We start from the raw sequence: 57,671 nt of genomic DNA, 5'->3' as shown, positions 1-57,671 counted from the left end.
AACAAGTTAATCAGTTATTTTTGTGATATGATGAAAAGATCAGGAGCTTTATTATTGACTATGCTGTACACCGTTACAGTACTGGGCTTTGCTCTTAATCTGCATTATTGTGGCACACAAATAGCCTCTGTTAATATTGATTCGCCAGCCGTTAGTTGCAAAAAGATGCAGGATTGCGGCAAAATGAAATGCTGTAAGGATAAACAATTACAGATCAAAGTAAAGGATGCCCACCAGGCCGAACCTATTTCGATCCTCTCAAAACTGTTTGGTTTTGATATTCAACGCTTATCTTTTTCTGGCTTTTTCTCCCCGTCACAACAGTCATCCGTTAATTCATCATTTGAACGCGCACCACCTGACATATCCTGGCAAAACATTGCCACATTTATAAAAAACTGCATTTTTCGCATTTGATAAACATTAATTGCCCGTATAATACCCGGTAAAATTGCCGCCAGTTTATTTCCAACAATTAATTAAAAAATCAAATGAAAACGATCAAAATATTCATCATTCTGTTTGCCCTTACAGTTACGGCTGCAAAGGCCCAGTTCACCAAAGCCGAATTACAGGTTAGTGGCCTAACCTGCGCCCTTTGCGCTAAATCAACAGAAAAAGCATTACGTTCCCTTCCCTTTGTAAGCGACATTAAAACCGACCTGATGCATAATTTATACCTCATCACCTTTAAAGATGATGTACCTGTAAAATTTGAGCAGATCAGTAAAAAAGTACAGGGGTCCGGTTTTTCGGTAAATAGCCTTAAGGCCACCTTTAATTTTGATAACACTAAAATTGCCGACAATTATTTCAGCTACGCGGGCGATACCTACAGGCTATTGAACGCCGCTGACAAAACATTTACAGGCAGTGTTAGCTTCACTATAGTCGACAACGGCTTTGCTCCAAAATCGGTTTCAAAAAAATATCTTGGCCAGGTTACTGATACCACCCCAGCAAGTGGCCGTGTTTATCATTTAGCTATATAAGTCTTCATTAAAGATTATTATCATGAAGAAAATCTTATTGGCTATTTGCCTCATGGCTATGATGTGCCCTGTATTTTCCCAGGAATTGTATGTAAATACCGAGCCTGCCAGCAATATGGCCACCGGCTCCCTGGGCCTCCGTATTGAGAACCAGGGATTTTTTAAACCCACTTATAAAAACCGCAGCACTTTTGAGGCCATGTATGGCGTTAACCGGCATTTAATGGTACACGGTTCATTGTATGTTTCGGATTATTACTTCAACAACCAGCATTTTGAAGGAGGCAGTGTGTACGCCAAGTACCGTTTTTTATCCATAGATACGGTACAAAAGCATTTGCGGGGCGCATTTTTTGTAAAAGCATCAAGCATTAACAACCCGCTGCCTAATCAGGAAATAACACTTGAAGGTGATAACTCAGGTGTACAAAGCGGTGTAGTATTCACGCAGCTCTTACACAAATTAGCGCTATCCGCTTCGGCAAGTTATCTGCGTGCTTTTGATAACAGGGGCGGCTATGCCCTGCCCCAGTCACAAGCCAAAAATGCTGCAGCCTATACATTATCAGCCGGGTACCTGCTGTTACCTAAAAATTATCGTGATTACCAGCAGGTAAATGTTAACCTGTATGTGGAGTTATTGGGCAAAACCAATCCGGGCAAGGGCCAAAGCTACCTTGACGCGGCGCCCGCTGTGCAGTTTATTTTTAACAGCGTTTGCCGGCTTGACCTGTCATACCGTACCCCGCTTTATAACGATATGGTACGCAACAGCAAAAACATGTACCTGCTTAGGCTGGAGTATAATTTTTTTAATCTGTAAAGAAATCAGGTAGGGTTAAAACCAAAAGCCCTGTCCCGGATAACCGGAACAGGGCTTTTTTATGTTTAACTTTTTATACCTTATTTAAGTGTAAAACCTGTTTTACCCATAGTACCGCCATCGGCATAAAGCAATACAGTATAAGTACCTTTTTGAAAAGGAAGAGCGGGATTTAACCAATCAATAGTGTATTGGGTACCGTCGTCCTTAAAATCAATTGATGTTTTGTAAGTATACTGTAAATCCTGGCTATCAGCATTAAATGTTCCGCCATCGGCAGGAGTTATCAGGTTACCTGTTGGGTCAATGATACGCACATAAATATCATGCAGGCTTTTTTCTGCTATACTGTTACTGGCAACTGTAAAATTGATCTTTATTTTTTTAGCAGGACCAGCACGGGTTACATCAACCTCTTTACCACTGCCTTTAATTTTGTAAGCCACCACATTTGCCGTAGCCAGCTTAAGTGCCTGCGCAACCTTTACCTTGGCCCCAAGGTCTTCATTTTGTTTGGCAAGCGTATCCACTTTTTTAGCAACCGTGGCCAGGTTGGTTTTCAAGGTATCTCTTTCGGTGGTGAGCGATACATTTTGTTTTTTTAACTCTTCAATATCAGCTGTATATTTAGTTACAAAATACCTCAACTGTTTTACATCTTCTTCGGCTTTTACCAACTCGGCCTTGGTCAGTTTTCCTTTAGCCAATTGAGATCTTAATACCTTTATTTTTGCTCTTAATGAATCGTTCTTGGCCTGCATTTCTGTCGACATCTTGGCTTTACCGGCGTTCACCTGCTCAATTTGTGATTCAAGGCTATCCAGTTCAGTTTGCAAGCGTGTTTGCTCATCATGCTGGTACACAATTTTGGTGTCTGATTTGTTTTTTTGCAAATACAAATACACATCAGTACCTAATAAAGCCAATACCACCACAATGAGGAAATAAATGACATTCGAGTTTTTCTTAGATGGTTGACCGGATTGATTTTCCATAGCAATTAAATGTTTAATGTTTTAATACAGTTAAAAAGCAAAGCTGTTTTAAAAAAATGCAGCTATTTAACTATTAGGTTTAATTTATAAGCGTATTCCATTAAATCGGTATTTTCAGCTACCTGCATTTTACCTTTATTGGCATTTATGCCAACGTTATTAAACGTTGAAACACTAAAAATATGATTTTAAAAGGAATTACGGGCAAATAATTATGTTAGGCAATAGTTAAATTTAAACACAATATGCCAAAATCACAATAAACCTGCAAATTTTATACCTCATAATAAAACTGCTACGTTATGAGTTTATATCTTTGCAGCTTTTAATTAATTCTTATTAATGCATATATTCCGCCATTTTATACTCTTGCTTATACCCCTGTTTACAATTGTAACGGTTAATGCACAGCCGGCTGAACCTACTACCACTGAACCTGTTCTGATTAAAACCCAACCCAAACGCGAGTTTAGGGGCGTATGGATAGCTACCGTAGCAAATATCGACTGGCCAAGCAGCATGAAACTAACAACCGACAGGCAAAAACAGGAGTTGCTGGATATATTAAACTCGCATCAGGAAACCGGCATCAACGCCATAATGCTGCAAGTAAGGCCCGCTGCAGATGCTTTTTATGCCAAAAGTCGCGAACCCTGGTCAAAATATTTAACGGGTAAACAAGGTCAGGGACCAAACCCGGCTTATGACCCACTGGAGTTTGCCATAAACGAGGCCCATAAACGCGGCATGGAACTGCATGCCTGGTTTAACCCTTACCGTGCAACCTTTGATGGCAATTTTGGAGCATTAAGCCCGCAGCATATCACCAAAATAAAACCTGAATGGTTTTTTACCTACGGTGGTATCAAAACCTTTAACCCCGGCCTGCCCGAAGTACGCGACTATATTGTACAGGTAATACTGGATGTAGTTGACAATTATGATATAGATGGCATACACATGGACGATTATTTTTATCCATACCCCATTGCCGGGCAAAAAATAAATGATGAAGAAGCTTTTAAGCAATATGGTGAAGGTTTTGATAATATTAAAGACTGGCGCCGCCACAACGTTGACCTGCTGATACAAATGATGAGCGACAGTATACATGCGCACAATCCTGATATTAAGTTTGGCATTAGTCCCTTTGGGATATGGGCAAATAAAGCACAGAATGATGAAGGCTCTGAAACCAATGGTGGCTCATCATACTATGAAAACTACGCGGATACACGCAAATGGGTAAAAGAGGGCTGGATAGATTATATAAATCCGCAGCTTTATTGGCCAATAGGTAATCGATCAGCTGATTTTGAAAAACTGTTGGATTGGTGGAGCGATAATACCTACGGCAGGCATTTGTATATAGGGCAGGCGGCCTATCGTATTAATGAACGAAAAACGGTGGCTTTTAAAAACCCATCGCAATTGCCCGATCAGATCAACATGATGCGTGATAACCCAAGGGTGCAGGGCAGTGTTTACTTCAGTTCTAACTCGCTAACCAATAACCCACTTGGTTTTACTGATTCGCTTCGTGATAATTATTATCGCTATCCGGCATTGCCGCCGGTTATGCTTTGGCTCGATTCTATTCCACCAAATGTACCCAGGGATTTGACTGCAAAATCTGTACTGAGCCATGTACAACTAAAATGGACCGTCCCCACGCTGGCCAAAGACGAGCAACCCGTTTATGGTTATGTGATTTACCGGTTTAATGATGGCGATAAAATAAATATCGACGATCCTAAAAACATACTGCGCATTCAGTATAACACCAATTTAACTTTTGACGATAGTGCCGTACAAAAGGGTAAAACCTATCTGTATGTAATAACCGCCCTCGACAGGTTAAAGAACGAAAGTGACCGGTCTCCAACCATTGCAGTAACGGTACATTAATTAGCTGTTCATCACCGAGCCGCAGTTGATATCAATAGTTTGACCGGTTATGGATCGCTGGCTTAACAGGTAAGCCACCAAACCTGCTATTTCTTCGGGCAGGCTCATGCGCTTTAGCGGTACGCTTTGCATAGCTATTTCATAAAACTCCTGTTTGCTGATACCAATGCCATCGGCTATGCCCTGCAAGCCCTCCTGCGACATATCGGTATCAACCCAACCAGGGCAAATGGCATTCACCAGTATATTTTCCGGAGCAAACTGTACGGCCCATGAGCGCATTAAACCCAGCAATCCGGCTTTTGAAGCGCAATATGCCGAATAGTTAGCAACACCCAGTCGTGCCAATACAGATGAGGTGATCAGGATATGTTTTTCGTTGGCGGCCTTTTGCAAGGAAGGCAAAAAGGTATTTACAAAATTGTAGGTGCCGGTAAGGTTGGTATTGATAATATCTGTCCACCGGTCATCATTACCCCAATAGTTTTCGCCGCCCATGCCTGAGTTGGCCACCAAACCATTTACAGGAACATCGCCCAGTTGTATAAATGCTTCGGCCAAACTTTCTTTACTGCGGATGTCGGCAATTAATAAACTATGCCCTCCTGTGGGCAGGCTTGCTAATGTTTGCTGTAGTTTTGCCTCATTGCGGCCCAGCAAAATGCAGGTGTTGCCATCATGGGCCAGTTTTTGTGCTATCGCTTTGCCAATACCACTCCCAGCACCGCTTATAATATATGTATTAGCCATTTTTTAAAGTTCGATGAGTCGCTTTTCCTTGAGGCGGTTAAGGTAAATATCAATTTCCGTATCGCCCATGCCGTATATTTTTTCCAAATCCCAAAAGGCTATAAATATGGCCGACCGGGTTTTAGCGCCACTGTTATAAATATCCAGCAGCCTTTGTTCAATGTAACTTAAGCCTGCCGCATTGGTTTCCAGCCTTTTTAAATGTGCCTGCAAAGCGGGTTTAAGTAAAGGCACCCCGCCCCAGAATGAATTTTCATTAAGCCATTTTTCCAGTTCGGCAGCATCACCCTCTACATATAGTTGCCAGGCTTCGGTAGCCAGTTCAAATTCCCATTCGTTAAGCCGTTCGCGGGCATCATAAAGTTCTTCAAACTGCTCGCCGTTCAATTCGCCCAAGCCCCGGGCATTATCAAACTGAACACAATCGGCAAGGCAAATGAGATAAATGGCCGGAGCAGACATATCCGTTTTCTGTGTAAGCATCTGCAACACCCCCAGCAAATTTACCTGGCAATGCAAATCAAACTCAAACCACAGGTTAATCTCGGTATAGGTACTATTTAGCTTTCCCAGTTCATCTATCACTTTATGCTGATAAACTTCTGGCGTCTCCTTAAATGTTTTGGTGATCCATTTAGAGCGTGCGCTCCAAAAACTTCCGGATAAAATATTTTCCTGCAGCGGGCCTTCAGAAAGCACTTCCCGCCACACCAGTACATCGCCGTCAAGACCGGTTTCATTAAAGCCCGATAGCGCGGAGTCACCATTCAGAATATGCAATATGTTACTCATAGGATTATCTTAATAAATAGCAAAACAACGGCTTTAATTGTTGAATGAATATCAATTATGAAAATAAATTTAAGAAAACATCTGATTATTTAGTTTGATGCAGGGTATCGCTCCTGAACTTAATGATACTAGCCTTAATATATACCCTGATATCATAATCGGTCATCTTTTTGATAGCCTCCATTGCAGGGCGGTATTTATCCATAAAACTCAGCAGTGATTCATCTTCAAGACCGGTAAGTTGCGCTACCAACGCCTCACTAAAACGGCTGTCGATATACCTGTTCTGCTCATCCCTGATCAGTATTTTTTTAAACTTATACTCCCTGCTGTGTTTATAAGTTAGTGCCTTGATCAATTGCGAAGGAACAATAGTTACCCCAAAAAGAGGCAACGGGCCGGGAGTATGAGATACCACTAAAATATCTTTAAGCTTTGGCGCTGATACATTAAAATCCTTGGCGAACATTTTACGGTTATTCAATGAATCTTTAACCCTGTCCCGTTTTCCGGTTACGTGAACAACGTTGAGTTCAATAATAGCCTCATCCAAAGTTATCAGTACATTTTTATTTATTGATGGATTTATGGGCAGCACATAAAGCTTATAGCCCTGCATTTTTACATGGATTGTATCTGCAGTATTATTAGTTTTAATTGCAAACTCACCCTGCAAACCGCTGATGGTGCTTGCTTTTGCCAATGTAATCCAGGCGCCACTGATACGCTGCCCGGTTTTGCCATCGGTAACTATGCCGCTTATGGTTTGCGAATTTGCATTTAAACCGGCACTAATGACAAGCAGGAGCAAAAGGTAACGCATAGATTTTATCTACATTGATATTCAGGCTATTACAAACATAAGTCCTTGTTTTGGTTTATAAAATTGCTTTAACGTTTTTTAACTAATGAAAATGGTGGAGAATATAAGTTGTTGGTGACAACACCACAAGTGTTCGGAAGATTGTAATTGCAGTATATATTCCCTCCCCTGGGAGGGGTGCCGTGGATTGTGAAATGGCAGGGAGGGGTATATACGTGCGATTAAACCTGTAATGTTCAATAAACCCCTACCTCCCCCTTCCCCAAGGAAGGAATCGCACTAGGCCCAAGCTTTCTTTTTATTTCTTCCGAACACCTATGGTGACAACACCAACAACGGCTTGAGGCTTATGGAATTGGTTTAACGTTTTTTAACTTAGGCTTTAAAACTATCATTTTATCCCTTTGTCATTCTGAGCGATAGCGAAGAATCTGTTTGCCAACATGCAAGTCGCAGATAGCTCCTTCGCTATCGCTCAGGATGACAATATAAGCACCCAATAAAAAAACCCCGCCTTACGGCGGGGTTTAACACATATTAACTATTTATAACTGAACAAAAAGCCTATATGAATTTACCTTAATTTAAGAGCACCCCATGGAGTTGCCGCAGTTAAGGCATTTGTAGCAGGTACCTGAGCGTATGGTGGTATGCCCGCATACGTTACAGCTTGGGGCGTCACTTTGCACACCCATGCTCAGATCAACCGACATGCCCTGCCTTTTATTGTTGCTATTAAAACTATCCGTTGCAGCCGGTTTATTTACGGGTTGGTAAACATTACTTTCGTCGGTATTAAAATCCTCATCACCCATTTGCGGGTTACCCAATATCCCGTTTTTATCCGTGATGATGTGTACCAGATCGGTACGGTCCTGGTATTCATAGCCCAGCATCCTGAAAATATAATCGATGATACTGGTAGCGCTTTTGATATTGGCATGCCCTACCACCATACCAGCAGGTTCAAAGCGGGTAAAGGTAAACTTCTCTACATACTCTTCCAGCGGCACACCATACTGCAAGCCAACCGAAACAGCTATGGCAAAGCAGTTCATGAGTGAGCGGAAGGTAGCACCCTCTTTGTGCATATCCACAAATATTTCGCCTAAAGTACCATCTTCATATTCGCCCGTACGCACAAATACGGTTTGCCCGTCTATACTGGCTTTTTGGGTAAACCCACGACGTTTAAACGGCAAGTTCTTTTTTTCTACCACGCGCGATAGCTGGCGCATGAAGTTGGTATCCTTTGATTTTTCCATGATGGCCATGGCAGCTTCAATCACCTGTTCAGGTGTAAGGTCGCTTAGTTTTACGTTGGCAGCTTCGCCTAATACCTCTTCTACCGTTTCCAGCTTGTCTTCGGCCTCCTCTTTCGCATCAGATTTGGTCGACAATGGCTGCGATAGTTTACACCCATCGCGGTAAAGCGCGTTGGCCTTTAAGCCAAGCTCCCATGACAGCTGATAGCAATCCTTTATTTCATTAACGTTGGCCTCATTAGGCAGGTTGATGGTTTTTGATATGGCGCCGGAAAGGAAAGGCTGCGCGGCGGCCATCATTTTAATATGCCCATGCGCGTGTATATAACGTTCGCCTTTAGCGCCGCATTTATTGGCGCAATCAAATATGGGGTAATGTACTTCTTTTAAATACGGCGCACCTTCAATGGTCATAGTTCCGCAGATATATTCGTTGGCTTCGGCAATTTGCTTTTTGCTGAAACCTAAAACCCGCAATACATTAAAATCCGGCGCGTTGTATTGCTCGGCGGTAATGCCCAAACGTTTCAGGCATTCTTCGCCTAACGACCATATATTGAACGCGAAACTAATCTCAAATGCCGATACCAGGCCCTTATCCAGTTTTTCCAGCTCATCATCAGTAAAACCTTTGGCCTTTAAACTATCGGTGTTCACGTGGGGCGCGCCTTTTAGGCTGGCAGCGCCTTTGGCATAGTTTACAATGGCAGTAACCTCATGCTCGCGGTAGCCCAGATTCCTTAAGGCTTCGGGTACAGCCTGGTTAATGATCTTGAAATAACCTCCACCTGATAATTTCTTGAACTTTACTAATGCAAAATCGGGCTCAATACCGGTGGTATCGCAATCCATTACCAGGCCTATAGTACCTGTTGGGGCAATAACCGTGGTTTGGGCATTGCGATAGCCATGCTTTTCGCCCATTTCAACAGCCTTGTCCCAGGCGTTGCAGGCAGCCGAAAGTAAATAATCTGGACAATATTTAGGGTCGATGCCGGGAGGGGCTATCTCCAAATTTTCATAATTTTCGGTAGAGTTATAAGCAGCATAGCGGTGATTGCGCATTACCCGCAGCATATGCTGTTTATTTTCATCGTATTTACGGAAAGCTCCCAGCTCGCGGGCCATTTCGGCCGATGTTGCGTAGGCCGTACCGGTCATAATAGCGGAAATAGCGCCGCCTATGGCGCGGGCCTTATCGCTGTCATACGGGATACCGTTCACCATCAACGCCGAACCTAAGTTGGCATAACCCAAACCTAAAGTGCGGTAATCGTATGATAACTGCGCCACTTCTTTTGATGGGAACTGCGCCATTAAAACCGAGATCTCCAGCACAATGGTCCACATACGGCAGGCGTGTTCAAAGCCTTTTACATCAAACACGCGGGTCTGCGGGTCAAAAAAATGGGCAAGGTTAATGGATGCCAGGTTGCAAGCCGTATTATCCAAAAACATATACTCCGAGCACGGGTTTGATGCATTGATGCGACCACCTTCGGGGCAGGTATGCCACTCGTTAATGGTGCTGTCAAACTGTACGCCGGGATCGGCGCAGGCCCAGGCTGCAAAGGCTATATCGTCCCATAGTTTTTGTGATGGGATGGTTTTGGTGGTTTTACCGCTGATGCGGCTTGTTAATTCCCAGGGTGATCCTCCTTTTAGTGCGTGGAAAAAGCTGTTAGGGATGCGTACTGAATTATTGGAGTTTTGGCCCGATACGGTGCGGTAAGCTTCGCCCTCATAATCTGATGAATATCCGGCTGCTATCAGCGCGGCAACTTTCTTTTCTTCCTCTACCTTCCAATTTACAAAACCTTCTATTTCGGGATGGTCAAGATCAAGGCAAACCATTTTGGCCGCCCTGCGGGTAGTACCGCCAGATTTGATGGCTCCCGCCGCGCGGTCGCCAATTTTCAGGAACGACATTAAGCCCGATGAATAACCACCACCGGCCAATTTTTCCGTTTCGCCGCGGATCTTTGAAAAGTTTGTACCCACGCCCGATCCGTATTTAAAGATCCGGGCTTCGCGCACCCAAAGGTCCATGATACCGCCCTCGTTCACCAGGTCGTCATCAACCGAAAGGATAAAGCAGGCATGTGGCTGCGGGCGCTCGTAAGCCGATGTTGATTTGCTTAACACTTCGGTAACAGGATCAACAAAATAATGGCCCTGCGGCTTGCCGGTGATGCCATAGGAAGTATGCAGACCGGTATTGAACCATTGCGGCGAGTTTGGTGCCGCCAGCTGCCCAACAATGGTATAAACTATTTCGTCATAAAATATATCGGCATCCTTGGGTGTAGCAAAGTAGCCGTAACGTACGCCCCAGTCTTTCCAGCAATTGGCCATGCGGTGGGCAACTTGTTTGATGCTTTTTTCTGATCCGCTTGTGCCATCGGGTTGCGGCACCCCGGCCTTGCGGAAATATTTTTGTGCTAATATATCAGTAGCCACCTGCGACCAGGAGGCCGGCACTTCTACATCATTCATTTCAAACACCGCATCACCGGATGGATTACGGATCACCGACGACCGCTTTTCGTACTTAAACAAATCAAATACATTAATGCCTTCCTTGCTGAAATAGCGGGCTGTTTTGAGCCCCTTCGCCCCACCTGCACCTGGTGTTTTTGGAGTTATGTTTTTGGCCATAGTATAATAGTTATAATGATGTATGAGTAGTGTTTAAAAACATTAGGGGTGTTTTACTCAAATCTATTATTATCGAAATCATCATACTATTCAGAGTTTTCCACATGTGTCAGTTAATAGGCCGCCGTGCTGTATATTGATTTTTAATTTACTTATTTTCAAATAATTACCATGTTAATAATTAAAATTTTCAGGATTTTAACACTGGATGAGCGACGCTTTTAGCAAAAAAGAAGTTTTTCATCGGCGCGTCATTGTGAGGCAGGAAGCCTCACCCAACCCTCTCCAAAGGAGAGGGCTTTAAAATGCTTTAAAGTCTCCCTCTTTGGGGGAGATTTAGAGGGGGCTTCGTGCTGGAGTAAAGAACACTTTAACAAAAAAGGCTCGCCAGTTTGCACCGGTGAGCCTTTTTCCATTAAAAATATATTTAAATAAGATTATTCAATAACGCTTACTTTAAGCATATTGGTTTTACCTTGTTTAATAATAGGCACAGCAGCGGTATTGATCACTACATCACCGGCTTTAATCAGGTCTTCTGATTTTAGGATGTTATTTACATCGCTTATAGTTTGATCTGTACTTTCCAGCTGGTCATAATAAAAAGAGCGTACCCCCCAAACCAGGCTCAGTGCATTTAACAATTGCTTATTTGATGTAAATATGTAGGTACTTGCCTGTGGCCTGTGGCTTGATATTTCAAAAGCGGTATAACCTGATGTGGTCATGGATACAATACCTACCGCGTTGGTACGCTGGGCAAGGTGAACTGCCGATTCGCATACCGCATCGCTCAGGTTTGGTGATGCCGGATCACCGTTTTCTTCTTTTGTTGTGTTAAAGTTATAGCCAAACTCCTCTACATTACGTACAATTTTAGCCATGGTTTCAATAACAATAACCGGGAACTCACCAACTGATGTTTCACCGCTCAGCATCACTGCATCGGCTCCATCAAGTACAGAGTTGGCCACGTCATTAACTTCGGCACGTGTCGGGCGCGGAGTGGTGATCATTGACTCCAGCATTTGGGTAGCCACAATTACAGGTTTTGAAGCAGCGCGGCATTTGCGTGCAATCATTTTTTGTAACAATGGTACTTCTTCCAAAGGCATTTCAACACCAAGATCGCCACGGGCCACCATTACGCCATCAGTAGCGGCAATAATTTCGTCAATATTATCAATAGCTTCTGGTTTTTCAACTTTGGCTATAACCCTTGCAGCTTTACCGCTTTGGGCAATAATGTGTTTTAATTCAATAATATCCTGTCCGGTACGTACAAATGATAAGCCTATCCATTCTACATCATATTTTAATGCAAATTGTAGGTTTATCAGATCTTCCTCAGTTAAGCTTGGGATAGATACCTTAGTGTTTGGTAAGTTAACCCCTTTACGTGAAGTTAAAATACCGCCATGTACTACCTCACATATAACTGTATCAATCTTATTGGTTTCAAGTACCCTTAATTGTAACTTACCATCATCAAGCAAAATAATTTCATTTGCCTGTACATCCTGCGGAAAGGTATCATAAGTAATATAGATCTGCTCATCATTACCTATACACTCCTGGGTAGTAATTTTAATATGTGTGCCATTAACCAAGTGGATACCACCATCCTTTACCAAACCAATGCGGATCTTAGGGCCCTGTAAATCGGCCAGGATACCTACGTTAGTCTTATATTCTTCATTAATTTCGCGAATGGTATCGATCACGGCTTTATGATCCTCAGGTCTTCCGTGCGAAAAATTAAGGCGGCAAACATTAACACCGGCTTTTATCATGGCTAATAAAACATCTTTTTTAGCGGATGCCGGGCCCATGGTGGCCACAATTTTTGTACGATTATAGTATAGTTTCATATTGTTCGGGTTAAACTGGCTTACTTTACATTAGTGTAAAACCAACACTCTTTTTAAATTTTGCGCTAAAATAATAGATTTTCGCGTGATTTTATTTTTTTCGGATCAATCTTTACGGCGGCCACAATTTCAGGGATCTTATTAAGGGTCGAGATCAGGTTGTCAAGGTCATCGTCGTCAATATAATTCCTGATCATCAAAAAATAATCGGCGCTCTTAATTTCGGGCACTAAATAGCCCTCAGAGCCTTTATTGCCAATAAAATAGAAATCTGTTTCGGTTGTTTCCCAATGATAATGGTACAACGAAAACAAAACCGGCTCGCTTCCCTGATAAATATCAACGGCCAGATCATTAGATTTAATAAAATTAAAATTTAAAAACTTGTTGATAAGATAACAAACCCTGTAATCTTTTAGTGAAGTTGTTACTGCAATAAGCACAAAATCAAAATCGATCTCAAACTTTAAAAATTTCCTGTTCAAAATCATTACTTTTACGACGTTCAAAAATACAAATCGAAACTGTTTGAATAAAATTTTGTTACCGAAATATATTGTAAAAGTTTTAGATTTGATAATTGACAGAATTTATTTTTCTTTGCACTGAATTTTTATTAATCATTAAACTATAAAGACTATGTCTGATATCGCTTCAAGAGTAAAAGCTATTATCGTAGAAAAACTGGGTGTTGACGAAAGTGAAGTTACGCCAGAAGCGAGTTTCACCAATGATCTTGGTGCCGACTCGTTAGACACCGTGGAACTGATCATGGAGTTTGAAAAAGAATTTAACGTGGCTATTCCTGACGATCAGGCTGAAACTATCGGTACTGTAGGTCAGGCTGTTGCTTACCTTGAAAAAAACGTTAAATAAGACTCCCTAACTGGATTAAATGGAGTTTAAAAGAGTTGTAGTAACCGGGCTTGGAGCACTTACTCCAATTGGTAATACAGTTTCAGAGTACTGGAACGGGTTAATCAATGGGGTAAGTGGCGCTGCCTTTATTAAAAGTTTTGATACCTCAAATTTCAAAACTAAATTCGCATGTGAAGTAAAAAACTTTGATGCGGATGGTTTTTTGGGCCGTAAAGATGCCCGCAAATTAGATCCTTTTGTTCAATACGCCCTTTTCTCAACAGAAGAGGCTGTAAAGGACGCGGGATTGGATTTTGCAAAATTAGATACCAGCCGTATTGGAGTTATCTGGGGATCAGGCATTGGTGGTTTAAAAACGTTTTTAGATGAAGTTGTAAACTTTGCCAAAGGCGATGGAACTCCACGTTTCAATCCTTTCTTTATCCCAAAAATGATAGCTGATATTGCTCCCGGTCATATTTCTATTAAATATGGCTTACGCGGACCAAACTTTTCAACTGTTTCTGCTTGTGCTTCATCAAACAATTCCCTTATCGATTCATTTAACTATATCCGTTTGGGTAAAGCTAATATGTTTATAAGCGGTGGTTCTGAAGCCATTATCAACGAAGCAGGTATTGGCGGTTTTAACGCTATGCACGCATTATCAACCCGTAATGATGATCCGGCAACGGCTTCACGTCCGTTTGATCTGGATAGGGATGGTTTTGTAGCTGGTGAAGGTGCCGGTACTATAATTTTAGAAGAACTGGAACATGCTAAGGCCCGTGGCGCTAAAATTTATGCCGAAATGATAGGCGGCGGCATGAGCGCCGATGCTTACCACATGACAGCACCACACCCTGATGGACTTGGCGCGGCATTGGTTATGCGGGCTGCTTTGGAAGATGCAAACCTTACACCTGCCGATATTGATTATGTAAATGTTCACGGAACATCAACACCAATTGGCGATCCACAGGAAATTAAAGCTATACATGATGTTTTTGGCGATGATATTTACCGTATAAATATCAGCTCAACCAAATCAATGACCGGCCACTTATTAGGTGCTGCAGGTGCGGTTGAAGCTATTGCCTCTATATTGGCTTTAAAAAACGGTATTATCCCACCAACTATTAACCATTTTACTGATGATCCTGCTTTTGATCCTAAAATAAACTTCACCTTCAATACTGCCCAAAAAAGGGACGTGAAGATAGTTCAAAGCAATGGATTTGGTTTTGGCGGCCATAACGCTTCTGTGATATTTAAAAAGTACGAAGATTAATTGTGGTTTGATGCCTATAAGTCAGTTTTACAAGCTATATATATCACCCAATAGAAAGTACGTTAAGATTTTAAAGAACTTGCTCGGTTTTGTGCCGGGCAATTTGTCTTTATACCGTTTGGCATTCAGGCATAAATCGGTTGCTCAAAATGTTAAAAAAGGGGTAAAAAACAGTAACGAACGCCTGGAATTTTTAGGTGATGCTGTGTTAGGCAGTGTAGTGGCTGAAGTACTTTTTAAACTATACCCTTATGAAGACGAAGGTTTTTTAACTGAACTGCGCTCAAAAATTGTGAGCAGGGTAAACCTTAATCAACTTGGCCGCAAGCTTGGCTTTGATAAGTTGATTGAATATGATAACCGTATGCTTAATTCCAGCAGGCAGGGCTCTTTACTTGGCGATGCCTTTGAAGCTTTAATTGGTGCTGTTTATTTGGATAAGGGGTATGATTTTACCAAGAATTTCCTGATCAATCACATCATCAAATCGCATATTGATATCCATAAGCTGGAACAAACTGAAACTAATTTTAAAAGTAAATTAATTGAGTGGTGCCAGCGCCATGGCAGGGATATTATTTTTGAACTGGTAACCAACCAGGAAGGCGAAAGCACTAAACTATTTACCGTGCAAGCCAGTGTTGATGGTGAAGTAATGGGCGAAGGCAAAGAGTTTAGTAAAAAGAATGCCGAAAAACTGGCTGCCGAAAAAGCCTGCGAATCCCTGGGCATTTAACCCTACCCATTTGCCTCCCTAATTTTGCCCCGGTGATGATAGCTTTAAGGTAGAATCTCTTTTTATAAATGTTGGAGAGTTCAACTGCTCTAATTTTTCTTTATCGGGACTTTTATTGTAATAATCAAACGCTTTTTGGGTGTGTTTGATCAGGTCATAGGTATTCCATCCTTTCAGATCCTCGTATGATGGGGTGTAATAACTCATAAATCGGCGGGCGGCGCTGTCTGTCGGGATCTTGGTAAACTCTTTTACAAAACTAACACTGTACCGCCGGTTAACTTCGGCCTGTTCCGACTCTCCTTTGGCAAAATTTGCAAACCGCCGCGCACGACCAGGTGTTTTGCCAAAAAGCTCATAAATACCTGTAAGCGGGTTAGCTAAAAAGGACAATACCGGTGGCTTACCGCTATAAAATGTACCTTGTTTTCGATAATCGCTCATGATATCATTAAGCTCCTGCTTTTTGGTTTGGCCCAAAACTTTCACTTCCTCAAGCCTTATAACGGGTTGCATATACACGGGCATATCACTGTTATTCAGCACAACAATTTTTTGCGGAGTATACTCTTCCTTTGTAAAAAGCAGGGTGTCGCCAACAGAAGTTTTTATCGAAAACCAGCCAAGATCATCGCTCAGCATGAGGGTGTTTGTTTTTAAGTTTTTGATCAAAACCTGTCCCACACGCTCAGGCGAACTCTTTTTAGAGATCACACCTTTAAGGGTAAATTCCTGAGCTGATGCCTTTAAAACAGAACAAAAGCAGATGGTTAGAAGCAGGTAAAAGCGATAATGCATTAATATGTATATGAACGCAAAGATACCAACTGTATTTTACACCAAATGTAAAAAAGTGTTAAAGCGCCTTGTAGCGTCAAAGTCTTAAGCCTTAAGTTTAAAGTCTTTAGTTGGTGTTTAAGCGATACATTTTCAAACCCTGAACTCAGAACTCAAGACTTTAGACTTTCCGACTAAAACCCTATCTTTGCACATGATAAAATCCATGACAGGGTATGGAATTGCCAGTTTTGATTCGGGTAATACAAAATATACCGTTGAGATCAAATCCCTGAACAGTAAATTCCTCGAGCTATCACTACGCCTGCCCAAAATGTTTTCTGAAAAAGAGTTTCAGCTGCGTAATGATTGCAGTAAACAAATTGAGCGCGGTAAAGTGAATTTATCCATCAATGTAGAACAGGTTAATGCCGCTGTAAAAGCAGCAGGTATTGACAAGGTTTTGCTCAAACAATACTACCAGCAGTTAAAAGATGTAAGTCAGGAGCTTAATGAGCCTGCCACTAATCTTTTACAACTTGCCCTGGGCCTGCCCGAGGTGGTTAAATATGATGATGAAACCGTATCTGAAGACGAATGGAAGCTGGTTGAAAAAACATTTCAGCAGGCGTTAGCCGCGTTTCAGCAATTTAGGGCCGATGAAGGTAACGTGCTGGAGAATGATCTGAAATTCCGTATCAACATTATCCTGAAAAACCTGGAGCTGGTGGAGGTTGAGGATCCAAAACGTATACCCCTTATCCGTGAGCGGCTTAATACGTTTTTGAACGAAGCCACTAACCGCGAAGCCATTGACCAGAACCGTTTTGAACAGGAACTGATATACTACATTGACAAGCTTGATATTACCGAAGAAAAAATAAGACTTAAAACACATTGCGAATACTTTATTGAAACCCTGAAAAACGCCGATGCCAACGGTAAAAAACTGGGTTTTATATCGCAGGAAATAGGTCGTGAAATAAATACCCTGGGCTCGAAAGCAAATGATGCCAATATTCAAAAATTGGTAGTAGGGATGAAAGAAGAGCTTGAAAAAATTAAAGAACAATTATTAAACGTTTTATAGTAATAGTCATTGAGTCATCTGGTCATTAGTCATTGAAAAATCAAAATGACACAATGGCCTAATGACGATAATGACCCAATGACTGAACAAAAAATGTCCAAAGAAGGCAAACTCATTATATTTTCGGCACCGTCTGGAGCGGGTAAAACTACTATAGTACATCACCTGCTTAACAAAATGCCAGAGCTTGAATTTTCAGTTTCGGCAACAACCCGGCAGGCCCGCGGCGATGAGGAACATGAAAAAGATTATTACTTTATTAGTAAAGAGGAATTTTTGCACCGCATAGCAAAAAAACAATTTGTTGAGTTTGAGGAAGTGTATACCGGAACCTTTTATGGTACATTACGTACAGAGATTGAAAGGATTTGGGAAAAAGGGAAAACAGTAATATTTGATATTGACGTAGAAGGTGGTATGCACCTGAAACGTAAATACGATGGACAGGCACTGGCCATATTTGTACAGCCGCCATCATTAGAGGTTTTGATCGAACGTTTGACAGGCCGTGGCACTGATAGTCCTGAGAAATTACAGGAACGCTTTGTAAAAGCCGAAAAAGAGTTGAAATACGCTCCTCAATTTGATATTATCCTCAAAAATTACGATCTTGAAACGGCCTGCAAAGAGGCCGAGCAATTGGTTAAGGATTTTATTTGCCCCCCGACCCCCTAAAGGGGCACTAAAATTATTTAGTCAGGGCTTCACATTCATCAAAAAATATATTCGTTCATTCCCCTTTAGGGGGTTAGGGGGCACCTGATATGAAAATAGGCTTACTGTTTGGTTCATTTAATCCCATACACATAGGGCACCTGATTATTGCCAATTACATGGCCAACCATACCACACTTGACAAGGTGTGGCTGGTGGTATCACCTCAAAATCCGCTTAAAAAATATGGCGACCTGATCAATACCTATGACCGGCTTGAAATGGCCCGCCTGGCTACTGATCATGCTACTAATATTAATGTAAGCGATGTGGAACTAAAGCTGCCGCAGCCGTCATACACCATTGATACCCTTGCCCACCTCAAAGAAAAGTATCCCGAACATGAATTTGCCCTCATCATGGGATCAGATAATCTGGGAACACTGCATAAATGGAAAAATTATAAGCTGATATTACGCGATTACAAGATATTTGTTTATCCCCGTCCCGGTTATGAAAACGCCGAACTGGCCGACCATCCCTCAGTTACCATCACCATGACCCCACAGATGGAACTATCAGCTACCTTTATCCGTAAATCCATCGCCGAAAAAAAGAACGTACAATATTTTGTACCAGATCCGGTTTTAAAGTTTATTGAGAGCAAAAGTTTGTATAAGTAATTTGGTATATTTAACTTAATAAAAAGGAGGATAAGCTATGCTTACTAAGGATAAAGTGAAGGAATTGATAGACCACATGCCTGAAACATTTTCTGTTGATGATTTGGTAGAAAGGGTATTTTTATTAGAAAAAATCGAATCCGCCCAAAAAGAAATTGAAAACGGAGAAGGAATAGATTGGGAAGATTTAAAAAAGGAAATGGATTCGTGGCTAAAATAATATTCTCTAAAACTGCCAAATTTGACCTTAAAGAAATCATTGAATATATAAAACGTGATTCGATCAGATACGCTTCTTTAGAGAAGAGAAAAATCATAGAGGCAATAGATCAACTACCTAAACAGCCTTTTATAGGCCGGATTGTTCCGGAGTTAAATGACGAAAATTTCAGGGAATTTATTTTTAGAAACTACAGGATCATTTATCAAATCATATCCGAAAATCAAATCAATATCCTTACCATCCACTACCACTCCCGCCTAATAACCAACAATCCCGCTTTTAAACCGGAAGAATAGCATATATCCGGAGTTTGTATAAGTGAAGAGGTAAAAGGAGGTTTTACCCGCTATACTTTTATCTCTTTTCTTACCTTTTGTCTTTATCCTTTTACCTTTCACCCTCTTCAACTATCTTTGTTACTGTGAGCGAAAAAACCATACTTAAACTGCAGCTGCCTACTGATCCGCTTTGGGTTAAAAATGTTGTGGAAAGCAATATTGAGGAGCTTTTGACCGATCATGCTTTTTGCGAGCAAAAAGCAGCCAGCAACGCCATTACCCTTATTGTTCAAAATCCTAACCTGTCTGATCTGGTGCAGGAAATGGCTATGCTGGTTCAGGAAGAGATGGACCACTTTAAACGCGTGCATGACATTATTGTAGAGCGGGGCTTTGTGTTGGGCCGCGAACGGAAAGACAATTATGTGAACGAATTGCGCAAGTTTATCATTATAGGCGGCGGCCGCGAGGCACAACTTATTGATCGTTTACTGTTTTCGGCTATGATAGAGGCCCGCAGTTGCGAGCGTTTCAAAGTATTGTCTGAAAATATTAACGACCTCCATTTATCCGAATTTTATCATGAGCTTATGGTGAGCGAGGCTACTCACTATGCTATGTTTATACGCCTTGCTAAAAAATACGCGGTTGAAATTGATGTAGAAAAACGCTGGAAGGAATTTTTGGAATACGAAGCCCGGGTAATACAAAACTATGGCAAAAGCGAAACCATACACGGGTAATTCATCTATACAAACCGGGTAATTACCGATACTTTTTTTATTGCTGGTATTGAATGTGTTAATTTACATATGTCGCGCTTTAAAGCATTTTCTGTTATTATACATATTGCGGGATGGCTATTGTTCATGGCTTTTCCGCTGGTATTTTTAAACAGCTACGGACAAGACAGCTCCATATGGTCATTATTGCAAAAGCCCAGTTACTGGTTGTTTTGCTTTACCTATATTTTCCTTTTTTACAGTAATGCCTATTATTTTATTCCGGCACTTTTTTTAAAAAAGAAGTATGTGCTTTACAGCATCATTACCCTGATATTACTTGGTGGTGTTTACTATTTACAACCTTTTGACAAGTTGGTAAGAAGCAGTGAAAACAGGGTAGATGATCGGATGACACCCCCGGAACACCCTTTTGGACCACCACCTGCAGATTACTCTAAACAAGGTAGACAGCCACCCGAAGGGCCGCCCCCGCCACCATTCCGATCCAATCAACAGGGTACAGGCGGTGTTAACATTAAACACCGCTCCCCTCCACTGGATAGCTCCAGCCTGTTTATATTTTTAATGATCATGGCTTTAAGCACCGCCATTAAAATTATACAGCAATGGCAGCTTACCGAACAGCGCGCGGCCCGTGCCGAGGCCGACAAGACCAGCGCAGAGCTCTCCTTTTTAAAGGCACAGATCAATCCGCACTTTTTGTTTAACACGCTAAATAACATTTATACACTGGCCGTTACTAAAGACGACCATGCTCCCGATAGCATCATGAAGCTATCAAACATTATGCGTTATGTAACCGATGATGTGACCGCTGATTTTGTTCCGCTGCAAAGCGAGGTTGATTGTATCGGCGATTATATTGAGCTCCAGCGTTTGCGAATTAGTAATAACACATCTATCAATTTTATAGTTGAAGGCAACATTGATAGTAAAAATATAGCCCCGCTGGTATTAATGACCTTTGTTGAAAATGTATTTAAGTATGGTATCAGCAAGCACGAAAAATCTGTTATTGATATTAAAATACATACCAGCGCCGCAGACATTTCGTTTTTTTGCAGCAACAGGATATTTTTAGGCCGGAATGAAAATCAGCGTACAGGTATTGGTATAAAAAACACCAAACAGCGTTTAGCCCATTTGTATCCTGAAAGGCATCTGTTAAACATCAGCAACGAAAACGATCAATACACTGTTAAGCTTACCTTACAAACATAAACCCCGATGGTACTTAAATGCATAGCTATTGATGATGAACCACTGGCACTGAGGCTGGTAAGCGAATACATATCTCGTTTCCCGGCCCTGCAGCTGGTAAAAACATTTGACGATGCCATATCAGGTGCCGAATTTTTAAAAACCAAACCCGTCGATCTGCTCTTTATCGATATCAATATGCCCGATATTACAGGTATCGATCTGGTGCGATCTCTCCCGGTTAAGCCTATTGTAATATTTACCACTGCCTATAAAAACTTTGCTTATGAAGGCTTTGAACTGGAAGCACTTGATTATATCTTAAAACCAATTGATTTTAAACGCTTTGAAAAGGCGGTTGAAAAAGCCATTGATTATTACCGTTACAAAAATAAAACAACCAATGAGCCAACTGAAGAAAGCCTGTATGTATACTCAGAATACCGGATGGTAAAAATTGAGCTAAGCACTATTGAATACATTGAAAGCATGGAAGATTACATCAAGATCCATTTAACCAATGCCAAAACCGTGCTTACATTGATGCCTTTAAAAAAGGTGCTCGAAAAATTGCCTGCTGATAAATTTCAGCGCATACACCGCAGTTATATTGTACCGGTTAACAAGATCCGATCTATACAAAACCGCAAGGTTAAACTAACGGATATTGAACTACCGGTGAGCGAAAGTTACCAGGACTTTATCCGCAACTGGATGAAATTCAGATAAAAAATTTGGATTTTATCGATACAATGCACCTGTTTACCGATACCCAGCCTTACGGAATAAGACAAAAACACATACTTACAATGTACTATTTAATTAAATAGCCCCTTTTTTTTCTTAATAATAAGTTCGATAAGTGTCTGTGTTTTATATGCAGGCGCTTTTTTAACATTAGTTGTCGTGCTGAGTGATAAATTGGAGAAACGCTGAAGGAACAATGACTTGCTTTCACGCCCCCTCGGGGTGTCTTGTTAATGAGAACAAACACGCCATGGGTAGCATATGAAGCATCTGCCATTAACATGCATAGTTCATGAATAGGTCCTTCGTTCCTCAGGATGACAAATTCACACCTTAAATCCCATTACATTCTGCAGGTAATTATCCATCATTTCAATATCCACTACATCATTAATAAGGCCGATATGCATATCCGGGCGTACAATAATGGCTTTCTTTTGATTTTCTTTTATCCCGAAAGCATCAAACACCTGCTGGTTCCTGGCCGATGGCGGCAGGTAAAAAAAGTTAAGGTTGGCCGGGTATTTTTTGGTTATCCATTTGGCTAAAGTAAACAGGTCCAATTCCTGTAATTTACCTAAGGTTATCAGCGTAAAGCCTGGCTTGCTACACCATTCATGTAAATCAGTTTCCTGCTGTTTCTTTTCGTCAAACATCTTAAGGTATGGCAGCCTGTCGCCGGCTTTGATGGGAGAATGATGGCTCAGGTGCAGGTTGATCCGGCTATGGCGGTAGGATATCCCTGTTTGTGACACCCGTTTAAAAAACTCGTCCCTTAAAGCGGGCTTCCCAAAAACGGTTTTCAGTAATGTGGGTAATGCCCATTTTTTAAACAGGTTAATAAACCAGTTGCGCGATAGTATTATGTTAAAAACACGGTCGGTAGTTTTCAACAGGTCTTTTGCAACAGGCATTCGCTCGGCAGCATAGCTATCCAAAACAGCATCTTTAAACTGGTTATTTACTACACCAGCCAGTTTCCAGGCCAGATTATAAGCATCCTGCAGACCGGTGTTCATGCCTTGCCCGCCTACCGGCGAATGGATATGCGCAGCATCACCTATTAAAAAACACCTGTCCTGCCTGAATTTATCGGCCATACGGTGATGCAGGCGATAGGTAGTGAACCAGGTGGTTTGCTCAACCCCAATCTCAGATCCGGTTACGGCATTCAGGTACGGTAACATTTCTTCAATTTGAAGCTCTTCTTTGTTATCAAACTTATCGGGCAGGTTCCCAACAACACGATAGCATTGCTCCCCAGACATGGGGAAAAAACCGGCAAATCCTTTTTTTGATAAAAACAGGTTCACCTTGTCGCCAAAGGCATTAATTATTTTAATATCAGCCAAATAAAACCGGTGCTGGTAGGTATCGCCATTAAAGGGTATCTGTAATTGTTTGCGCACCAGGCTCCCGGCACCATCGGCTCCAATAAGCCAGTCGCAGGTAAGGGTTTGTATTTCGTTGCCTGTTTGCAGTTGTACGCTTACTTTTTCGGCACCCTGCTCCAGCGTTAAGAGTGAAGTATCCCAATAAACCGGGCAGCAATTGAGGGTTAAATAATCAAGCAATAAACGCTCGTTTTTACTCTGTTGATATAAGTGAACAAAGGGAAAAGCGGTTTGCCCTTCGCCTACACTGCTTAGTGATAGTGCTACAACTTCTTTTCCGTCCTGATTAAAAACCACCCCGGCTGCTTGTTTACCACCTTTAATTATAGTATGAATAAGCCCCATTTGACGGTAAATTTCCAGGGAACGCGCCTGTACCGCTAATGCTTTAGAGTGGTTGGTTGGCCCATGTTTACTATCAATAATTACGGGCTGCACACCATAACGCAATAGCTGGGCAGCCATCATTAGCCCCGATGGACCGGCTCCTACTATCAACACGCTGGTATGCTGCTGCGTAATCGTCATTTATTCATTAATGGAATAATAAAAATATGGTTGGCCGTTTATGCAGTTCAGGCACCTTTTTTTGCCAATCGGCAATGGTTTTGGTTTGCACAAACTCCGTAGCGGCAGTCAAATCACTGGCTATGCAAAGTTTGGTTTTGGGATTGGCAGTTTTCAGAATTTCCTCCAGCAGCGGATTATTGCGAAAAGGTGTTTCAATAAATATCTGGGTTTGATCAAGTTTGATAGCCAAACCTTCCAGCTCTTTGATCTTTTTACTGCGCAGCACTTTATCAATGGGCAAATAGCCATTAAAAGTAAAACTTTGCCCGTTAAAACCCGAAGCCATGAGCGCCAGTAAAATAGAGCTTGGGCCTACCAGCGGCACTACCTTTATACCCATACGATGAGCCTTGTCTACAATCTCGGCGCCCGGATCGGCAATGCCTGGGCAGCCGGCCTCGCTCATTAAGCCTACATCGTTACCAGCCTGCAAACCTTTAAAAAAATCAGCTTTACCCATATCACGGTTATGTTTGCTATAATCATGAATAATAAGTTCGCTTTGCGGCGTTTTTAAGCCGGCCTCTTTCAAGAACTTGCGGGCCGTTTTTTCGTTCTCTACAATGTACTCCTTAATACTGTTAATGGTATCAACCAGGTAAGGGGTAAATGATTTTGCAGCCGCTTCTTCGGCAAGGGGTACGGGTATTAAATAAAGGGTTCCATAGGGCATATTGCAAAGTTGGTGTTTTTTGTTTAATTTAAGCTATTGAAAGGAGCCTGAAAAAATGAATTCATTAGGCGTAAACTGGTTTATTGAGGGATACATTGATTTTGAGCACAAAAAGTATGTCCTGTTGAATTATTTGCAGGAGATTAACCGCCATTTTGATAAAAGCAGGCTATACCCCAACCTTGCCGATCTGATCTTCCACTACAATAATCTGATCGATTTTAAAAAAAACAAAACGCTGTTGCAGCAGGCATTTCCGCAGCGGTTAACCCAGGCCGATATTGACGCGGTAAAGCTTACCTACCAAAAAATTATTAAAGACGACCAAAGCATGCAGGAAATTGAACATATTATAGCTTATGCCCTGACCAAAATGGATCCGGCCATTCAAATAGGTAAAGAGATATATGATTTTGTGGAAAGCCAGCTTAATATTGACCCGGTTGGTATTATACCGCTGATGCCTTATCATGGGTATTTTTCGTTACGTAACGGCAAGGAGCGCACCAATTGGATCTACGAGTACCGGCTCACTATTTTTGAAGGCAAGGATGATAAATACCGCGGCATAAATGTATCCTTTATTGATACTTATGAACGCAGCCTAACCAACACACCCGAGGCCATCAAGTTAGGCTTAATAAACAGGAACAAATTTTTACCCAACCCCGCGGTGTATTATGTTCAAAGTGATATCACTTTCCCGCTGGAGCAAACCTTATTGCCAGTGGCAAAAAGGAGCCTGGTGAAATATATTTCGAGCGCGGCGTAAGGGGCTTAAATTTTCACTCCCTCCCCACGGGAGGGGTGCGGCAGGCATGTGTAGTGGCGGGAAGGGGTTTCTACACCTGATTAATATTTAATAGTTCACAAACCCCTCCCTGCCCCTCCCAAGGGAGGGAATCGCACATCCTCACCTCGGGTTGATACAATAAATCTTAAAATATTGTGATAGCCTAAAGTTTTATTATTTTTGGGCACATAAAATTAACAACATGAATTTTCCCGCTGAATTAAAATACACTAAAGACCACGAGTGGATAAAAGTTGAAGGCAATGAAGCTACTATCGGCATTACCGAATTTGCGCAAAGCGAACTGGGCGATATTGTTTATGTAGATATTGCATCCTTAGGGAAAGAAGTTGCCAAAGACGAAGTTTTCGGCACTGTTGAAGCTGTAAAAACGGTATCAGACCTGTTTATGCCGGTAACCGGAACTGTAACTGAAATTAACCCTGCGCTTAATAATCAGCCCGACCTGGTAAACGCTGATCCATATGGCGAAGGCTGGATGGTAAAGATCAGTATTGCAGATGTATCAGAAATAGATAGCCTTTTATCTGCCGATGATTACAAAGCGGTTGTAGGCGTTTAAATGAAATCGATATTAAAATATCATGGGCTCACTATTTTGTGGGCCTTATTTGTTTTTATCATGTGCTCTGCAGATTTAGGCGATGTGGGCGATTCATCTGCATTTTTCCCGGGCTTTGATAAACTTACCCACACCGGTTTCTTTTTTACATTGGTGGTACTGGTTTGCAATGGCATTATAAGGCAACAAAAACCAACCCGGTTCTCGTATAAACAAGCTATATTAATTACCCTTATAGCTATTGTTTTTGGCGGGCTGATTGAGATATTGCAGCTTACCATTTTTATATGGCGCAGCGCCGACTGGAGCGATCTGTTTGCAGACAGCCTTGGAGCCTGCATGGGAATATTTAGTGTAATGGTAACAATTAGTGCAGTTGGTTATGTTAAAAAGTAAATTGATATTATTAGGAGCAATTGTTTTAATCAGCTTTTCATCCTGCGGGATATTTAAGAAGGGCTGTGGCTGCCCGCATTTTGGGAAGATAAATCTTCCTGATGTGCAGATGTGCAAATATGCGGGTGTGCAGATGATTGGGTAGACAAGGTGCAATATTACTTCTTAATCTGCACATCTGAAATCTGCACATCCACACATCTACCCTGTCATTCTTAAATCACTTTTCAGTCATACATTTAAAATTTGCAAGCCTGCACATCAATTTTACAGCTTCTTATTTGGATTTAATTTAAATAAGGTTACATTTGCTCAGGTTAAAAATATACGATGACACTTTCACAACTTGAAATAGGCGAAACCGGAATTGTTAAAGAATTTACTGATCTTGAAATGTCGGTAAAATTGATGGAAATGGGCTGCTTGCCAGGCGAAGAAATAAGAATTTCACGTATTGCCCCCCTTGGCGATCCAATTGCCATACATGTTTCGGGCTACCAGTTAAGTCTGCGTAAATTTGAAGCCTCCACTATAATTTTGCAGTAGTTTTGTAGCAATTGAAAGCTGATATAAGAGTTGCACTTGTAGGAAATCCAAACACCGGTAAATCAACTCTCTTTAACATTTTAACCGGTCTTAATCAAAAAATAGGAAACTTTCCGGGAGTTACTGTTGATAAAAAAACAGGTTATTGCCAGCTACCCGACGGTCGTACAGCCGAAATCATTGACCTTCCCGGAACCTATAGCATTTATCCTAAAAGCCAGGACGAATCCATCGTATTTTCTGTACTGGCCGATAAAGCTAAAGGCATGGTGCCTGATCTGGTTGTGGTTATACTGGATGCATCAAACTTAAAGCGTAACCTGTTACTTTATACCCAGATAGCCGATTTAAAAATACCCATTGTGGTAGCTTTAAACATGATCGACGTATCTGAAAAGGCCGGTATCACCATTGATGTTGATCTGTTCGCACAAAAGCTGGGTGTACCTGTTGTGCCTATTTCGGCCCGAAAGATCAAGGGAATTGATCAGTTGAAAGCCACCATTGCTTATGCTAATAAAATAGCCCTGCAGCAAGATACCATTGATATTGAGGCCATCGCCCCGCAAATAATAGCGCAGATAAAAGACGATCTGAAAATAGACAATCCTTATTTTGCCCTGCAACTGGCCCACCAGCACGAAACGGTGAGCTATCTGTCTACCGAAGAAAGCGACCGTATTGAGCACCTGGAGCAGGAATTTTCATTTCACTCGCAAAAGGCACAGGCCTCAGAAACCATTGCCCGCTACAGCTTTATAAATGACCTGCTGTACGATACCGTTAAAAAACCTGATACGGCGCATGACGAAACTGTGAGCAATAAAATTGATAAGATACTTACCCATAAGGTATTTGGCTTTGTAATTTTCTTTGCCATACTGATGTTCATATTCCAGGCCATATTTTCGTGGTCGGCCTACCCTATGTCGCTTATCGAAAATCTGTTCATCTGGGTACAAAGCAACCTCACTAAATCATTACCCGCCGGTCCGCTGGTTAGCTTACTGGTTGATGGCGTAATTGCCGGCTTAAGCGGCGTTATGGTATTTATCCCACAGATAGCCATTTTATTTGCCCTGATATCCATATTGGAAGATACCGGCTACATGTCGCGGGTTACTTTTATGATGGATAAAGTGATGCGCAAGGTTGGGCTTAATGGCAAATCAGTAGTGCCGCTTATTGGTGGCTTTGCCTGCGCCGTGCCATCCATTATGAGCACCCGCAACATCGAGAACTGGAAAGACCGCATGATCACTATTATGGTTACCCCATTGGTAGCCTGTTCGGCACGTTTACCGGTTTATACTTTGCTTATTGCTTTGGTTGTACCCAACCGTAATGTATGGTGGTTATTTAACCTGCAGGGGCTGGCTCTTACAGCCATGTACCTTCTCAGCATCGTATCAGCCGTTACGGTAGCATTTGTTATGAAATTTATTTTAAAGGCACGGGAACGCGGTTATTTTATTATGGAACTGCCTGTTTATCGTATGCCCCGCTGGAAGAATGTTGCCTTTACCATGTATGACCGCTCCAAAACATTTGTATTGCAGGCCGGTAAAGTAATTATAGCGGTATCTATCATATTATGGGTACTAAAATCATACGGCCCCGGCGACAGGTTTGCACGCATCGACCAAAAATACACTCAGCAACAATACACCAAAAGTATGACGCCCGATAGCCTGAATAAAGTTGTCGCGTCCGAAAAATTGGAGAGTTCTTATGCCGGCGTGTTTGGCCACGTGATTGAACCGGTAATTAAACCACTCGGCTTCGACTGGAAGATAGGCATAGCCCTGATCAGTTCATTTGCCGCACGTGAGGTTTTTGTAGGCACCATGGCCACCATTTACAGCGTGGAAGGCGATGCTGATAAGCTGCAATCGGTACAACAAAAAATGCACACTGCGACCAATCCAGATACCGGGAAACCTGTATTTACGCTGGCGGTAGCGTTTTCGCTCATGATGTTTTATGCCTTTGCCATGCAATGCGCCAGTACAGTAGCCGTAGTGTATCGCGAAACCAAGGATTGGCGCTGGCCCGCGGCACAGTTTGCCTATATGACGGTGTTGGCATATACCGCCAGTTTTATAGTTTATAACCTGCTTAAATAATTCAGTCCATAGTCGATGGTCAATAGACCATAGTATCTGAAAACTTTACAAACCATCGACTATGGTCTATGGACTATCAATCGCCAATTATTATATTTGCATTGAGGTAAAAATTGGATAAAGTAAAAGTTTTAGAAAGATATCTTCCACCAGACGCGGCGCCCCTGATTGGCCGCTGGATTGATTACTTTAAATGCGAATTTAAAATTTCGCGCAACCGCGGCAGTAAATTTGGCGACTATCGTTCGCCACATGCCGGTAAAGGTCACCGGATCTCGGTAAATTATGACCTTAACCCCTACGCTTTTCTGGTAACCACAGTACATGAGTTTGCACACCTGCATACCTGGAACGAGCATAAGCACAAGGCTAAACCGCACGGCACTGAGTGGAAAAACAATTTCAAGAAAATGATGCAGCCTTTTTTTGAAAAGGATATTTTCCCCCACGATGTTAAACATGCCATCACCAGCTATTTGAATAACCCTGCCGCTTCCAGCTGCTCCGACCTTAACCTGTACCGCTCCCTTCGCAAATATGATGCACACAAAGAATCGGTTATTACGGTTGAGAAAGCCCCATTCCAGGCGTTATTTAAACTGAAGGACGGACGTGTTTTCCGCAAGGAAGAGCAACTGCGCAAACGCTTTAAATGCGTAGAAGTAAAAACCAAACGGGTTTATTTGTTTAGCCCAGTAGCCGAGGTGGAGTTGGTGGAAGAGTAGTTTTGATTTCGGACTTACCTTTAGTATGTAATATAGTGTGTAATAAACTGGCAATTATTTAATCCGATATATCAAGATTCAGACAAATAAATCCGAAATCGAACATCCGAAGTCCGAAATCAATTAAATCCGTACTTTTGCGGCATGGCAAAAGTTAAATCATTTGTGAATAATCCTTACCAGGAAAACACCTATCTTTTATATGATGAAACCGGCGAATGCGTAATTATTGACCCGGGAATGTACACCGCTACCGAACAAAATGTAGTGGTTAATTTTATTAAGGATAATAACTTAAAACCTGTATTACTGCTTAATACCCACTGCCATATTGATCATGTACTTGGCAACAAATTTGTTTTTGATAAATACGGCTTAAAGCCAAAATTCCACATAGGCGAGTCGGAAGTACTGGCTGCTATTGTAGCTTATGCCCCACAAATGGGTATCCGGTACGAAGTATCGCCACTGCCCGATGAATATTTGCCCGAAACCGGCAGCATACAATTTGGCAATACCACGCTCAACCTGATATTTGCGCCCGGCCACTCACCTGCCCATTTATGTTTTTATGATAAAGCAGCCAATATTTTAATAGGAGGCGATGTGTTGTTCAGGCTCAGTATTGGCCGTACCGATCTGCCTGGCGGAAATTTTAGTCAGCTGATTGATAATATTACAACTAAGCTTTTCGCCCTGCCCGATAATTGCACGGTTTATCCAGGTCACGGCCCCGAAACTACTATCGGTTATGAAAAACAAAACAACCCTTTTTTAACTTAACAGTCAAAAAGTCCCTGGCAACTCATAACTTACAACCACAACTCAAAAACTAATTGAACACCTCGGTATATATAGCTAAAAGGTACTTGTTCTCGGGCAAGAAAATGCATGCCATCAATATCATTTCGGGCATATCCATGCTGGGGGTTTTAATTGGCAGCGCGGCTTTGATCATCATTTTATCGGTATTTAATGGGTTTGAAAAGGTGATCCTTTCCTTATACAGTAATTTTACACCCGAAATAAAGATAGAGACCCGCCTGGGCAAAACCTTTGATCCCAATACCCCTTACTTTAATGCTTTACATAAGGATGCCCGTATTTTTTCATATACCGAGGTATTGGAGGAAAAAGTACTGGTCAGATACGGCGATAAGCCGTTTTTGGGAACCATAAAAGGAGTAAGCGACGATTTTTTAAAAAACAAGCGACTGGATAGCACTGTTCGAATTGGTTCATTTACCCTAAAAAGCGGCGGACGGGATTTCGCGGTCATCGGTACTACTATTCAGGCTAACCTAGGTATCAACGTGCATGATAACCTGTCGCCTATGGAAATATTTTCGCCGAGGCGCGGAGTGGTAAATTCGGCAAATCCGTTGAATGAATTTGTGGTACGTTCCATCAATGCATCGGGTGTGTTTGCCATACAACAGGAGTTTGATGATTTTTTGGTTACCCCTATTGAGTTTGCCCGCGATCTGCTCGATCAGCCAAAAGAGATATCATCAATTGAGCTAACCTATAAAAGTGGCACTAACTTAACATCGGTCCAAAACAAAATAAAAGACGAAATTGGCGACAAGTTCACAGTAAAAAATCGTAAGGAACAAAACACGGAGCTATATAAAACGCTTAACTATGAGCGTTGGTCTATATTTATGATACTTACCTTTGTACTGATCATAGCAATATTTAATATTATTGGTTCGTTAACCATGCTGGTGATAGATAAACGTCAGGATATTGCTATTTTAAGTAGCCTGGGCGCTAATAAGCAAACTATACAGGGCATTTTCTTTTTTGAGGGAATGATGATATCATTAATTGGGTGTGTTGCCGGTATTGTGTTAGGGCTTGCGTTTTGCCTGGTGCAGCAGCACTTTGGCTTAATAAAAATGGGGGCGCAAATGTCGGTAATTGATGCTTACCCGGTTGACCTTGACATAGCCGACTTTGGGTTGGTATTTTTAACCGTAGGCGCAATATCCGTAATAGCATCAGGGATAAGTGCACGATTAAGCATTAAAGGGCTGGATGAAATCAAACAGGATTTGTAAATTTGTTGTATGAGGATAAGGTATATTAAATATTTCGCGTTCTTATTTATAGTTATTGCTGCATGCTCATGTAACAGAAGTCCGTCAAAAACCGATCAGCCCACGGTTTATAAGGGATTATATAGCTTTGGCCCCGAAATAAAATCATTTAAAGATTGCGATAGCGGCCGCGAGTTTTGGGTAACTGACAGCTCGGCCCAGCTGGAATTACAGTATTCTCAATTAAACTTTGAAAAACCTTACGAGCCGGTGTATGTTGAGGTGGAGGGTATCAAATCAAAATCAGGCAAGGAGGGTATGGGATCTGAATATGATAGCACCCTTGTTGTAAAGAAAGTAATAAAAATAACCAAAGAGATACCACAGGATATCTGTAATTAGTTATTTATTATTAATAGCTTTAATTTATAAAAATAACGCCTGCTTATTCAGCCGTTCAAACCAAATAATTAAAACTCATCTGCCACTGTGGCGTTAACTAATAACTATGGAATCAAAACGTCAGCAAAAATTTGCCGGAGTAATACAGCAGGACCTGGCCGCAATATTTCAGCGCGAAGGCATGAACTATTTGCCAAATACACTGGTAACCATAACTAAAGTACGTGTAACTCCCGATTTGGCCATTGCCCGTATATTTTTAAGCTTTTTTGGCAATACTAACCTGCAACTGGCCCTGCAAACCATCAAATCGCACGCTTCAGAAATCAGGTATAAACTGGGTGCCCGCATCAAGGACCAGGTGAGGATAATTCCCCAATTGGAGTTTTTTGTTGATGATACCAGCGAGTATGTGGAACGTATGGATAAAATATTTGAAAAAATAAACAAAGAGGAACGGCAACCCGATACCGAATAAAAACTATCCGGATGGACCACCATATTTTGTTAAAAAACTTTATCGACAACAACCCCGAAGCCATTGGCAAGGTGGTTGACTTTGATGCCGGCGCCAACCGGCTTTTTTCGTTTGATTTTACCGCCGCCAATACCGAGCTAACCACAGCCATTATTGCTGATACGCAAAAGTTTAGCGATTGGGTAAGCCAAAAACTGAAAACCAGTAATTGCCGCTATGGCATTGGCGGTTATATGGAACACCGCACCATATACGCTGTAAGCGCGCATTTTGATACGGAAGACGAGCCCCGTCGCCTGCACCTGGGCGTTGATATTTGGGGTGATGCAGGCACCCCTATTTATACCCCGTTTGATGGTAAAGTTCACAGCTTTCAGGATAACAATAATTTAGGCGATTACGGCCCTGCCATTATATTACAGCATAACCTTGATGGTTTAACCCTGTATAGCCTTTACGGCCACCTGAGCCGCAAAAGCCTGGAGGGCCTAACTGTTGGTATGCTGGTAAGCAAAAATCAGCAGATAGCCACATTGGGCACCAATCAGGAAAATGGTCAATGGCCGCCACACCTGCATTTCCAGCTTATGTTTGATATGGAAGGCAAGTATGGCGACTACCCCGGCGTATGCCGGTACTCAGAAAAAGAGGAGTACCAGAAAAATGTTCCTGATCCGGGATTGGTGCTGAGGTTTTCGTGGCACAAATTTGGATCCCGGGCTAAAAATGTGTCTATCCTAACCATTATTAAGGTCTAGCCCGATGTTAGTCGGAAATATCCTTTTACAAAACCATCCCTTTTGTTAAACCTTATATCCGTTTTATTGTCGATATTTATAGTATGATAAAGCGCTTGTTTATCGGTATGTTCATAATGCTGGCTGCGGCAGTTACAGTCTGCGCCCAGCAACCGGCTTTTAAGGGCGGGCAACAGGCGCTGGTGGATTTTTTAAAAACTAAAATAGTGTATCCCGAATATTCCAGGCTAAATTGTATCTCAGGTACCATTGATGTAGCCTTTAAGCTTGATCAAAATGGTCGTGTTGTTGATGCCAAAGTACAGCGCGGTTTAGGTATCGACCTTGACGATGAAGCCCTGAGGGTAATAAAACTCACCTCGGGCAAGTGGACCGTACCCTCAGATTATAACCTTGCAACCAGCCTGGTGCAACCCATCCGGTTCGACCCTGAAACAAACCGTTGCGGCTCAACCAATGCCGCTAATATGCAGGCTGCTATTGACGATTACAGGAACCGGCAGGAGCTTGAAAACGCGGTGACCAATTATTACATCAACAAATACAAAGGCAAGGCCGATCTGTCGAAGGAATCCTATATCATTGCACTGAAAAAACAATTAGGCTTTGATGATGAACTGATAAGCGACCTGCTGAAACAAGCCAATGAAAAATTAAAACAAGGCGATAAGGACAGCGCCTGTACCGATTGGAATTTTATCCACAACATAGGCAGCGATAAGGCCAATAGCTTTATTTCGAAATATTGTGCCGCTCCCTAATCCCTGGAGGGTTTAAGACATGACTTATATTTTTTGAGCGTATAAAACTGTTGTCTTAATTTTTTACATTCACAGCGTTTATGCAAAACGAGCAGCAGTTACGCAAAAAGATAAAAACCTGGATCATTATATTTATTATCGGGCTGGTATTAAGCGGGGTAACCGCATTCCCTATTGAAACTGAGCTGGCTTTTTTTGCTGCACATGTGCACAATTTCCCAGTCTTTATGCAGGCCTGGGTTATAAAGGTTTATCAGGCGGTAAAAGCCACTAACCAAAACTATCCTTATTTAAGTTACGGTACCGACTGGCTGGCCTTTGGTCACCTGGTAATTGCCACGGCATTTATAGGCCCGCTTAAAGACCCTGTTAAAAATATCTGGATAATTGAGTTTGGGATGATAGCCTGTGTTATGGTATTCCCGCTGGCCTTTATCGCCGGACCAATAAGGGGCATTCCGCTTTATTGGCGGTTTATTGATTGCTGCTTTGGTATTTTTGGCATTATCCCACTTTATATTTGCTACCGCGACATCAGGAAACTTGAACGAATTACCACCTGATCGCTGAAAAAGTACAGCAGCTTTATTAAAAAAGCAGGTAGGTTACATGCTTTAAGGTTTGCCTTAGTTTTTCAAGGGCAATGCTCACCTGGCGCTCAACGGTTTTAGGCGATATGTTTAGTTGGCTGGCAATTTCCTTATATTTCATATCGCTGAAGCGGCTTAGTACAAAAATTTCGCGGCATTTTTCGGGAAGGGTGTTTATCGCGGCATTTATTTGCTGAGCTAATTCCTTTTCTTCATAACCATTTTCAACGGCGCTACGTACCTCATCAAAAAGATTATTCCTTTCTAAATAAGCCACGTATAAATTCTCAATTTTTTGGTGTTTTAAATAATTTAAGCTTCGGTTTTGCACCATTTTAAATAAATAGGAGCTAACTGAGTTCGAAAAAGTAACCTCATGGCCCTTTTCCCATAAAAGTTCAAACACATCTGCAACAATTTCCTCTGCAATTGACAGATTGTTTACAAAACGGTTAGAAAAAAGCGTAAGTCTGGCATAATAAAGCTTAAATAAAGCCTCAAAGGCCCTTTCATCGCCCTGCGTAAGTTTAGTAATAAGAATATCCTTGCTTTTGGTAATCATTTATTCATACTTTATCAAAATGGAGTACTTTTTAAAAAACTTTAACAAGTTAGGGAAAAATTTTTAAATGCTTCAAATTTAATATTGAAATAATGATAAAGTAATTATAAAACATTCTGCATAGTGTACACTACACACAATTAGTTCGGGCTTTTTGGGCACATATCCGAATATGTTAAAAAAAATATTTTCATTGTGTTTGAGGGTAAGCCTGTTTTTAATTGTCTTGCTATTATAACAAGCATGGACAACGAAGAAATAAAACTGTTATTAGTAAAGTACATTACCAGGGAGGCTGATGAGAGTGAGATTGATCAGGTTAGGGATTGGGTAAATGCTCACCCCGAAAACGAGCAGTACTTTGCCCAGCTATATGAAACATGGCAAAATATACTGTATCTACAGCCCAATGTTGTTAACGAGGAAAAAGCATTTGATAAATTTTCAGCACTATTGGTACCGCAGGAAACAAAATACCGATGGCTGATTAAATGGAGTAAGGTTGCGGCCATTATTACGCTGTTTGGTGTACTATCGGTTGTGTTAATAAAACATTACTCACAAAATGTTCAAAGCATCAGGGAGGTATCGGCCAATAATGGGGGTATCAAAAAGATCATCTTAACCGATGGTACCCTGGTTTGGTTAAATGCAGGCAGTAAACTAAACTATAGTACTGATTTTGGCAGAAAGAACAGAACTGTTTACCTGGAAGGCGAAGCATTTTTTGAAATAGCACCTGGTAAAAAAACCATCCCGTTTATTGTAAATACAAAAAATTACACCATACGGGATATCGGCACCAAATTTAACCTGAAGGCTTATCCTAACGACCCATTTTTTGAAACAACTGTTTTAAAAGGCGAGGTTGCGGTGGAAGGTAATATTGATAATAATGCACGTGAAATGAGCAGGATATATGTTAAGCCCCGTCAGGTATTGCGTATATACTATCGTCCGCAGAAAGAAAAATACACATATAAGTCTGATGATATACAGGAACTTAAAACCCTGAATGAGATACAGGTACTACAGGTTGACTCGGCCAAGATGAATAAGTACGATGGCTGGAAAGAAGACCTGCTGGTATTTGACGGCAATACGCTTGATGAAATATCAAAAGTATTGGAGCGCCGGTACAATGTAAAAATAGTTATGGACGACCCTGTTTTGCAAAATATAAGGTACTCTGGCAGCTTTAAAAATGTAGCAACTATTGATAAGGTATTAAATCTGATAAAAGGGAATACGGCCATCAAATATTCCATAGCAGGTAATACCGTAACCATTACCAAAAACAACAACTAAACAACAATAACTAAATTAAATAACCTTTAAAAAAAACGTATGGCAAAAAAATAACTCTCTCTTCAATAAAAAAACCCAGGTGCGCTAACACCCGGGTCATTAAATCAATAGCTAATACCCTACGCTTGGGGAAGCATCGTATTAACTGATTAACAAACACAAATTTATGATAAATTTTGACAGAAAATCTGTAATGGCCATACGCGTATGGCAAAAAACGATTAAAATTATGAAGCTTGTTACTGTTTTGCTCTTTACGGGTATAATGCATATACACGCTGCCGTCTATTCGCAAAACGTTTACAATTTTAACGTAAATAATATCTCGGTTAAACAAATGTTTAAACAGATAGAAAAAAACAGTAAGTACACTGTTTTTTACCGCCTTGACCAGGTAAACGTTGATAAAAAGATTAACGTAGAGCTGGCAGACGCCTCTATTGAAACGGTGATGAAAAATGTACTTCAAAATCAACCCTTAACCTTCCAGGTGGTTGACGATATCATCATCATTAAACCCACCGACGGCAAAAGTATTGCAACGGTTACTGTAACAGGTGTGGTTAAGGATGTAGCGGGCGCCCCGCTACCGGGAGTAAGCGTAAAACTTGCAGGAAGCTCATTGGGTACGGTAACCAATATTGATGGTAAATACAGCCTTACCCTTCCTGATGGCACTGGAACGCTTGAATTTACCTTCCTGGGTTTTACATCACAACGTATACCCGTTAACGGGCAAACAAGCATCAATGTAACGCTTACCGAAGAGTCAAAATCATTGAATGAGGTTGTTGTGGTAGGTTATGCTACCCAAAAGAAAAAGGACCTTACCGGCGCTGTGGCAGTTGTAAATGTTAAGGACCTTAATAAGCAGGCTTCATCATCAGTAAACAGCCAGCTACAGGGCCAGGCATCTGGTGTTACAGTTACAGGATCAGGCCAGCCGGGCGAAGAGCCGCAAGTACACATCAGGGGATTTAACACCTTTGGTGATAATACGCCATTATACGTGGTTGATGGTATGGAAACTTATGATGTAAGCACCCTGAACCCAAATGACGTAGAAACATTCCAGGTATTAAAGGATGCCAGTTCGGCATCAATATATGGAGCCAGGGCAGCAAATGGAGTTATCATCATTACCACCAAAAGAGGCAAGGGCAAAGTAAACATACAATACGATGCTTATTATGGCTCACAAGTACCTAAAGGTGGCAATGTTTGGAATACCATTACTCCGCAACAAATGGCCGATCTGCAAATGACCGCGCAAAAAAATTCGGGCAATGATGATTTTAAAGATCCGCTATATAACCCTACCGGTGTCGGATCAACCTATACAGTTCCGGATTATATAACACCAGCAGGTGCAAAAGAAGGTTCAGCTGCCGTTAATCCTTCAAAATATTATGTTAATCCCAATTTTACATCACCAGCGGATTATGCAAATTTTTACAGGATAACCAGGGCCAACAAAGCCGGCACGGATTGGTATCACGAGATATTTAAAAGCGCGCCAATGAACAGCCATAACCTAACGTTAAGCGGCAGTACCGATCAGGCAAACTACCTGTTTTCACTTAACTACTTTAATCAGCAAGGTACGTTGATTGATACTTACCTTAAAAGATATACCCTGCGTTCAAATACAAACTTTAATATAACCAAACATATCAGGGTGGGCGAAAACCTTGCTTATTCCATTACCAAACTACCGCAGGTAAATAACGCTCAAAGCCACGGACAGGTAACTACCAATGATCCCGATGGAGTTATTGCACATGCCTTAAGGGAGCAGCCTATTATACCGGTTTACGATATTATGGGTAACTATGGCGGCAGTTATGGTACCGGTCTGGGTGATGCCAACAACCCGGTAGCTATACAAAACCGCACAAAAAATAACGGATCAACCAGTTACCGTATATTGGGTAATGTGTTTGCCGAAGCTGATATTATTAAAGGCCTTACATTGCGTACCAGTTTTGGTGGCGATATTGTTAACAGCAACGATCACGCCTTTACCTACCCAACTTATGAAAACGTTGAAAATTCCACGATAAACAGTTATAGTGAAAATTCAGCCGCCGATTACAGTTACAACTGGACAAATACGCTTACTTATCAAAAAATATTTGGAAAGCATAGCCTTAACGTGGTTGTAGGTACTGAGGCTGTTGAAGATCATTCAAGCAGCCTTGGCGGCAGCATACAAGGTTTTTATACTTTTGACCCCAATTACGTTAACCTTTCAACCGGTACAAATAACAAAAACACCAGCAGCAGCAAGACCAGTAATTCCCTGTTCTCGGAGTTTGCCCGCCTTGATTATATTTTTAATGATAAATACCTGTTCAATGCAACTATTCGCCGCGACGGTTCATCAAAGTTCCCGGTAAGTCAACGGTATGGTTATTTTCCCGCATTTAGTGCCGGCTGGCGCATTTCGCAGGAAAGTTTCCTGAAAGATGTAAAATGGATCAGTGATTTAAAGTTGCGTGGTGGCTGGGGTATTATGGGTAACCAGATCAATATGGGATCAAAGGATGCTCACATTACCTATAGCAATAGCATAGGGCAGTCATATTACCCAATAGATGGCACTGCAAACTTAACACCGGGCTTTTATCAGGATCAAATAGCAAACCCTAATGCTTTGTGGGAAAAAGACATCAACTCTAACTTTGGTTTTGATGCTACCCTGCTCGATGGTAAAATAGCTGTAACTGCTGATTATTACCGTAAGGATATCAAAGATCTTTTGTATGCTGCTACACAATTGGGTACCGCCGGTAACGGAGCTGTGCCTGCACAAAACGTAGGTAAAATGAAAACCGATGGTCTTGATATATCAGTAACAGGTAATATTAAAGCCAGTAGCGACCTGAGTTTTAATGCAACAGGTACCATAACTACTTATAACAACAAAATATTAAAAGTATCTGACGATGCAAACTATTTTGCAGGTACCGCAACAAGCCGTTTTGATAGCCCTATTACCCGTAACCAGGTAGGCCACTCATTAGGCGAGTTTTACGGATACCAGATTGCCGGTTTCTGGAACACCCAGGGCGAAATTGATGCTGCTAATGCAGGCGCTCAAAAAATAAGCAATGATGCAAACGCTGTTTACCAATCAGATGTTAAGGTAGGTCGCTTCAGGTATAAAGATGTAAACGGCGATGGAATAATAACCGAAGCCGACCGTACATTTTTAGGCAATCCTAATCCTAAAGTTACTGCCGGCTTAAACCTGGGTGTAAATTATAAAAACTTTGATTTCAGTGTATTCCTATATGGCTCATTTGGCAATAAATTATGGAACAGCGTAAAATATTGGAGAGATTTTTATGCCTCCTTTGGAACAGCTAAAAGCTATACTGCCCTTAACGATTCGTGGACACCTACACATCAGGATGCCAAAGCTCCTATTCAGGAACTGGATGCATCTACAAGCAGCGGAGCAACACCTAACTCATACTTTGTTGAAAACGGAACCTACGTTCGTATGCGTAACGCTCAAATCGGTTATACTTTTAACATCAAAAGTTTAAAAAAAGCAGGGATCCAAAAATTAAGGATTTATGTATCAGCAACAAACCTGTTTACCTTAACTGGTTACAGTGGTGTTGATCCTGAACTAAATGGCACCACTACTGATTTTGGTATTGACGAAGGTGGTTATGCAAGTCCGCGCACATTTTTATTCGGAGTTAATTTTTCATTATAACAACAGTATTAAAAGTATTACAATGAAAGCAAAAAAATATATTACCATAATGCTACTCAGCGCTTTGTCGCTTGGTGCGTGTAAAAAATCATATCTTGATAAGCCTATTACCGGAGCACTTGAACCACAGTTTCTGGAAACCGAAGATGGCGCGAACCAATTACTTATTGGCGCTTATGCCGCTTTAGATGGGCAGCAAGGCGGCGATGCGGCTATTGGTGGTGGCGGTGCGTGGGAAGCCTCACCTGACAACTGGGTATACGGCGGTGTTACAGGTGGCGATGCATCAAAAGGAAGTATTGCCGGTGATCAACAACCTATTGAACCCATTTTGAAATATAATGCTGATGCCAGCAATGGTTTTTTTAACAGCAAATGGAGAGCTGATTATGAAGGTGTGGCACGTACAAATAATACCTTAAAAATAACAGCCAAAGTAACCAAGATAACAGATGCCGCCAGAACCAATATAGTAGCCCAGGCCAAATTTTTAAGAGCTCATTATTATTTTGACCTTAAAAAGATGTTCAACAATGTGCCCTATCTTGATGAAACTACTACCAATGTTAATCAGCCAAATAATACCGACATATGGCCAAAGATTGAGGCAGATTTTAAATATGCCTATGATAACCTGCCGGTTTCCCAATCAGAAGTAGGCCGTGCCAATAAATGGGCAGCAGGTGCTTATTTAGGTAAAACCTATTTATTTGAGCATAAATATGCCGAAGCAAAGGTAGTTTTTGATGCGGTAATAGCTCAGGGGGTAACATCCTTAGGCCAAAAGTATGCGCTGAATGCTCGTTTTAATGATAATTTCAGAGCAGCTACAAACAATAGTGCCGAATCGGTATTTGCGGTACAGGCCGCGGCTAACACTGATCCTAACGGCCCATCAAATGCAAATAATGGCGACATGCTGAATTTTCCATACGGTAATAGCAGTCCGTTTAGCTGCTGTGGTTTTTATCAGCCTTCTATTGACCTGGCAAACCATTTCCGTACCAATTCGGCTACAGGCCTTCCATATCTTGATGATTATAACAGCCATGCGCTAAAAACAGATATGGGCGTAGCCGCTGATGAAGATTTCACACCCGAAACCGGAACAGTAGATCCACGGTTAGACTGGACAGTTGGTCGCCGGGGTATACCATATCTTGACTGGGGCTTACACCCAGGTACAGATTGGATAAGGGATCAGCAATATGGCGGACCATATTCGCCTATTAAAAATGTTTATGGCCAGGCCGAGCAGGAAACCAATGGTGATAATACCTCCTGGGCACCAGGTTCGGGCATCAATTACAACCTTATCCGTTATGCTGATGTATTACTGATGGCTGCCGAAGTTGAAGCACAGCTTGGTAATTTAGATAAAGCTGAAAGCTATGTAAACATGGTACGTAACCGGGCCGCCAATACAACAGGATGGGTACATACCTATAAAAATAATGATAAACCAACTACAGGCTTTACCACAGCTCCTGCTGCAAATTATAAAGTAAGCCCTTATCCGGGTGGGGCTTTTGCGAGTAAAGACTTTGCTCTTAAAGCTATTTATTTTGAGCGCAAAATTGAATTAGCCATGGAGGGCCATCGCTTTTTTGACCTCGTTAGATGGGGTATTGCTGATACTGAGCTTAATGCTTACATAGCCTATCAAAGCACGCTAACCAATGATGTTAAGGGCGGAAAATTCATTAAAGGCAAAAGCGAGTATTATCCTATACCACTGGCGCAAATTGATTTAAGTGCAAGCGGCGGCACGCCACAACTCAAACAAAACCCAGGCTATCATTAATAAAAATTCAAACAGAACTAAGCGGGACTTTCTTTTGCCCCGCTTAGTTTTAAATTTGCAGCTTATCACGCTCCTGTTTTAAGCTTATCAAACCCAAAACGTTAATATATATGAACAAATCATCAGCGCGATTTTTATCGCTGGATGTATTTCGCGGTATGACCATATGTTTTATGATCATTGTAAATACACCAGGCAGCGGGGCGGCTGCATTTTCGCCTCTTGAACATGCTGCCTGGCATGGCTTTACACCAACCGACCTGGTATTTCCGTCATTTTTATTTGCAGTAGGCAATGCCATGAGTTTCTCCATGAAACGCTATCAGGAAATGGGTAATGCTGCCGTTTTAGGCAAAATATTTAAACGTACACTCCTTATTTTTTTAATTGGCTACTTAATGTACTGGTTCCCGTTCTTTAATTTTGACGGCGGGCATATTTCTTTATCACCTATATCTAACACCCGCATTATGGGGGTTTTACAGCGCATAGCTTTATGCTATTGTTTTGCCTCGCTCATGATCCATTTCCTGTCAAAACAATCGGTCGTTATTTTATCGGTACTGTTTTTATTAAGCTATTGGGTTTTATTGCTGGTTTTTGGCGACCCTAATGATCCGTTGAGCATGACCGGCAACGCGGGTATTTTCCTTGATAAATATATACTCGGCGACAGCCACATGTATCACGGCGAAAAAATAGCATTTGAACCCGAAGGGATCCTGAGCACCCTGCCCGCTATTGTCAATGTGGTTGTTGGTTATTATGCGGGTAAATTTGTACAGCAAAAGGGTAAAGGCTATGATGTTATTTCAAAAATGCTGCTTACCGGCTGTCTGTTTATATTCCTGGCCCTGTGCTGGAACATGGTATTCCCGATCAATAAAAAATTATGGACAAGCTCATTTGTACTGGTTACCACCGGGCTTGATCTCGTGATCCTGTCGTTCCTGGTTTACGCGCTCGAGATCAACAACTGGAACAAATGGAACTGGACAAGATTTTTCACCATATTGGGAAAAAACCCATTACCCATTTATGTGCTGTCAGAAATATTGATCATACTTTTTTGGGCGGTTAATGTAAAACCTGGTGTAAACCTTCTCGACTGGATAAACACCTCTATTTACCAGGTAATAGCGCCGGGGGCCATTGGGTCGCTCCTGTTTGCTATAAGCTATATGCTTATTTGCTGGAGTGTAGGTTGGGTGCTCGATAAAAAGAAAATTTATATCAGAGTTTAACTAAACTTTGATGCATAAAAAAAGCGCAGCCATTTAAATGGCTGCGCTTTTTTTATGCATAGTTCAATTATATCAATCCAATTTTTCTCTTAGCCTATACCCCTCGGCCATATCAGGTATCTGCTCAAATGACATTCCCGGATATTGCTTTTCTATACGGCCTATATTGGTACAAGCAGATTCAAAATATCCATCATCAATTACTTCCTTAATTGCTGCTCTTATAGTTTTATGATTAAGATTCTTAACAATGACCATATCTGTAGCCCAGAAACTAACTGAATTAGCCTTCGTCATTAACTTTTGAATGTTTACCAATGTAAATAAGGTAGCAACAAAAACTGTCCCATTCTTGAATATTACATTCACATCAATGTTATCATCAAACTCACTTGTTTCGTTATATCCGGCAGGAAAGGTAATTTTAAAATCCATCATCCATCTTTTAAAGTAAAGATAAAACTAACAGACACCGCTTGCTATAATGCCAATGATAATATTTAACAGGTTTCATAGCGTATAAAAATTGCTCTTTCAAAATACAATTTCACATAAAAATGTGAAATTGATTACAATAATTATAAAAAATTAAAAAAAGTTTGCGTTTTTATCAAAAACACTTCATAAATTACCTTTTTCAAAATAACTGGTTAGTAAATCTCTGCTTTTCACAAATTTTATATGGAAGAATCAGCTTATTTTAACAAATACAACCCAATTGGCGGCGTATGGGACGAAATGTATGGGGCTGACAGCAATGTTCGCGATCATTATCGTAAAGTAATTGAATATATTTCAAAGGAATCGGCCGACGATTTAAACAAAAAGGAAGAGCTGGCCAAGAGCTTGTTCATGAGCCAGGGCATTACCTTTACCGTTTATAACAGTGGCGAGGGTATTGAAAAAATATTCCCGTTTGATATTATCCCTCGTATAATTACTGCAAGCGAGTGGGCATTTGTGGAGCGTGGCATAAAACAAAGGCTTACCGCGCTTAACCTGTTCCTTAAGGATATATACCATAACCAGTTTATTGTAAAAGATGGTATAGTACCCATTGATATTATTTACTCATGCCCGCACTTTCTGCGAGAAATGTACCAGCTAAAGGTGCCTTATGATATATATGTGCACATCTCGGGCATTGACCTGATACGCGATGAGGACGGTACTTTTTATGTACTGGAAGATAACCTACGCACCCCATCGGGCGTAAGTTACATGCTCGAGAACCGTGAGATCACTAAACGTTTGTTTCCTGACCTCCTGCCGCAATGCGGGGTTCGCAGCGTAACAGAGTACCCAACCATATTGTATAAAAACCTGCTGGCCCTTTCGCCGCGGCAAATATCCAATCCTACTATTGTTTTGCTAAGCCCGGGTATATATAATTCGGCCTATTTTGAGCATACCACCTTGGCCCGCCTCATGGGTGTGGAACTGGTGGAGGGGCGCGACCTGGTAGTTAACAACCATAAAGTGTATATGAAAACCACCACCGGCCTACAGCAGGTTGATGTGATATATCGCCGGGTTGATGACGAATACCTTGATCCGCTGGTATTTAACCCGGCAAGTATGTTGGGTGTTGCCGGTATTATGGGAGCCTACCGCAAAGGCAATGTAGCCATTGTGAATGCCATAGGCACCGGTGTTGCCGATGATAAGGCCGTATATGTTTACGTGCCCGATATGATTCGCTATTACCTGAACGAAGAGCCTGTACTTAAAAATGTGCCAACCCACCAGCTTGGCAACTTAGACGAGCGCGAGCATGTGTTTAAAAATCTCAACAAAATGGTAGTTAAAAAAACCAATGGCAGCGGCGGTTATGGTATGCTGATGGGTCATGCCGCATCTGAACAGGAAATTGAGGATTACAAAAAAGAAATCTTAAAAGATCCGCGCAACTTTATCGCGCAGCCAACAATCAGTCTTTCGTCGGCGCCATGTTATATGCAGGGATCATTAACACCCCGCCGTATTGACCTTAGGCCCTATGCCTTGTGTGGTCCGGATGGTATTGAGATAGTCCCCGGCGGCCTTACCCGTGTTGCCCTTAAAGAAGGATCATTAGTGGTAAACAGCTCGCAAGGCGGTGGCAGCAAGGATACGTGGGTGTTGGCTTAGAGTTGAGTAATATCGAACACTGAATTTCGAATGATGAATAATGACGTGATAAAGGTAATATCGAATATAATACATTGAATGATAAAGTTATTTCACTTCGATATTCTATATTGGACATTAGATATTCATTATTAAACCTTTTCATTATTATAAATTAAAACATCAACCCTTTAGGGGGTTAGGGGGCTAATATGTTAAGCAGGGTAGCAGCAAGTTTTTATTGGTTAAGTCGTTACATTGAGCGCAGCGATGGTATGCTGAGGATGCTCAAAATAAACTACGCCTCATCGCAGGATACCGTGCAGGAATTTACCTGGGAGCCGGTAATCAGGATATTTGCCGGTGTTGAGCAGGCAGAGGCAGATAAACTGGAGAATGATAGCCGGTCGGTTTTGAGGTATATGGTAACGGGCAAAAACAATCCAAATTCTATATTAAACATAATAACCCTGGCGCGCGAAAACGCCCGTGGTGTACAGGAACACATCACTAAAGACTTGTGGCAGTGCCTGAACGAGTACTATCATACCGTAAAAGATTCGCGGCTTGAACGGTCCCTGCAACGCGAAGACCCTATTGGTGTACTTGACGTTTTAATAAAACAGGTAATGCTGTATTACGGCACGGTCGAGATCACGATGGAACGCGGTGAGGGCCGAAGTTTTATGAATATTGGTAAATACCTGGAACGGGCCATACAGTCGGTTGATATCTTGGATACCAAATTCAGCTCGGTGAGTGATAACCCCAATCTGCTTACCGATACTACTTACTGGAAACACTTGTTGCTTTCTTTAGGCGGGTATGAATTATATCTCAAAACCTATCGCGAGGGTTTTGAGGCAGAAAATATACTGGAGCAGGTGGTACTGAATAATGATTTTCCGCGCTCGGTTATTTATTCGGTAAACAACATCCAGCGCTATTTCGACAGGTTGAAGAATGATACCAATGTAGATACTTACCGTGAAATGTCGTTTCAGATTGGACGTCTGCAAAGCCGTATTAAATATAGTTCGGTGCGGAGTATCAGGCAGGAAGGGCTGCATATATTTCTTACCCAGATCAGGAGCGAACTGTATGGTGTAGGTAACTCCCTGAACGAGTATTATTTTGCAAATTCCTGATAATTTGATAATGTGCTGATTTGAAAATGAAATAAACCATTTGAAGACGCGATGATTGAAGATGCAGGCTCTATTTTCAAATCATCAAACTCTTCAATTAAAAAATTAAATACCATGCCTGAATTTAAAATACAACACCTAACCAAATACACCTATGAAGGACTGGTGCGCGACAGTGCAAACCAGATCATACTTTTCCCGATAAAGGATGAGTACCAGGATGTAGTAAAACAGGAACTGCATATAACGGGCAACCCTGTTGTGGATACGCATATTGATTATTATGGCAATGAGGTAGGCAGCTTTACTTATAGCGAGCAACACTCCGCTATGCTTATTAATTCCAAACTTGATGTGATTACCCGGCAACGACCATTACCGGTAAATGATATTTTTCCGGAGCAGCAGTGGGAAGATCTGAAACGCCTGCAATATATGGTGCCTTATATTGATTTTTTAAAGCAGGAATATTTTGAGGGCCTGCCCGAGCTACAGGTTATTGTAGAGAAGGAAAGGCTAAGGGACGACACCCCCTATCAGATAGCGCTGCGCTTTTGCAATTATGTATATCAGAATTTTGAATACATTAAAGGTGTTACCACGGTTGAAACCACATTGGACGAAGTATGGAAATTAAAAGCCGGTGTTTGCCAGGATTTTGCTCATATTTTAATGGTAATGCTCAGGCAGTTAAAAATACCGGCACGTTATGTTAGTGGTTACATTTGCACCCATAGCAGTGCCATGCGTGGCGAAGGGGCTACCCATGCCTGGGCCGAGGCTTACATCCCTGACTATGGCTGGCTGGGCATTGACCCAACTAACAATTGCATAGCCAACGAAACCCATGTACGCCTGGCTGTGGGCCGTAATTTTTCTGATTGTTCGCCGGTAAAAGGTGTATATAAAGGCTCATCCGGCCATAAACTGGAGGTTGCTGTTACTGTTGAGGACGAAAATACATGCGCCACTTATGATGACAAGGCTTTTCATGAGCCTGTGGCCCTGCAACCGGTAACTGAACTTTCCAAAAACAGCTATCAGCGGTATATGGAGATCATTCAACAGCAACAACAGCAGCAGCAATGATTTTTTGATGTGCTGATGTGCAAATTTCAGATGTGCAGATGATTTCATTTGCATATTTGCACATCTGAAATCTGCACATCCGAATTTATACCTTTTTAACAGCCGACATCAGCACCGGGATAGTTGGCACCTTATCATAGGTTTTGGACACCTTACCATTTTTATCATAAATAGCAATAAACGGGGTGTTTTTTATCTGGTAATATTTTTGTACCAGGTAGGTATATCCTTCAGTACCTATAATAATATTATGATATTTAGCCAGGTCATAATCGCGTTGAAAAACCTGTATGGCTTTAAGCTGGGTAACAAAAGTTATCATCACTATCTGAACCCCTGTTAAATTTTTCAACTCTGGTTTCAGATCATTTATTAAATGCTGACAATGGCCGCAATCCGGAGCAAAATAAATGATCATTACCGGCTTATTCTTTTTCAGGTTGGCAGGTGTAACATAAGCGCTATCAGTAGTTAATATATGATAGGGCGGAATACCAGAGTTAGCACCTAATGTTTGGGCCTGGCTGCATCCGGCAGCAACTATGAGGTATAGCAATAAGTATAGTTTTTTCATTGTATTGATATAACATTTCATTATAGCATAATTACGATATTTTTAATCTTCCAGCAACTCCAGCTGCCAGGCAATATGCTCTTCAGTTATAGGGAATAACGCATTTTCTCTGATAGTATGATAAACGGCATCAAATAAACCATTATAATTACCCTTGTCTGCCGGGATCCACTCTATCGTTTTCTGATTATCAGCGCTCATCAGCACCAGTTTACCTTCACTGCCTTCGGGTTCAATACCAAATCCATCGTCAGTTGGTAACATTCCTTCATCCAATTGGGCTTCCTGTACATCAGTACGTAACTTTACAAAGCTCCCCAGGGTACCATGGATTACAAAACCTGGCAAATGTTCGGCAATAAGCAATCCTGATGTTAAATAAACGTGCAGTTGGTTAGGGTAGGTTAAATGAAAATTAAAGTAATCATCAACCTGCGATCCTGGTCGGTGCGTAGCCGTGGTTTTAACAAAACTCAGGGGCTTGCCAAATAAACTAATGGCATTATCAACCAAATGCGCACCCAGGTCATAAGTAAGGCCATTACCGGGGGTATCTTTGGTTTCTTTAAACACTTTAGGCCCTATGGGCATCCTGTACCTGTCGAGCCTGAAATGTACTTCTATCAGTTCGCCAAGCCTTCCGCTTTCAATAACTTCTTTTACTGATAAAAAACCACTGTCATACCTGCGGTTTTGATAAATCAGTACCTTTAGCCCAAGCTTTTTACCCAGATCGAACAGGGTCTTTACCTCGGCCGATGTTACTGCCCCCGGCTTTTCAATAAGCACATGCTTACCCGCGTTAAGCGCCTGTATGGCATAATCAAAATGGGTGTTATTGGGTGTATTTACAATGATCAGTTCAATTTCTTTATCATTCAGCAATTCCTCAATAGAATCGTAACTGATCACATCCGGATACCTTTTTCCTGCCTTTTTTTCGTGGCGCTCCACAACGGCCTTAAATGTAAAACCAGGATTAGTAACTAAAAACGGCGCGTGAAATATCCGGCCCGACATGCCGTAGGCCATAAGGCCTGTTATTATTGGTTTTGATGACATAAGTTTCTAACGCTTTTTATCTTTCCGGCCAGCTGACCGGAGGGCTTTTTTTGTGTAATATTTGTTTGTAATTATCCGGCTGGCGTACAGCTTCGGCAACGTCTAAAAATATCGTTTTATGAGGGCTAATGCAATAGTTATATAAAGAAAAAGGGAGATGTAATATCTCCCTTTTCCTTACTTTCAAATAATGAAATTAATTATTTCATGCCTTTTTTAATCGCCTCTATTTCAGCCAGGTGGCCTTTTATAGTTGGCAGTGTATTAGTTGCAAAAGCCTTTAGCTCGGCATCCTTGCAATTTTTAGCGGCATCTTCAAATAAGGTTATTGTTTTTTTGTGCCCATCAACCATGGCATCTACATAGGCTTTATCAAAATCACTTGTTGATTTTGCAGAAAGATCTGATAATTCCTTTTGCTTGTCTTCGCTTGGTGCAGCAGGCAGGGTAATGTTTTTAGCTTTGGCTATAGCCATTAACTCATCATTTGCTTTGCTGTGATCTTTTACCATCATGGCAGCAAAATCCTTAACCTTTTGGTTCACCGCTTTTTCTTCGGCAACTTTACCAGCCGCAACCTCGGTCAAACCACCATTGGCGGCATCAGTAGCAAATTTAGCATCACCCTCAACAACGGCAATACCGGTTGCGCCGGTTGTAGTGGTGTCCTTAACTTCGTTTGCGCTGTCGGCGTTTTCTTTACTGTCGGTTTTAGCAGCGTTGTTACATGCCTGAAACATCCATGCCGATAGCACGAACATCATCATTAAACTTAATCTTTTCATAGTGAATGTTTATATTGTTTTTATAAGCAACAAATTTTAGTTTGATAAGTTTTATTTTCTTATTTGTAAAAGCAGCCTATGTTCAGGGAACAATGCAAAAGGCCTCACCCAACCCTCTCCAAAGGAGAGGGCTATAAAATATTTTTTAAAGTCTCCCCCTTTGGGGGAGATTTAGAGGGGGGTTTTGCTTCGTGCCTCGCAATGACGCGCGGAGAAAACAATGACCTGTTAGTTCTAAACACAAAATGGCCGCCATGTTAAACATGACGGCCATTTCTAAAAATTATAAAAAAACAACTATTTCAATTTCGCCAGGGCTTCCTTAACCCTTGGGATCAGTTGCTGTATATCCTGCAGGGTGCTTGCACCTACTGACGCGCGGAACCAGTTCACATTATCATCAGTACCGAAAGCTGAAAATGGCACCAGGGCTACCTTAGCTTCCTTGATCAGGTAAAAGTTAATATCGGCCGAATCCTTCAACACCGTTCCGTCAGGTGTGGTTTTGCCCGCGTAATCAATTTTAAGTGTAAGGTAAATAGCGCCCATGGGTATAATGGAATCTACATTAAAACCTTCGGCCTTTAACGCCTGGAAACCCTCATGAAGGGTATTCAAACTGGTTTGTATCTTTCCTTTAATGTCGCTCAGGTAATTATCAACTGCGGCATCATTAGTTATAAAGCTGGCCATAGCTACTTGCTCGGCCTTTGGCGACCATGCGCCCATGTGGCCCACAATGGCTTTCATATTATCTATGATGTGTGCCGGACCAAAACCCCAGCCTACCCTTACCCCGGTTGATGCGAAGCATTTTGACGCACCATCAATAAATATGGTATAATCTTTAAGCTCGGGGCGCAAGGTAACCGGATCATAATGTGTAAAATCGCCAAAAGTTAATTGCGAGTAGATTTGGTCATACATCAAATACAAAGGTTTTTGACCGGCTGGTCTCCTTTTGTTTTCGGCAATAACCAGGTCGCAAATTTCTTCCAAGTCCTTTTTACCAAACATGGTACCTGTTGGGTTTAAAGGCGAGCAAAGGGCCAGCAATGCCGCGTCTTTTAAGTGCGGGCGGATATCATCGGCCGTAGGCATAAAGTTATTTTCGGCAGTTGTTTCTATCATTATCGCTTCGGCACCCAACAGATCGCTGTAGTGGTTATTATTCCATGATGGCAAAGGGAACACTACCTTTTCGCCGGGATTAACCACCGCCAGGAAAGTTGAATAAATAAGCGGGCGGGAGCCCCCTGATATTAATATTTCGTTGGCTGAATAAGTAAGGTTATACCTGTTCTTTAACAATGCTGATACACTTTCGCGCAAGGTCAGCATGCCATCAGCCGGTGGATAATTGGTTTGATTATGGTTATAAGCATCCACAATGCCTGCTTTTAATTCGGCAGGGATAGGGTAAATATTAGAGTCAAAATCGCCGATGGTTAAATTGGCAATATTTTGGCCTTGTCGTTTTAATTCGTTGATCTCGCCAGCTATCTTAATAATTTCGGAGCCGCGTAAATTTTGAGCTAATACAGAAATACTCATGGAAGTATAAATTTTATGAGCGGCAAATATAAGTGGAAAAGCTGAAAGCGTAAGGCTGAAAGCATAAAGCTTAAATTAATAAGACAAAACAAAAAAAGCGAAAAGTAAACATCCTGAGATCTTACTTTTCGCTTTCAGCTTTTGGCCTTAGGTTTTCAGCTTATAAATATGCTTCCCTTAGTTTGATAATGCGCATCCAGTGCATCAGTTTCATTACTGGGTAAACCGGGTCTATTTCAAACCATTTTGCACCAAAATTGGCATTGTTAGGACGTTTATGGTGATTGTTCTGGAACAATTCGCCCAGCATTAAAAAGTCGAACGGGGTAGTGTTTTTTGATTTATCGCCATTGTCAAAATTGGCATAACCATATTTATGGCCACACCAGTTAACTATTGCGCCGTGAATAGGTCCCATCATAAAGTGAATAGGAATTAACAGGAACATCCACCATTGAGTGGCAAAAACAACATAAAATGCAATATATAATGCACCAAAAGTAAGGCGCGATAAAATAGATGACCCGATGTAATCAACAAAATGCCATTCAGGATAATTTCCTTTAAAACGATCCTCAGGTTCTTTAACCTTCCTTACGTGATCCCTGTAACTTAATACAGTATGCCACATCATCTGGAAAACATCCCTGAAAAAGTGTGGAGAATGTGGATCCTTTTCGGTATCGCTGTAAGCGTGATGCTCACGGTGCATAATAGCATAAGCACGCGGGTTCAGGAATGAAGAACCCTGGCAAATATAGGTAAGCAGGTAAAATGTCCCTTCGTAAAACTTGTTAGTAGTGAACATTTTGTGTGAGGCGTATCTATGTAGAAAAAACGTTTGGAAGAATAGCGACAGAAACCAGTGCGCTATGAAGAATATTATTATTACCACTGAATTGATGAATTTATAAAAATGAAAGAGTTATTTATAATCTTTCCAAATATACGATTAAAACCCATATAAAGTTTCCCGGACGTTAAGATTGATGCTGACTTGTATTATCAAATGTCGTGCTCTTAAACGTGAACAATGCAGTATTAAGTATAATATTGTTTTAATTACTGTAAATCAAACTGTTTTGCCAGCAGTTTATATGACTCCAGCCTGTCATTAAAATCTTCGGTAATGGTTACGGCCATAATTTCGTCTACATCATAATCATTAGCCAGCCAGGTAAGTTTTAGTTTAATTTGGGATGGCGTACCGGTAATTACCCGGTAACGGTTATGGCGGATGCGTTCCTGTTCCTGAGCGGTATAGGTTTCATTCTTTATATCATCATAATTAATGGAGATAATAGGTCCGCCTTTTTCAAACTGTAGAAAACGGTGATCCATTACGGCCTGGTGCTGTTTTATCTTTTCCTCATCTGCCGAGCAAAAAACAAATGTGGCAACGTTAACCTGCGGCTGCGCCAGATCATCAGATGGTTGAAAACGCTCCTTATACAATTTAACATTATGTGGCCCGCCAACCGGGTTTATAAAATGCGCGAACGAAAAACCCATACCAAAATGAGCGGCAAACAGCCCGCTTTGCCCGCTTGAACTCAGCAGCCATTTATCGGGCACGGTTTTTACCTGTGGTATGGCCCGTATTTTGGCCTGTATGGTTCCTGGTTCATAGGTGTCATGAAAATAGTTGTTCAGGTCGGCAAGCTGTTCCACAAAATCATCTTCCCTGAACTGATTTGAAGGATTTAGTATTGACGCCGTAATGCGATCGGTGCCGGGCGCACGGCCCATGCCCAGGTCAATTCGGCCGGGGAATAAGGCTTCCAGCATCCTGAAGTTTTCGGCAACTTTTAGTGTACTGTGGTTAGGCATCATGATACCGCCCGAGCCAATACGCATGCGTTGGGTTTGTCCCGCCAGATGGGCTATCAGTACTTCGGGTGTTGAGCCTGCTAAACTACTGGTATTGTGGTGCTCGGATACCCAGTAACGGGTATAACCAAGCTGATCGGTATATTTTGCTAACTCAATGGTTTCTTTAACAGCTTGCTCTGCTGTAGCGCCTTTTCTTATCGGCGACTGGTCAAGCACGCTTAAGCGGATCTTTTTTGTGTCCATAATGATATAAACACAAATGTAATAATAGGGTTGCCGGTTGGGTTTACACCATGGCTTTTATGGCATTGGGATTACCGTTTTAATTTCCGTCATGTCATTGCGAGCGTAGCGTGGCAATCTTATAGGACAAGCAACGAACTTTGCCTGTGCAACCTGCATGGTGAGATTGCCGCGCTATCGCTCGCAATGACATAGTTAGTTTTATCGCGCAATTAACTAATAAAATGATACAGAAAAACCACATCACCGGCAAAGGCAGGTTTCTTTTGGCCATCAATTTCCAGCTCGATGCTCATGGTAGTTTTGGTAACACCACGTAAATTGATGAGGCTTGCCAATTTAACCTTTAGCCGCACCTGGTTATTAACCAGCACTGGTTGTGCAAAACGCAGGTTTTCGATACCATAATTTATTTCCATTTTCAGGTTACGGATGTCTGCTATTTGTTTCCACAAATATGGGATCAGCGACAGGGTAAGGTAACCATGAGCAATGGTTGATTGAAAAGGACTTTCGGTTTTAGCTCTTTCAGGGTCGGTGTGGATCCACTGGTGATCAAGCGTGGCGTCGGCAAATTTATTGATCTGCTCCTGCGTAATGGTATGCCATGATGATACCCCCAGTTCCTTACCTAATTGCGCTTCAAACTCGTTATAGTTATTTATAATAATCATCGATATACTATTTATAGCTTTTAACAGGCAAAGTAATAAATTAATTACGTGAACTAATATTAATTTATCTTATCATTCGCCTAATAGCGCCTTTAAACTCTCCAGCGTATCGGCTTCTTCTTTGGGTTTATCATGCCGCCAGCGCAATATACGCGGAAAACGCAAAGCAATACCCGATTTATGCCGGGTTGACTTGTTAATCCCCTCAAAGCCGATTTCAAAAACCAGTTCGGGTTTTACGGTGCGCACCGGGCCAAATTTTTCAAGTGTATTACGTTTTACAAAATAATCAACCTTGTTGATCTCTGCATCGGTTAAACCCGAATAAGCTTTGGCAAAAGGCACCAGTTTATCCCCATCCCAAACGGCAAAAGTGTAATCAGTATACAGATCGGCCCGGCGACCATGACCTTTCTGGGCATATATCATTACCGCGTCTACCGATAGCGGGTCTATCTTCCATTTCCACCAGTCGCCACGACGGCGGCCGACCTGATAAGCGGCATTTTTACGTTTCAGCATAAGGCCTTCCGCCATCATTGCCCGCGATTGCTGTCTTATTTCCCCAAGTTCATCCCAGGTTTTGAATGGTATCAATGCCGATATCCGGAATATCTCAGGGAATGGCGTAGCGGCTTGCAATTGCTCCAATATCACCCGTCTTTCTGATTGGGTTTTAGACCGTATATCTTCGCCTTTATATTCCAGACAATCATAAGCTATCACCGCTACCGGACTTTCTTCCAGTATTTTTTTACTCAAATTTTTACGGCCGATGCGCGTTTGCAGTATATTAAATGGCATTGGCTGGCCGTTTTGAAAACTCAGGATCTCGCCATCTATTACCGTACCATTGGGCAGGGCGTTTAAAAACGGATGCAGTTCCGGAAATTTTTCGGTGGCCAGGTCCTCGCCCCTGCTCCATATAAATATTTCATCGCCGCGTTTTATCATTTGCGCCCGTATGCCATCCCATTTCCACTCTGCCTGCCAGTCGGCCACATCGCCAAGGGCTACACCAACTTCACCGGGCGTTTTTTGCCTTTCAGATGTTTCCTGTATGGGATAGGCCAGGAAAAACGGGTATGGCCTTGATATATTTTCGGCAGCATCCTGCTCTTCTATCAACTGTGCATACTGGTATGTTTCGGGCAGCCAGCTACCCATAATACGATGGGTAAGCACGGGAGCCTCCAGACCCGAAATATCCGCCAGCGCCTTGATCACCAGATTTTGGGATACGCCCACCCTAAAACTGCCGGTAAGCAGTTTGTTAAATACAAAACGTTCCTGGCTATCCAACATAGCCCACGAATCCAGCAGCCATAATTTCTTTTCAGCTTCTGTTTTATTTTGCAATGCGTTGATCTCTGCTATCCATTCGGTAAGTGTTTTACTGCTGCTGTTAGTGGTTTCGGGCATTAACAGGGCCATGGTTTCGGCAAGATCACCTACAACATGATAGCTTTCCTCAAACAACCACGCAGGTATATTTGATGCTTCGATAGCCCAATGCCGCACCAGCGTGGAGTTGATTTGCCGTTTGGGTTTGCGGCCTGTAAACAAGGCCAGCATGTGCATTTTATCGGTATCAGGTACAGCGGTAAAATAGTCTTTTAGTACTTTAACCTTTTCGTTGGTCTTGTTCGTTTCGTCTAACGAAAGGAAGAGTTGGGCAAAGGCTTTCATGAAACCCCTCCTAAATCCTCCCCAAGGGGGAGGACTTGATCTGCATTTTTCTGCTTTTGATCATCCTTTCTTTCCGGCTCCCTCTCCTCTGGAGAGGGCTGGGGTGAGGCATCCTCCTCTTCCCCGCCATACAGGGTATGTACCTCATGAGCGTCAAACCCAATCTCCTTTAAATACCTCGAGAAGGTGGCAGTATAGCCATGCGTAAGGTAAACGCTTTCGCAGCCGGTGGCATCAATAGCGCTGATGAGCCCGTTCCAATCGGCATGGTCCGACAGTACAAAACCGCGGTCGGCTGCGCGGCGGCGCTTGGCACCACGAATGGCCATCCAGCCAGAGCAATAGCCAAAGCTATAGGGTTGAAACTTGCGCATCCAGGGCGAGCTTACTGATGATGGCGGAGCCAGGATGATACCTTTTCTCACTTCCTCTTTAACTGAATCCTGCGTAATTCTTTCCGTTGGATTTAATAACACCCCGTTGCGGCGCAAGGCTTCGTTAGTGTTTTCTATTACGCCATGCGTGTACACCTTACCATTAAACAGATCAAGATTTTGCAGTATACGCTGCGCCTTACCCAATGAATAGCCAACCAGTACCGTGGCCACACCATTGTGTAAATTGGTGCGCCACCAGTTGTTTACATCTTCAAATATTTGCACCTGCGGTTTCCAGGTGTAAACCGGCATCCCGAAGGTACATTCAGAAATAAAATGATGACATTTTACGGGTTCAAAAGGGGTGGAAATACCATCATCTTCTACCTTATAATCGCCAGATACTACCCAAACCTCGCCCTGATACTCCACCCTGATCTGTGCAGAGCCGATCACATGGCCTGCGGGATAAAGTGATATAGCGACACCATTTTTCATTACTGTTTCGCCATACGCTACCGTTTGCAGCTGTATTTCGCCCAGGCGGTAAAGCAATATTTCTTTTGATAAATGATGAGCCAGGTAGTGTCTATGTCCCAAATATGCATGATCGGCATGGGCGTGGGTAATTACGGCATCATCAACCGGTTTCCAGGGGTCAATATAAAATTTGCCCTGGGCACAGTAAATTCCCCTGTCGGTAAATCCAAGCAACGGTTTTTTAGCCATGATACTTAGGTAAACCCCTAAGAGACAAATTGGTTTGCCCCCTTAAATCGCGTTAATAAAAAACCCGTCATTGCTGTAAGGGTTTAGTAATTCGATGACAAGGTAGCAGGTTTATTTTGTGTTGTTTAAGGTGATCATATCAATAGGTCTTTTTCCACCA

The 57,671-nt window shown here is 41.8% G+C and carries 56 protein-coding genes; 35 read left to right on the top strand and 21 right to left on the bottom strand.

Annotated elements, in window-relative coordinates; translation table 11 throughout:
• Nucleotides 1–27: 27 nt before the first annotated feature.
• The 3 genes from M2273_RS20450 (at nucleotide 28) to M2273_RS20440 (ending at nucleotide 1,815) form a co-directional block, all read left to right on the top strand.
• Entirely contained in the window at nucleotides 28–417 is a 390-nt protein-coding gene (locus tag M2273_RS20450; RefSeq protein ID WP_429399627.1) for an HYC_CC_PP family protein, read from the top strand.
• Between the two features lie 74 nt (nucleotides 418–491).
• Nucleotides 492–992: a heavy-metal-associated domain-containing protein gene (locus M2273_RS20445; RefSeq protein WP_429399626.1), complete on the top strand. Its 501-nt coding sequence runs from the start codon at nucleotides 492–494 to the stop codon at nucleotides 990–992.
• Between the two features lie 22 nt (nucleotides 993–1,014).
• Nucleotides 1,015–1,815 carry a hypothetical protein gene (locus tag M2273_RS20440; protein ID WP_429399625.1) on the top strand — a complete coding sequence of 267 codons (801 nt, stop codon included), beginning with the start codon at nucleotides 1,015–1,017 and terminating at the stop codon, nucleotides 1,813–1,815.
• An 80-nt stretch (nucleotides 1,816–1,895) separates the two neighbouring features.
• On the opposite strand, the gene M2273_RS20435 is transcribed toward M2273_RS20440, so the two are convergent.
• A complete protein-coding gene (locus M2273_RS20435) occupies nucleotides 1,896–2,810 on the bottom strand; it encodes a hypothetical protein (protein ID WP_429399624.1) in 915 nt (304 codons plus the stop codon).
• Between the two features lie 342 nt (nucleotides 2,811–3,152).
• Between M2273_RS20435 and M2273_RS20430 the strand changes: the two genes are divergently transcribed.
• A complete protein-coding gene (locus M2273_RS20430) occupies nucleotides 3,153–4,718 on the top strand; it encodes a glycoside hydrolase family 10 protein (RefSeq protein ID WP_429399623.1) in 1,566 nt (521 codons plus the stop codon).
• On the opposite strand, the gene M2273_RS20425 is transcribed toward M2273_RS20430, so the two are convergent.
• From M2273_RS20425 to M2273_RS20400, 6 genes are all read right to left on the bottom strand, one after another.
• Entirely contained in the window at nucleotides 4,719–5,468 is a 750-nt protein-coding gene (locus tag M2273_RS20425; protein ID WP_429399622.1) for an SDR family NAD(P)-dependent oxidoreductase, read from the bottom strand.
• A gap of 3 nt (nucleotides 5,469–5,471) precedes the next feature.
• Nucleotides 5,472–6,260, bottom strand: a complete 789-nt coding sequence (locus M2273_RS20420; protein ID WP_429399621.1) for a DUF1835 domain-containing protein — start codon at nucleotides 6,258–6,260, stop codon at nucleotides 5,472–5,474.
• An 85-nt stretch (nucleotides 6,261–6,345) separates the two neighbouring features.
• Nucleotides 6,346–7,083 carry a carboxypeptidase-like regulatory domain-containing protein gene (locus M2273_RS20415; RefSeq protein WP_429399620.1) on the bottom strand — a complete coding sequence of 246 codons (738 nt, stop codon included), beginning with the start codon at nucleotides 7,081–7,083 and terminating at the stop codon, nucleotides 6,346–6,348.
• 584 nt (nucleotides 7,084–7,667) lie between these two features.
• A complete protein-coding gene (locus M2273_RS20410; protein ID WP_429399619.1) occupies nucleotides 7,668–11,006 on the bottom strand; it encodes a vitamin B12-dependent ribonucleotide reductase in 3,339 nt (1,112 codons plus the stop codon).
• A 437-nt stretch (nucleotides 11,007–11,443) separates the two neighbouring features.
• On the bottom strand, nucleotides 11,444–12,877 hold the full coding sequence (gene pyk / locus M2273_RS20405) for a pyruvate kinase (protein WP_429399618.1): 1,434 nt from the start codon (nucleotides 12,875–12,877) through the stop codon (nucleotides 11,444–11,446).
• A 65-nt stretch (nucleotides 12,878–12,942) separates the two neighbouring features.
• The gene (locus M2273_RS20400) at nucleotides 12,943–13,368 is read right to left on the bottom strand and encodes an IPExxxVDY family protein (RefSeq protein ID WP_429399617.1); all 426 of its coding nucleotides are present in this window, start codon (nucleotides 13,366–13,368) and stop codon (nucleotides 12,943–12,945) included.
• A 148-nt stretch (nucleotides 13,369–13,516) separates the two neighbouring features.
• On the opposite strand from M2273_RS20400, the gene M2273_RS20395 reads away from it, so the two are divergent.
• Genes M2273_RS20395 through rnc form a run of 3 tightly spaced genes read left to right on the top strand, consistent with a single transcriptional unit; the run spans nucleotide 13,517 to nucleotide 15,762 of the window.
• Entirely contained in the window at nucleotides 13,517–13,753 is a 237-nt protein-coding gene (locus M2273_RS20395; RefSeq protein ID WP_031266521.1) for an acyl carrier protein, read from the top strand.
• A 19-nt stretch (nucleotides 13,754–13,772) separates the two neighbouring features.
• Nucleotides 13,773–15,026 (top strand): beta-ketoacyl-ACP synthase II, encoded by a 1,254-nt coding sequence (fabF, locus tag M2273_RS20390; RefSeq protein WP_429399616.1) that lies wholly within the window; start codon nucleotides 13,773–13,775, stop codon nucleotides 15,024–15,026.
• A gap of 10 nt (nucleotides 15,027–15,036) precedes the next feature.
• Nucleotides 15,037–15,762: a ribonuclease III gene (rnc, locus tag M2273_RS20385; RefSeq protein ID WP_429399615.1), complete on the top strand. Its 726-nt coding sequence runs from the start codon at nucleotides 15,037–15,039 to the stop codon at nucleotides 15,760–15,762.
• A gap of 18 nt (nucleotides 15,763–15,780) precedes the next feature.
• Here the strand turns inward: rnc and M2273_RS20380 are convergent, their stop codons facing one another.
• A complete protein-coding gene (locus M2273_RS20380; RefSeq protein WP_429399614.1) occupies nucleotides 15,781–16,560 on the bottom strand; it encodes a hypothetical protein in 780 nt (259 codons plus the stop codon).
• A 193-nt stretch (nucleotides 16,561–16,753) separates the two neighbouring features.
• Between M2273_RS20380 and M2273_RS20375 the strand changes: the two genes are divergently transcribed.
• The 8 genes from M2273_RS20375 (at nucleotide 16,754) to M2273_RS20340 (ending at nucleotide 22,142) form a co-directional block, all read left to right on the top strand.
• The gene (locus tag M2273_RS20375) at nucleotides 16,754–17,629 is read left to right on the top strand and encodes a YicC/YloC family endoribonuclease (protein ID WP_429399613.1); all 876 of its coding nucleotides are present in this window, start codon (nucleotides 16,754–16,756) and stop codon (nucleotides 17,627–17,629) included.
• Nucleotides 17,630–17,674: 45 nt separating this feature from the next.
• Complete coding sequence (gene gmk / locus M2273_RS20370; RefSeq protein WP_429399612.1) at nucleotides 17,675–18,304, top strand: guanylate kinase; 630 nt, start codon at nucleotides 17,675–17,677, stop codon at nucleotides 18,302–18,304.
• Nucleotides 18,305–18,393: 89 nt separating this feature from the next.
• The gene (gene nadD / locus M2273_RS20365; RefSeq protein WP_429399611.1) at nucleotides 18,394–18,966 is read left to right on the top strand and encodes a nicotinate (nicotinamide) nucleotide adenylyltransferase; all 573 of its coding nucleotides are present in this window, start codon (nucleotides 18,394–18,396) and stop codon (nucleotides 18,964–18,966) included.
• Between the two features lie 37 nt (nucleotides 18,967–19,003).
• Nucleotides 19,004–19,186, top strand: a complete 183-nt coding sequence (locus M2273_RS20360) for a hypothetical protein (RefSeq protein WP_429399610.1) — start codon at nucleotides 19,004–19,006, stop codon at nucleotides 19,184–19,186.
• Complete coding sequence (locus tag M2273_RS20355) at nucleotides 19,174–19,485, top strand: type II toxin-antitoxin system RelE/ParE family toxin (RefSeq protein ID WP_429399609.1); 312 nt, start codon at nucleotides 19,174–19,176, stop codon at nucleotides 19,483–19,485. The genes M2273_RS20360 and M2273_RS20355 overlap by 13 nt, the downstream gene beginning before the upstream one ends.
• A gap of 125 nt (nucleotides 19,486–19,610) precedes the next feature.
• Complete coding sequence (locus M2273_RS20350; protein ID WP_429399608.1) at nucleotides 19,611–20,210, top strand: tRNA-(ms[2]io[6]A)-hydroxylase; 600 nt, start codon at nucleotides 19,611–19,613, stop codon at nucleotides 20,208–20,210.
• Between the two features lie 69 nt (nucleotides 20,211–20,279).
• On the top strand, nucleotides 20,280–21,434 hold the full coding sequence (locus tag M2273_RS20345) for a sensor histidine kinase (protein WP_429399607.1): 1,155 nt from the start codon (nucleotides 20,280–20,282) through the stop codon (nucleotides 21,432–21,434).
• Between the two features lie 6 nt (nucleotides 21,435–21,440).
• Complete coding sequence (locus M2273_RS20340) at nucleotides 21,441–22,142, top strand: LytR/AlgR family response regulator transcription factor (protein WP_429399606.1); 702 nt, start codon at nucleotides 21,441–21,443, stop codon at nucleotides 22,140–22,142.
• Between the two features lie 344 nt (nucleotides 22,143–22,486).
• Here M2273_RS20340 and M2273_RS20335 read toward each other — a convergent pair whose 3' ends face one another.
• Together M2273_RS20335 and M2273_RS20330 are read right to left on the bottom strand one after the other, a co-directional pair.
• Nucleotides 22,487–24,082: an FAD-dependent monooxygenase gene (locus tag M2273_RS20335; protein ID WP_429399605.1), complete on the bottom strand. Its 1,596-nt coding sequence runs from the start codon at nucleotides 24,080–24,082 to the stop codon at nucleotides 22,487–22,489.
• A gap of 7 nt (nucleotides 24,083–24,089) precedes the next feature.
• Nucleotides 24,090–24,797, bottom strand: a complete 708-nt coding sequence (locus tag M2273_RS20330) for an SAM-dependent methyltransferase (RefSeq protein ID WP_429399604.1) — start codon at nucleotides 24,795–24,797, stop codon at nucleotides 24,090–24,092.
• Between the two features lie 55 nt (nucleotides 24,798–24,852).
• On the opposite strand from M2273_RS20330, the gene M2273_RS20325 reads away from it, so the two are divergent.
• The 13 genes from M2273_RS20325 (at nucleotide 24,853) to M2273_RS20265 (ending at nucleotide 34,970) form a co-directional block, all read left to right on the top strand.
• The gene (locus M2273_RS20325) at nucleotides 24,853–25,569 is read left to right on the top strand and encodes a hypothetical protein (protein WP_429399603.1); all 717 of its coding nucleotides are present in this window, start codon (nucleotides 24,853–24,855) and stop codon (nucleotides 25,567–25,569) included.
• A gap of 223 nt (nucleotides 25,570–25,792) precedes the next feature.
• Entirely contained in the window at nucleotides 25,793–26,173 is a 381-nt protein-coding gene (gene gcvH / locus M2273_RS20320) for a glycine cleavage system protein GcvH (RefSeq protein WP_429399602.1), read from the top strand.
• A gap of 60 nt (nucleotides 26,174–26,233) precedes the next feature.
• Nucleotides 26,234–26,569, top strand: a complete 336-nt coding sequence (locus M2273_RS20315) for a VanZ family protein (protein ID WP_429399601.1) — start codon at nucleotides 26,234–26,236, stop codon at nucleotides 26,567–26,569.
• Nucleotides 26,570–26,899: 330 nt separating this feature from the next.
• Nucleotides 26,900–27,115, top strand: a complete 216-nt coding sequence (locus M2273_RS20310) for a FeoA family protein (protein ID WP_429399600.1) — start codon at nucleotides 26,900–26,902, stop codon at nucleotides 27,113–27,115.
• Between the two features lie 11 nt (nucleotides 27,116–27,126).
• Nucleotides 27,127–29,241, top strand: coding sequence for a ferrous iron transport protein B (feoB, locus tag M2273_RS20305; RefSeq protein WP_429399599.1), 2,115 nt, complete (start codon nucleotides 27,127–27,129; stop codon nucleotides 29,239–29,241).
• Between the two features lie 113 nt (nucleotides 29,242–29,354).
• Nucleotides 29,355–29,966, top strand: coding sequence for a sprT domain-containing protein (locus M2273_RS20300; RefSeq protein WP_429399598.1), 612 nt, complete (start codon nucleotides 29,355–29,357; stop codon nucleotides 29,964–29,966).
• 144 nt (nucleotides 29,967–30,110) lie between these two features.
• Entirely contained in the window at nucleotides 30,111–30,749 is a 639-nt protein-coding gene (locus M2273_RS20295) for an MBL fold metallo-hydrolase (RefSeq protein ID WP_429399597.1), read from the top strand.
• A gap of 53 nt (nucleotides 30,750–30,802) precedes the next feature.
• A complete protein-coding gene (locus tag M2273_RS20290; protein ID WP_429399596.1) occupies nucleotides 30,803–32,029 on the top strand; it encodes an FtsX-like permease family protein in 1,227 nt (408 codons plus the stop codon).
• A 9-nt stretch (nucleotides 32,030–32,038) separates the two neighbouring features.
• A complete protein-coding gene (locus M2273_RS20285) occupies nucleotides 32,039–32,410 on the top strand; it encodes a hypothetical protein (protein WP_429399595.1) in 372 nt (123 codons plus the stop codon).
• Between the two features lie 106 nt (nucleotides 32,411–32,516).
• Nucleotides 32,517–32,888, top strand: a complete 372-nt coding sequence (rbfA, locus tag M2273_RS20280) for a 30S ribosome-binding factor RbfA (protein ID WP_429399594.1) — start codon at nucleotides 32,517–32,519, stop codon at nucleotides 32,886–32,888.
• Between the two features lie 11 nt (nucleotides 32,889–32,899).
• Nucleotides 32,900–33,646: a peptidoglycan DD-metalloendopeptidase family protein gene (locus M2273_RS20275; protein WP_429399593.1), complete on the top strand. Its 747-nt coding sequence runs from the start codon at nucleotides 32,900–32,902 to the stop codon at nucleotides 33,644–33,646.
• 83 nt (nucleotides 33,647–33,729) lie between these two features.
• On the top strand, nucleotides 33,730–34,407 hold the full coding sequence (locus M2273_RS20270) for a TonB family protein (RefSeq protein WP_429399592.1): 678 nt from the start codon (nucleotides 33,730–33,732) through the stop codon (nucleotides 34,405–34,407).
• Nucleotides 34,408–34,487: 80 nt separating this feature from the next.
• On the top strand, nucleotides 34,488–34,970 hold the full coding sequence (locus M2273_RS20265) for a hypothetical protein (RefSeq protein ID WP_429399591.1): 483 nt from the start codon (nucleotides 34,488–34,490) through the stop codon (nucleotides 34,968–34,970).
• A gap of 25 nt (nucleotides 34,971–34,995) precedes the next feature.
• On the opposite strand, the gene M2273_RS20260 is transcribed toward M2273_RS20265, so the two are convergent.
• Nucleotides 34,996–35,559, bottom strand: a complete 564-nt coding sequence (locus M2273_RS20260; RefSeq protein ID WP_429399590.1) for an RNA polymerase sigma-70 factor — start codon at nucleotides 35,557–35,559, stop codon at nucleotides 34,996–34,998.
• 243 nt (nucleotides 35,560–35,802) lie between these two features.
• Here M2273_RS20260 and M2273_RS20255 point away from each other — a divergent pair, with 243 nt between their 5' ends.
• From M2273_RS20255 to M2273_RS20240, 4 genes are all read left to right on the top strand, one after another.
• Nucleotides 35,803–36,867 (top strand): FecR family protein, encoded by a 1,065-nt coding sequence (locus M2273_RS20255; protein WP_429399589.1) that lies wholly within the window; start codon nucleotides 35,803–35,805, stop codon nucleotides 36,865–36,867.
• 166 nt (nucleotides 36,868–37,033) lie between these two features.
• Nucleotides 37,034–40,597: a TonB-dependent receptor gene (locus M2273_RS20250; RefSeq protein ID WP_429399588.1), complete on the top strand. Its 3,564-nt coding sequence runs from the start codon at nucleotides 37,034–37,036 to the stop codon at nucleotides 40,595–40,597.
• Between the two features lie 22 nt (nucleotides 40,598–40,619).
• Nucleotides 40,620–42,401 carry a RagB/SusD family nutrient uptake outer membrane protein gene (locus M2273_RS20245; protein ID WP_429399587.1) on the top strand — a complete coding sequence of 594 codons (1,782 nt, stop codon included), beginning with the start codon at nucleotides 40,620–40,622 and terminating at the stop codon, nucleotides 42,399–42,401.
• A 110-nt stretch (nucleotides 42,402–42,511) separates the two neighbouring features.
• Nucleotides 42,512–43,645 (top strand): acyltransferase family protein, encoded by a 1,134-nt coding sequence (locus M2273_RS20240; RefSeq protein ID WP_429399586.1) that lies wholly within the window; start codon nucleotides 42,512–42,514, stop codon nucleotides 43,643–43,645.
• A 72-nt stretch (nucleotides 43,646–43,717) separates the two neighbouring features.
• Here the strand turns inward: M2273_RS20240 and M2273_RS20235 are convergent, their stop codons facing one another.
• Complete coding sequence (locus M2273_RS20235; RefSeq protein ID WP_429399585.1) at nucleotides 43,718–44,083, bottom strand: hypothetical protein; 366 nt, start codon at nucleotides 44,081–44,083, stop codon at nucleotides 43,718–43,720.
• A gap of 243 nt (nucleotides 44,084–44,326) precedes the next feature.
• Between M2273_RS20235 and M2273_RS20230 the strand changes: the two genes are divergently transcribed.
• The 3 genes from M2273_RS20230 (at nucleotide 44,327) to M2273_RS20220 (ending at nucleotide 47,991) form a co-directional block, all read left to right on the top strand.
• Nucleotides 44,327–45,775, top strand: a complete 1,449-nt coding sequence (locus M2273_RS20230; RefSeq protein ID WP_429399584.1) for a circularly permuted type 2 ATP-grasp protein — start codon at nucleotides 44,327–44,329, stop codon at nucleotides 45,773–45,775.
• A gap of 191 nt (nucleotides 45,776–45,966) precedes the next feature.
• The gene (locus tag M2273_RS20225; RefSeq protein WP_429399583.1) at nucleotides 45,967–46,902 is read left to right on the top strand and encodes an alpha-E domain-containing protein; all 936 of its coding nucleotides are present in this window, start codon (nucleotides 45,967–45,969) and stop codon (nucleotides 46,900–46,902) included.
• A 114-nt stretch (nucleotides 46,903–47,016) separates the two neighbouring features.
• The gene (locus M2273_RS20220) at nucleotides 47,017–47,991 is read left to right on the top strand and encodes a transglutaminase family protein (RefSeq protein WP_429399582.1); all 975 of its coding nucleotides are present in this window, start codon (nucleotides 47,017–47,019) and stop codon (nucleotides 47,989–47,991) included.
• 85 nt (nucleotides 47,992–48,076) lie between these two features.
• Here the strand turns inward: M2273_RS20220 and M2273_RS20215 are convergent, their stop codons facing one another.
• The 9 genes from M2273_RS20215 to M2273_RS20175 form a co-directional block, all read right to left on the bottom strand.
• Nucleotides 48,077–48,565 (bottom strand): TlpA family protein disulfide reductase, encoded by a 489-nt coding sequence (locus tag M2273_RS20215; protein ID WP_429399581.1) that lies wholly within the window; start codon nucleotides 48,563–48,565, stop codon nucleotides 48,077–48,079.
• Nucleotides 48,566–48,607: 42 nt separating this feature from the next.
• A complete protein-coding gene (locus M2273_RS20210; RefSeq protein ID WP_429399580.1) occupies nucleotides 48,608–49,627 on the bottom strand; it encodes a Gfo/Idh/MocA family protein in 1,020 nt (339 codons plus the stop codon).
• Nucleotides 49,628–49,827: 200 nt separating this feature from the next.
• Nucleotides 49,828–50,412 carry a DUF4142 domain-containing protein gene (locus M2273_RS20205; RefSeq protein ID WP_429399579.1) on the bottom strand — a complete coding sequence of 195 codons (585 nt, stop codon included), beginning with the start codon at nucleotides 50,410–50,412 and terminating at the stop codon, nucleotides 49,828–49,830.
• A gap of 297 nt (nucleotides 50,413–50,709) precedes the next feature.
• Nucleotides 50,710–51,966, bottom strand: a complete 1,257-nt coding sequence (locus tag M2273_RS20200) for a pyridoxal phosphate-dependent aminotransferase (RefSeq protein WP_429399578.1) — start codon at nucleotides 51,964–51,966, stop codon at nucleotides 50,710–50,712.
• Between the two features lie 160 nt (nucleotides 51,967–52,126).
• Nucleotides 52,127–52,861 (bottom strand): acyl-CoA desaturase, encoded by a 735-nt coding sequence (locus M2273_RS20195; protein ID WP_429399577.1) that lies wholly within the window; start codon nucleotides 52,859–52,861, stop codon nucleotides 52,127–52,129.
• 167 nt (nucleotides 52,862–53,028) lie between these two features.
• A complete protein-coding gene (locus tag M2273_RS20190) occupies nucleotides 53,029–54,042 on the bottom strand; it encodes an LLM class flavin-dependent oxidoreductase (RefSeq protein ID WP_429399576.1) in 1,014 nt (337 codons plus the stop codon).
• 212 nt (nucleotides 54,043–54,254) lie between these two features.
• Entirely contained in the window at nucleotides 54,255–54,716 is a 462-nt protein-coding gene (locus M2273_RS20185) for a MaoC family dehydratase (RefSeq protein WP_429399575.1), read from the bottom strand.
• Between the two features lie 72 nt (nucleotides 54,717–54,788).
• The gene (locus M2273_RS20180) at nucleotides 54,789–56,405 is read right to left on the bottom strand and encodes an ATP-dependent DNA ligase (RefSeq protein ID WP_429399574.1); all 1,617 of its coding nucleotides are present in this window, start codon (nucleotides 56,403–56,405) and stop codon (nucleotides 54,789–54,791) included.
• A complete protein-coding gene (locus M2273_RS20175) occupies nucleotides 56,402–57,511 on the bottom strand; it encodes a ligase-associated DNA damage response exonuclease (RefSeq protein WP_429399573.1) in 1,110 nt (369 codons plus the stop codon). The genes M2273_RS20180 and M2273_RS20175 overlap by 4 nt, the downstream gene beginning before the upstream one ends.
• Between the last annotated feature and the right edge of the window lie 160 nt (nucleotides 57,512–57,671).

Source organism: Mucilaginibacter lappiensis, assembly GCF_050433765.1.
In the GTDB taxonomy this organism is placed as follows: domain Bacteria; phylum Bacteroidota; class Bacteroidia; order Sphingobacteriales; family Sphingobacteriaceae; genus Mucilaginibacter; species Mucilaginibacter lappiensis_A.
The sequence above is the reverse complement of the archived record's forward strand: the minus strand, read 5'-3'. Positions and strand labels throughout refer to the sequence as shown.

What these genes read in the sequence shown, in the direction of transcription:
- M2273_RS20450 (WP_429399627.1), top strand. Translation starts at nt 28, where the DNA reads ATGATGAAAAGATCAGGAGCTTTATTATTGACTATGCTGTACACCGTT.
- M2273_RS20445 (WP_429399626.1), top strand. Translation starts at nt 492, where the DNA reads ATGAAAACGATCAAAATATTCATCATTCTGTTTGCCCTTACAGTTACG.
- M2273_RS20440 (WP_429399625.1), top strand. Translation starts at nt 1,015, where the DNA reads ATGAAGAAAATCTTATTGGCTATTTGCCTCATGGCTATGATGTGCCCT.
- M2273_RS20435 (WP_429399624.1), bottom strand. Translation starts at nt 2,810, where the DNA reads ATGGAAAATCAATCCGGTCAACCATCTAAGAAAAACTCGAATGTCATT.
- M2273_RS20430 (WP_429399623.1), top strand. Translation starts at nt 3,153, where the DNA reads ATGCATATATTCCGCCATTTTATACTCTTGCTTATACCCCTGTTTACA.
- M2273_RS20425 (WP_429399622.1), bottom strand. Translation starts at nt 5,468, where the DNA reads ATGGCTAATACATATATTATAAGCGGTGCTGGGAGTGGTATTGGCAAA.
- M2273_RS20420 (WP_429399621.1), bottom strand. Translation starts at nt 6,260, where the DNA reads ATGAGTAACATATTGCATATTCTGAATGGTGACTCCGCGCTATCGGGC.
- M2273_RS20415 (WP_429399620.1), bottom strand. Translation starts at nt 7,083, where the DNA reads ATGCGTTACCTTTTGCTCCTGCTTGTCATTAGTGCCGGTTTAAATGCA.
- M2273_RS20410 (WP_429399619.1), bottom strand. Translation starts at nt 11,006, where the DNA reads ATGGCCAAAAACATAACTCCAAAAACACCAGGTGCAGGTGGGGCGAAG.
- pyk (WP_429399618.1), bottom strand. Translation starts at nt 12,877, where the DNA reads ATGAAACTATACTATAATCGTACAAAAATTGTGGCCACCATGGGCCCG.
- M2273_RS20400 (WP_429399617.1), bottom strand. Translation starts at nt 13,368, where the DNA reads ATGATTTTGAACAGGAAATTTTTAAAGTTTGAGATCGATTTTGATTTT.
- M2273_RS20395 (WP_031266521.1), top strand. Translation starts at nt 13,517, where the DNA reads ATGTCTGATATCGCTTCAAGAGTAAAAGCTATTATCGTAGAAAAACTG.
- fabF (WP_429399616.1), top strand. Translation starts at nt 13,773, where the DNA reads ATGGAGTTTAAAAGAGTTGTAGTAACCGGGCTTGGAGCACTTACTCCA.
- rnc (WP_429399615.1), top strand. Translation starts at nt 15,037, where the DNA reads ATGCCTATAAGTCAGTTTTACAAGCTATATATATCACCCAATAGAAAG.
- M2273_RS20380 (WP_429399614.1), bottom strand. Translation starts at nt 16,560, where the DNA reads ATGCATTATCGCTTTTACCTGCTTCTAACCATCTGCTTTTGTTCTGTT.
- M2273_RS20375 (WP_429399613.1), top strand. Translation starts at nt 16,754, where the DNA reads ATGATAAAATCCATGACAGGGTATGGAATTGCCAGTTTTGATTCGGGT.
- gmk (WP_429399612.1), top strand. Translation starts at nt 17,675, where the DNA reads ATGACACAATGGCCTAATGACGATAATGACCCAATGACTGAACAAAAA.
- nadD (WP_429399611.1), top strand. Translation starts at nt 18,394, where the DNA reads ATGAAAATAGGCTTACTGTTTGGTTCATTTAATCCCATACACATAGGG.
- M2273_RS20360 (WP_429399610.1), top strand. Translation starts at nt 19,004, where the DNA reads ATGCTTACTAAGGATAAAGTGAAGGAATTGATAGACCACATGCCTGAA.
- M2273_RS20345 (WP_429399607.1), top strand. Translation starts at nt 20,280, where the DNA reads ATGTCGCGCTTTAAAGCATTTTCTGTTATTATACATATTGCGGGATGG.
- M2273_RS20340 (WP_429399606.1), top strand. Translation starts at nt 21,441, where the DNA reads ATGGTACTTAAATGCATAGCTATTGATGATGAACCACTGGCACTGAGG.
- M2273_RS20335 (WP_429399605.1), bottom strand. Translation starts at nt 24,082, where the DNA reads ATGACGATTACGCAGCAGCATACCAGCGTGTTGATAGTAGGAGCCGGT.
- M2273_RS20330 (WP_429399604.1), bottom strand. Translation starts at nt 24,797, where the DNA reads ATGCCCTATGGAACCCTTTATTTAATACCCGTACCCCTTGCCGAAGAA.
- M2273_RS20325 (WP_429399603.1), top strand. Translation starts at nt 24,853, where the DNA reads ATGAATTCATTAGGCGTAAACTGGTTTATTGAGGGATACATTGATTTT.
- gcvH (WP_429399602.1), top strand. Translation starts at nt 25,793, where the DNA reads ATGAATTTTCCCGCTGAATTAAAATACACTAAAGACCACGAGTGGATA.
- M2273_RS20315 (WP_429399601.1), top strand. Translation starts at nt 26,234, where the DNA reads ATGTGCTCTGCAGATTTAGGCGATGTGGGCGATTCATCTGCATTTTTC.
- M2273_RS20310 (WP_429399600.1), top strand. Translation starts at nt 26,900, where the DNA reads ATGACACTTTCACAACTTGAAATAGGCGAAACCGGAATTGTTAAAGAA.
- M2273_RS20295 (WP_429399597.1), top strand. Translation starts at nt 30,111, where the DNA reads ATGGCAAAAGTTAAATCATTTGTGAATAATCCTTACCAGGAAAACACC.
- M2273_RS20285 (WP_429399595.1), top strand. Translation starts at nt 32,039, where the DNA reads ATGAGGATAAGGTATATTAAATATTTCGCGTTCTTATTTATAGTTATT.
- rbfA (WP_429399594.1), top strand. Translation starts at nt 32,517, where the DNA reads ATGGAATCAAAACGTCAGCAAAAATTTGCCGGAGTAATACAGCAGGAC.
- M2273_RS20275 (WP_429399593.1), top strand. Translation starts at nt 32,900, where the DNA reads ATGGACCACCATATTTTGTTAAAAAACTTTATCGACAACAACCCCGAA.
- M2273_RS20270 (WP_429399592.1), top strand. Translation starts at nt 33,730, where the DNA reads ATGATAAAGCGCTTGTTTATCGGTATGTTCATAATGCTGGCTGCGGCA.
- M2273_RS20265 (WP_429399591.1), top strand. Translation starts at nt 34,488, where the DNA reads ATGCAAAACGAGCAGCAGTTACGCAAAAAGATAAAAACCTGGATCATT.
- M2273_RS20260 (WP_429399590.1), bottom strand. Translation starts at nt 35,559, where the DNA reads ATGATTACCAAAAGCAAGGATATTCTTATTACTAAACTTACGCAGGGC.
- M2273_RS20255 (WP_429399589.1), top strand. Translation starts at nt 35,803, where the DNA reads ATGGACAACGAAGAAATAAAACTGTTATTAGTAAAGTACATTACCAGG.
- M2273_RS20250 (WP_429399588.1), top strand. Translation starts at nt 37,034, where the DNA reads ATGATAAATTTTGACAGAAAATCTGTAATGGCCATACGCGTATGGCAA.
- M2273_RS20245 (WP_429399587.1), top strand. Translation starts at nt 40,620, where the DNA reads ATGAAAGCAAAAAAATATATTACCATAATGCTACTCAGCGCTTTGTCG.
- M2273_RS20240 (WP_429399586.1), top strand. Translation starts at nt 42,512, where the DNA reads ATGAACAAATCATCAGCGCGATTTTTATCGCTGGATGTATTTCGCGGT.
- M2273_RS20235 (WP_429399585.1), bottom strand. Translation starts at nt 44,083, where the DNA reads ATGATGGATTTTAAAATTACCTTTCCTGCCGGATATAACGAAACAAGT.
- M2273_RS20230 (WP_429399584.1), top strand. Translation starts at nt 44,327, where the DNA reads ATGGAAGAATCAGCTTATTTTAACAAATACAACCCAATTGGCGGCGTA.
- M2273_RS20225 (WP_429399583.1), top strand. Translation starts at nt 45,967, where the DNA reads ATGTTAAGCAGGGTAGCAGCAAGTTTTTATTGGTTAAGTCGTTACATT.
- M2273_RS20220 (WP_429399582.1), top strand. Translation starts at nt 47,017, where the DNA reads ATGCCTGAATTTAAAATACAACACCTAACCAAATACACCTATGAAGGA.
- M2273_RS20215 (WP_429399581.1), bottom strand. Translation starts at nt 48,565, where the DNA reads ATGAAAAAACTATACTTATTGCTATACCTCATAGTTGCTGCCGGATGC.
- M2273_RS20210 (WP_429399580.1), bottom strand. Translation starts at nt 49,627, where the DNA reads ATGTCATCAAAACCAATAATAACAGGCCTTATGGCCTACGGCATGTCG.
- M2273_RS20205 (WP_429399579.1), bottom strand. Translation starts at nt 50,412, where the DNA reads ATGAAAAGATTAAGTTTAATGATGATGTTCGTGCTATCGGCATGGATG.
- M2273_RS20200 (WP_429399578.1), bottom strand. Translation starts at nt 51,966, where the DNA reads ATGAGTATTTCTGTATTAGCTCAAAATTTACGCGGCTCCGAAATTATT.
- M2273_RS20190 (WP_429399576.1), bottom strand. Translation starts at nt 54,042, where the DNA reads ATGGACACAAAAAAGATCCGCTTAAGCGTGCTTGACCAGTCGCCGATA.
- M2273_RS20185 (WP_429399575.1), bottom strand. Translation starts at nt 54,716, where the DNA reads ATGATTATTATAAATAACTATAACGAGTTTGAAGCGCAATTAGGTAAG.
- M2273_RS20180 (WP_429399574.1), bottom strand. Translation starts at nt 56,405, where the DNA reads ATGAAAGCCTTTGCCCAACTCTTCCTTTCGTTAGACGAAACGAACAAG.
- M2273_RS20175 (WP_429399573.1), bottom strand. Translation starts at nt 57,511, where the DNA reads ATGGCTAAAAAACCGTTGCTTGGATTTACCGACAGGGGAATTTACTGT.